The organism is Paenarthrobacter sp. NPDC089714 (genome assembly GCF_044748905.1).
Lineage (GTDB): Bacteria > Actinomycetota > Actinomycetes > Actinomycetales > Micrococcaceae > Arthrobacter.
In genome coordinates this window covers 1-56142 of sequence record NZ_JBIVGX010000004.1, presented here as the reverse complement: position 1 = coordinate 56142, position 56142 = coordinate 1, and the positions used below count along the sequence as shown (strand labels likewise).

The window sequence follows — 56142 nt, the reverse complement described above, 5'->3', positions numbered from 1 at the left end:
CCGAAGTTCGATGTGGAGAACGCCCGGAAGCTGCTCACCGAGGCCGGCTACACGGCCGACCGCCCGCTCGAGGTCATTGCCATTGTCGAACGCGCGGAGTTTGCCGATGTCGCCACCGTCATCCAGGACAACCTGAAGGCCGTGGGTGTTCCGGTCAGCATCGTGACCAAGGAATATGCCGCCGTCGAACCGGATCTGCTCGCCGGGAAGTACGACATGGTCTTGAGCCAGCGCAACCGGCTGATCGACATTGCCGATCCCATCGGATTCCTCACGGCCGACTACACCTGCGAGGGAACCTACAACCTTAGCCACTTCTGCAACAAGGAATACGACGCCGTTATCGCCAAGGCGGCAAAGACCACTGATGCGCAAGAGCGTTACAAGCTCTACTCAGAAGCCGGAACGATTCTGCGCGACCAGGCAGTAAACGTCTGGCTGGTGAACGAACAAGCCATCGACGCCGTCCGTGCCGATGTGCAGGGCCACACCCAGGACCCGTTGGCCCGTTACGTCGTCCGCAGCAGCACAGCCAAACCCGCTTCCTGACCGTTGTGGCACTACCCGTCCCCTGGTTGTGGCGCCCATGATGGCATTCGTCGGCAAGAGGACGGCCGCTCTGGCAGCCGCTGTCCTCTTGTCCTCCTTCGCCGTATTCCTGATCCCGTACGTAACCCCCGGCGATCCGGTACGGAAGATCATTCGCTCACGCGTCTCCGGGGAAATCATTGACGACTCCGCCGTCACCGCGCTGGCCGCCGAACTCGGGTTGAACGATCCGCTCTGGACCCAGTACCTGCGTTGGCTGGGACGCCTGGTTACCGGGGACATGGGGTTGTCCTACACCAGCCGGACACCGGTAGCGGATCAGGTCTTCCCGGCTTTCGGCATCACGCTCACGCTGGTCATCCTGGCCCTGGGAACGGCAGCAGTGCTTGCCCTCGTGCTTGGCGTCGTGTCCGCGATCCGACACGGACGGACCGCCGACCGGGTGATCACGGCTTTGACCCAGGCTTTCATCGCCATCCCCGAATACTGGTTGGCGCCAGTCCTTGTCCTGGTGTTCGCGCTGCAGCTCTCCTTGGTGCCGTCTGCGGGTTGGGCCGGCCCTGCCTCGGCGATCCTTCCAGTGGCCGTCCTTGCCCTGCGGCCCACCAGTTACTTCACCTCCGCCGTGCGGGAAGGAGTGTTGGAGGCGATGCAGGCCGAACATGTCGGCGCGGCACGCAGCCGAGGCGTAACCGCGGCACAAACCATGTGGCGGCACGTGATCCCCAACAGCCTGCTGCCGCTGACCACGTTGGTTGCAGTGTGGTTCGCAGGCTTGCTGGGTGGCTCCGTGATCGTGGAGGTCATGTTCGCGATACCCGGCATGGGAAGACTGCTGTTTGACGCCGTGGTCAACAGCGATATCCCCGTAGCCCAGGGTGCCGTGGTCCTGATCGTGGCCTTGGCCGTCACCCTGACCACAGCGGCGGACCTCGTCCACACCATCCTCAATCCCCGAATGAGGCACTCCCTTGCCTAAACTCCCCAAAAGGTTGTGGATCGCCTCATCCCTGCCGGCTCTTGTTGTCCTGGCCGTCCTCCTCGCCCCGTGGATCATGCCCTACGCTCCCGAGGCCCAGAACCTTTCTGCAAGACTGGCCCCTCCCAGTGCAATCCATTGGTTGGGCACGGACCACTTGGGGCGCGACGTCCTCAGCCGGTTGCTGGACGGAGGCCGGTTTTCCCTGACGCTCGCCGCTCTCGCCACCATAACGACGGCGGTGATCGGTACCGCCGTCGGCGTGCTCAGCGCCCGTAGGCGCGGATGGATCGATGAGTTCTTCACGCGAACCAATGACGTCCTGCTCGCCTTGCCCGAGATGGTCATTGCGTTATTCCTGGTGGCTGCCCTCGGCACCGGCTACCACTCACTGTTGCTGGCCTTGACGCTGACCGGCTGGACCCCCTTCGCCCGGCTGGCCCGTGCGCTCACCTTGGACGTTTCAGCCCGCGGTTTCATCGAGGCAGCCCAGGTGCTGCGCTGCTCCCCGGCCTTCATCGTCAGGCGCCACATCCTTCCGCACCTCGCCGGGCCCTTGCTCGGGCAGGCCACGCTCCGGTTCGGACAGTTCCTGATCAACGTCGGAGCCCTGTCCTACCTTGGGCTGGGAGTACAGCCCCCGCAGTCTGACTGGGGGTCCATGCTGGCGGCAGCCCAACCGTACGCGCTGCGGGCACCCATGACCATCCTGGCACCTGGGCTCGTCATATTTGCCGTGGCCCTGTCCGTCACCCTCATCGGCCAACACGTACTCAGGTCCTCCACGCGCCCCGCGCCATCGCTGCCCACGGCACCGGAACAGGAGCCATCGCATGCCTGAACCACTCGTCGTCGAGAATCTCAGCGTGAGCCACCACCGCCCAGGCACGCGTGAGGGAACAGCGGACCCGATCCTCCGCTCGGTCGACCTGACCGTGGCACCGGGTGAATTCGTCGCGATCGTCGGCGCCTCGGGCAGCGGGAAGACGATGACCGCCCGGGCGGTGATGGGCCTGCTCCCCCACCAGGTCCGCGTTGACAGTGGAGCCATCACGTTGGGCGGAACCGACCTTGTGAACGCCAGTGAAACCGAACTCAACAGGGTTCGTGGCGGTCGGATCGGGATGCTGCACCAACAGCCCAAGCGGATGTTCAACCCCCGCCTGCGGATCGGCCGCCATGTGGCTGAGCCGCTGAAGCTCCATCGCGGCATACGCCGCAGCGAGGCCAAGGCCACCACCCTTGAACTGCTGGCCGAAGTTGGGTTCGACGATCCGGCCGCCATTGCCGCGGCCTTCCCTCACGAGCTCTCCGGAGGCATGGCCCAACGTGCCATGATGGCCGTTGCGTTGGCTGGCCAGCCCGGCCTGCTGCTCGCCGACGAACCGACCTCTGCCCTGGACAAAGTCCTGGAACGCCAGATCCTGCAACTCATCGACCGCCAGCGCCACAACCGTGGCCTCGGCGTCCTGTACATCACCCACGATCTCTCCACCGCTGCTGCCTTCGCGGATCGGCTGATCGTCATGGACCGTGGCAGGATCGTGGAAACCGGGACCGCCAAGCAAGTCCTCAGCACACCCCGGACCGACACCAGTAAGGCCCTGGTGGCCGCCTCTGCCCTCGTGCGCGCGGAAGGCGCCGCAACCGCCGTCGAGCATCGCGTGGTCCTGGACCTTCAACGCGTCACCAAACGCTTCCACCGGAAGGCCTCCCCGGCATTGGACGATGTGTCCCTGCAATTGCGCCAAGGCGAAGTTCTCGGCGTGCTTGGCCAGTCCGGGTCCGGGAAGAGCACCATGGCCCGCCTCCTCGTCCAGCTCGGGGCACCGGACGCCGGAACCATCAGGGACACCACCGACGGCGGCATCCAGTTGGTCTTCCAGGAACCCCACGACGTCTTCGACCCAAGGCTGACCCTTCGCCGAAGCCTTGAAGCACCGCTGCTGAACCGCCGGGGACTCTCCGGCGGTGATTGCACGGCTGAGGTGGAACAGGCAGTCAGGGACGTGGAGCTCCACCCGGAGATCCTCGACAGGTACCCCGGCCAATGCTCCGGCGGCCAGTTGCAACGGCTCACCATCGCCCGCGCCCTCCTGACGAAGCCCAGTGTGCTGATCTGCGACGAAGCTACGTCCGCGCTGGACACCGTCACCCAAAAGAAGATCCTGGACTTGCTGATCCGGCTCCACCGGGACAAGGACATGACCCTGATGGTCATTTCCCACGACCTGAACGTGATCCGCTACATGAGCCACCGGGTGGCCATCCTCCACCAAGGCCGGCTCGTAGAGGTTTCCTCCACCACGGACTTCTTCGCGAGGCCCCAACACGAACACAGCAAACAACTCCTTGCCGCGACCTCGCCTCGCCCCGGATCCGCACCGCAAACCGCACCAGGTCCCGGCGCATGAGAACCCTGCCCGGCACCAAGGACACCCGGACTTTGTTGGCCGCCCAACTGGTGTTCAACATCGGTTTCTACGCTGTGGTCCCCTTCCTCGCCGTGGCCATGCGCGACGACTTTGGGATGCAGGCCGCCGCTATCGGGCTTGTCCTGGGTGCGAGGACCTTCAGTCAGCAGGGCATGTTCCTGGTGGGCGGACTCCTGGCCGACCGGTGGGGTACCAAGCGCGCCATGCTCCTGGGGTGCCTGGTCCGCATCAGCGGTTACGCCACGCTGGCAGCTGCTACTGATTTCCCCTTGTTCCTTGTGGGCGCGATCCTCACCGGTGCCGGCGGCGCAATGTTTTCCCCGGCCCTGGAATCACACCTCTCCCGGGCCGATCTGGAGGTCGACAGGAAACTGACGCCGGGGCAAACCCGGCCGCGTTCTGTTTTCGTGTGGCTGGCCATCACCGGAGAAATCGGTGCGGTCCTGGGACCGTTGCTCGGCGCGGCACTGATGGGCTGGGGCTTCGGCGCCACGCTCGGACTCGGCATCGCCGTGTTCGCCGTGTTCACCGTGGTCCTCTGGATCCGCTTGCCGTCCTTTCCACCCAACGCAGCCCGCACACCTGAAGCCGCTGCGAACAGCCACGGCTGCCACCGCGCTCTCGATTGCCTGCGCAACCGCCGCTTCGTCGCGTTCTGTGCCCTGACCAGCGTTAACATGCTCGCCTACAACCAGCTGTATTTCCTCATACCGTTGGAGCTGGACCGGCAAGGACTGGATAGTTCGTGGCTCGCCGTACTCTTCCTCATTGCTTCTGCGCTCACGATCGTCTTGCAACTGCCCGTTTCCGCAGCCGTGCGCCGCATCGGTGAGTCACGGGCCATGCCGGTGGGTTTCCTGCTGCTGGCCGCTGCCTTTACCGCCGCGTGCTACGGGCAGGTAGCCGGGTCTTCGGCTGTTCCCCTCGTAGTGGTGGTGGTCCTCCTGATTCTTGGCCATATGACCCTCAGGCCAACCATCTTGGCGGCCATTCCCGGATTCCTGACATCTGGGGACACAGCGGGGCGGGGCGCCTACTATGGGCTCGCCGCCAGCTGCGGCGGCATCGCCGTGCTGCTGGGCAACGCCGCTATAGGCCAACTCCGGCACTGGGCAGAGAACGGCGGGTGGGCAGGAGGGCCTTGGATACTCCTCATCGGCGCTGCGGTGCTTCCAGCGATCCTCCTGCCCAGAGTGCTTCCAGTGCGGACGCAGTCTGTGGCTGTGCCGGTTGGTGACAAGGCCTCTTGAACGCAGCGTGGCGGCGTGGGTGCCGGGCGGTTGTGGGGCGTCAGGTCGGGGTGGCCCCCAGGTCTGACCGTGGAGTCCTACAGGCCTGCCCGGAGAAGGTGAAACCAACGGTGAAGAAGGCATTGACGGCCCGGTCGAGGTCTGCGTAGAGAGATTGACACCGCTTGATCGGACGATCTTGGTGCACCGACGCAGAACGTGCCCCTTCCGTGTAAGGGAAGGGGCACGTTGCGTTCGACGGCGGGGCCCCACCTTCGGGTGCGGCCCCGCCGTCGTGAATTCTAAAGACGCGCTGCAGGTTGCTTTGTGCTCGCTGTCCTGTCGAGGTTGACGAGTGATTCCCTCCGGGTTTCTGGTGCCCAGAGCCAGCAGACCAGTCCGCCGATGATGAGGACGGCAACGCAGGAGAAGAGCGCGACGTTGATGCCGAGGCCCGCGAGGACGAGGGGTAGCAGGAACGTGCTGGCGGCTGAGCCGATGCGGCTGCCTGCTGTGACGATGCCCAGGCCCGATGCGCGGATTTCCGTGGGGAACAGCTCCGGCGGGTAGATGAATTCCAGGTTCGCGGCGGCGGCGAGGACGAGGGCGAAGGCTGCGAAGAGGATGACGGCCAGGACTGTGCTTGAGGGTGAAAGGATGACCAGCGACGCCAGCAAGAGGGCTCCGATGAAGAAGCTGCCGATGAGGAACAGGCGGCGGGAGAGACGGTCGACGATGATCATGCCGATGATGGCACCGGTGAGGAGGAAGACGTTGTAAGTCGCTCCTGCGGCGAGGCTGTTGGTGACGCCGAGCGCGGCCATGATCTGTGGTGCGAAGGTGCCCAGGGCAAAGTAGGGGATGACTTGGCAGACGTAGAAGACCACGCCAACGATTGTTCGGCGGCGGTGCTGGCTGGTGAAGAGTTCCCGGTAGCGGGACTGCTTCCTTGCTGCGGCCACGGGCACAGTCGGCATTTCAACGTTCGGGCCGGCGATCCTGGCAACAATCGCGGCAGCCTCGCTTGTCTTGCCTTTGAGGAGGAGCCAGAGCGGGGATTCGGGAATGCCAACGCGGAAGGCAAAGACAATCAGTTCAGGGATGGCGCTGGCGATCAGCATGAACCGCCATGGTTCCTCCCCGAGACCGGAGAGGAGGAACCCTACCAGGTAGGCGAAGACGTAACCGGCAGCCCAGGCGACGGCGAGCAGGCTCAACAGCTTGCCGCGGAAGTGGCGCGGCGCGTGTTCGGTGACGAGGGTCTTGCTGACGACGTAGTCGGCGCCAAGGATCATGCCGATGACCAACCGGATGGCCAGGAGCTGCGAGGCGTCCTGGATGAAGAATTGTGAGATCGACAGGCAAGCTATGAAGAGCATGTCGAAGCGGAAGATCGGGCTGCGGCCGATCCGGTCTGCGATGGGGCCGGTGATAACAGCGCCGAGGAAGAGCCCGGACAGAGTGGCCGCGCCCAGCAGACCTGTCAGGAGCGGCGTGAGTTGCAGGTCCTGTTTGGCGGAGGCGAGCACGATGCCGATGATGCCCAGGACGAAGCCGTCGCTGAACTGGCCGCCGGATCCTGCGATGGCGACACGGACGTGGAACCGGTTCAGGGGGATGTCCTCGTACTTCGTTGAGGCGGTTGCGGCGCTCATCGGGTTGCCTCCGTTCCGGTGGAGCGGGCCTTCTTTACTTCCTGGGTGGTGGCGTCGTAGCCGTTTTCGGCTGCCATGACGACCCAGCTGTCGAAGCCTGCGTTGATGTTTTCGTGGAGCCGGGCGCCGTCCCAAGTCAGGCCCTCGATGCATTTGCGCGCGAAGGTGGAGGCGCTGGCGCTCAGGTCCTCGAAAATGTTCAGGATGGAGTCAACGATGACTGGTTCCATGATGTTCAGTTCCAGTTCACCGGCTGCGACGGCGCATTCGACCGTGTGGGCGGCGCCGCGGATGCGGTAGCTGAGTTGCATGACGAATTCCGGGATGACCGGGTTGATCTTGCCGGGCATGATCGAGGAGCCGGCTTGGACTGCCGGGAGTGTTACCTCGCTGATTCCGCCGCCCGGGCCGGAGGAGAGAAACCGCAGGTCGGCAGCGATCTTGGCCATGGTGATCGCGGCCCGGGACCCGGCCGAGGCGATCGCCGCATAGGGGTCAAGGTGGGCCAGGGCGTCGACCAGATCCGTTGATCCTGCGAGCTGCCGTCCGGTGGCTTCGCTGAGATCCTCTACACACAGATCGCGGTAGTCATCCGGCGCTCCGACGCCGGTACCCAGGACGGTGGCCCCGATCGGAATGGAATCCAGTTCAGCTGTTGCAGCCTTCAACCCCTGGGCTACCCGTCGGATGGCCGTCGCGTGGGATCTGTGGGTCTGGCCCACCGACAGGACCACGGCGTCCTGGAGGCAAGTCCGCCCGAGCCGCTGGGTGGTCTCATATTCGGCAGCTTTGTCCTCGAAAGCCTGGGCCAGGGCAGCAAGGGCCTCCAGCGGGCCCAGGGAGAGCTCCCTGATGGTCAACGCCATCGCTGTGGGGTAAGTGTCATTGGTCGACTGGGACGCGTTGACGTGATCGTTGGGGTGCACAGGAAGCCCCGCGATCTGGGACGCGCGAGCGGCGATGACTTCGTTGAAGTTCATGTTCGTAGTGGTCCCACCCCCACCAAGGACAAGCGCAGTAGGGAACTGGCTTGCGTGCTCGCCGGCGATAATCTCACCACACGCAGCCTCGATGGCCTCTGCGATCGAGGGCGCGAGGACACCGAGCTTGGCGTTTGATCGTGCGGCTGCCGCTTTCACCAGCGCGTAGTTCCGCACGAACGCGGGAACCTCGGCCACGGTGCGGCCGGAAGTGCCGAAGTTGTCCACGGCCAGCCTGGACTGCTTACCGTACAAAACCTGGCCATTGGACGTCTCTGTCTGAAGGACCGTCATTTCTAAAACCTTTCACGTGATGCGTACCACAATGCATCGAAGGTAAGGCCCGGAAAACAGGTTTCCTTAAGCATGTTGCTACACGAGCAACTGGACTTTCCTCTTGGGCCTGAATAGGCCACGATTTGATGAATTGGCCGTTGTTGCTGGAGCAACAAGTTGAAGGGATGTGGTCATGGGTGACAGTGCGGCGGAACGCGTAGCGGCGCTGCTGTTGGCTTTTGAAAACCCTGGGCAGGCTGGAGGTGAACACTCAGTCAGCGAGTTGGCCCGCGCAGTTGGCAGGGAACGCAGCCAGGTATCCCGGATGCTTAAGGCACTCTCACATAGCGGACTGGTTGAGCAAGACCCCGATCGACGGACCTACCGGCTGGGATGGAACCTCCGCATTCTCTCCACGGGGGCCGGCAATTACCCGCTGGTTCTGGCCACACGCCCAGCGCTTCAGGCCTTGGTGGCGAAAACCGGAGAAGTCGCTCTCCTGTCCGTCCAAGAAGGAAACCGATCCCTTACGGTGCTCCGCGAGGAATCGCAGCAGTCTCTACGTGCCGGTGGATGGGTAGGCCGCCGATCCCCCATGCACTGCACAGCTTCAGGGCGGGCTCTGATGTTCGACTTCGATGAAGAACATATCGAAACGCTCACGCTCGCCGACCTTGAGATCCCAACATCGGCTCCCGGCGCACCCAAAGACCTGGCTTCGCTCCTACAGAGGGTTCACCTTGAGCGCGCAAGGGGCTACTCCGTAGCGTCCGAGGAGGTCGAAATCGGGCTCACGTCCATTGCCGCCCCGGTCCGCGACCGCATGGGCCACATTGCGGGAGTACTCAACGTCTCTGCGCCCACCTCGCGCATCATCAACAGAACCGACTCCATCGGACAACTGCTCATCACAGCATCCAAAGCCATCACACAGAACCTCGGATCACGCCGGTCCTAGCGTTTTGTCCTCCCATTGCAGGATCGGACACTACCCCCGCCGCCACCTGACCAGCCACATTGAACGCCCGGTTCCGCCCCGCCGCCTTGGCCTGGTAGAGGGCCTCGTCCGCCGTCTGGATCAGGTCCTCCAGCGACGGCCCGGAACAGGGGGTCGACGCGATGCCGTAGCTGACCGTAGGAAAGCTCAGTCCGTCCGGCGCCGGAGCAGCGGCCAGGCGGCGGCTGATTTCCGCGGTGATGGCTCCCGCCGCAACCTCGTCGGCACCCGGCAGCAGGATCACGAATTCTTCGCCGCCGTATCTGGCCACCAAATCCGTCCGGCGCACTGACCCTTCGCAGGCCGCGGCGAACGCCCGGATTGCGGCGTCACCGGCGGAATGGCCGTGCGTGTCGTTGATGGTCTTGAAGTGGTCGAGGTCGGCCAGAACGACGGCGGCCACCGCACCTGTCCGCTGCGCGGCAGCAAGCTCGCGTCCTGCCAACTCCATGAACGCCTCACGGTTCAGGAGCCCGGTCATACCGTCCCGGCTGGCCCGTTCGTTGAGTGCGGTGATGAGTTGGTCGTTGCTGAGCACGGTCATGCTGAAGGAGACCAACACCAGCAACATGAGCAGCAGCATGCACGTGATGGCCGGGCTGAAGAACGAGCTGAGTATTTCGCTGGTGGGCCCATCCACCAGGTACACCACGGCCCGGCATCCGAAATAGCCCACCAGGATGGCTGCGACAACCAACAACGGCCGGTGCGCCTGGGACGCCGGAGATTTCAGCATCGCCAGTTCCCGGACGGCCAGGGCCATCCCCACTGCCATCGAAACGAAGTAGACCAGGCCGCCGGGCCAGACTCCGTCCGTGCTTGTTTCCAGGAACGAAGCAAAGGCCGTGGCCCCTGGAGCAACAAGGAAGGGCCATAACGGAGCCCTCAACCCCCGAAGGGAACGGAACCCAGCCCACACACCGAAAGCGCCCGCTACCAACAGCGCATTTCCGAAAGGATTCGCCGCCCAGGTCCAGTCAGTGCCTTTCAACCAGTAGGCGGCGTTGCCCACCAGCCAGCAGCCCAGCGCAACGCACCAGCAGGCGCTGTACAGGGATCGGGTCCGCCGATAGGACCCCAAAAACAGTACGCACAACGTCAACGTCACGATTGCCAACGCCAACTTCAAACTCACCAGATCCAGCATCAACGCCCCCATCCAACGGACCAGCTTAAAGCCTTCCCTCGGATGGGCCGAACATGACGCGGCGGGCTGCAAGCAGGAGGCCTCAGCGAGCGCCCGCAGCCACCTTCTCAACCACGTTTTCTGTCGCCGCCCAGGACGCGAGGAGCTTCAACGCCTCTTCGCTGGAACTTCCGGGAACGGCGGGGTACACGGTGATGTGGAGGCCTGTGTCTTCATCGAGCTCCAACTGTTGGTAGGTGAGCTCCAAAGCCCCCACCACCGAGTGGTGGAAATTCTTCATGCCCGAGCGGTGCCGCCGAACGTTGTGCGCTGCCCAGAGCGTACGGAACTCATCGCTCCGCATGGACAGCTCCCCCACCAATTCGGCAATGCCCTTGTCGTGCGGGAAACGTCCGGCCTGCCGGCGCAGGATCTCCACGTTGGTGTTCTTGGCCCGTTCCCAATCGGGGTAGAAGTCCTGTCCGCGCGGATCCAGGAAAATGAACCGGGAGTGGTTCGCCGGCCCGGCCGTGCTGCGGAAGAGGTCGTAATACATGGCGTAGCCCAGGGCATTCGCCGCCACCACGTCCATGCGGTTGTTCGCGATGAGGGCCGGGGCACCGGTGATGGCGTCCAGGAAGTACTGCAACGCGGGGTCCAGGGTGGGGCCCGCCTTCTTGGCCTTGGTCCGGTTGCCTCGGTTGGCTGTGCGGGCAAGGTCGTACAGGTGGTCCTGTTCGGCACGGTCCAACTGCAGCGCCCCGGCGATTGCGTCCAGCACGCTGTCAGATACTCCGGACAGGTTTCCCCGCTCCAAGCGTGTGTAGTAGTCCACGCTCACTCCGGCCACGCGTGCCACCTCGTCGCGGCGCAGGCCGGAAACACGGCGACGGGCGCCGAACGATTCGATGCCTGCCTGCTCAGGGGTGATTCGCGCGCGGCGGGACATCAGGAATTCCCGCACCTCCGATCGATTGTCCATGGTCAACACGTTACGACCCCGCGCGTTTGTTGTGAGAGGTTCTGCTGGAACCCGTATAGACCGGGCCTCCCACCAGGCGTTCCGCTCGTGATCGGATAACTCCCAGTTGTTCGTTAGGGAGGCCAATCCATGCCAGAGACTGTTGCTGCCACGCACCGCGAGGTCAGCGCCCATCCCGTTGCCCGCTGGGCCGGGGTGTACGCCATGTCCTTCGGGGCCTTTGCCCTGGTGGCGTCCGAGTTCATGCCCGTCAGCCTGCTCACCCCCATGGCCCAGGACCTTCAGGTCTCGGAAGGCTTGGTGGGCCAGGGCATCGCAATATCGGGACTGTTCGCCGTCCTCACCAGCTTGTCCATTTCCACGCTGACCGGAACCATGAACCGGCGGACGTTGCTTCTCGCTTTGACCGCGTTGATGGGTGTTTCAGGGGCCCTGATCGCCCTGGCGCCGGGATACCTGCCGTTCATGGTGGGTCGCGCCTTCATCGGCGTCGTGATCGGCGGCTTCTGGTCCATGTCCGCGGCCACCGCCATCCGCCTGGTTCCCGCACCACGGGTTCCCCGTGCCCTGGCCATCGTCAACGGCGGCAACGCCCTGGCCACCGTGCTGGCGGCACCGCTGGGCAGTTACCTTGGCTCACTGATCGGCTGGCGCGGCGCCTTTTTCTGCCTGGTTCCGGTGTCCGTCGTGTGCCTGGCGTGGCTCTGGTTTTCGCTGCCGTCCTTAGCGGCACCGTTGGCGACCAGCCCGACGGCGGCAACAGGCCCGACGTCGGACCCTGGGTTTTCGTCGCGGGCACCAAAGGTGCGCAGCATCTTCGCCATCTTCACCGCGTTCCGCCAGCCCGCCGTCGCCTGGGGAATGGCCGCCTGCGGCGCCTTCTTCATGGGGCAGTTCATCCTGTTCACCTACGTCCGGCCCTTCCTGGAAACCGTGACAGGGGCGGACGTGACATCCGTATCGCTGGTCCTCCTCGTCCTTGGGGTGTCCGGCTTCGCGGGCACCGCGCTCATTGGCCGTTTCCTGGGCGCCTGGCTGTACCGGACCCTTACGGTGATTCCGGCCGTCATGGCACTCATTGCGGCGGCCCTGGTCCCGTTCGGTGCGGTCTTCGCCGTCGTCGTGGTTCTCCTAGGCGTGTGGGGGCTGCTGGGGACGTCGGCGCCTGTGGGGTGGTGGAGTTGGGTGGCGCAAGCCATGCCCCACAACGCCGAACAGGGCGGCGGACTCATGGTGGCCGTGGTGCAGACCTGCATCGCGCTCGGGTCCACGCTCGGGGGTGTCTTGTTTGACTCGTTCGGCTTTGAAAGCACGTTCCTGGCGAGCGCCGGTGTGCTGGTGCTGGCCGGGTTCCTTGCCTGGCAAACCAAGCGCGTGACCACCGGACCGTAGTTGGCCTTTGCCGGCAGTTGTTGTAAATTTGCGGGACGAACGTAGGCAGACGCAATCCGTTCGGTGGGCCTGCTCGCAGCGGTCAAGGCATCGCGAACCCCACCGATCTTGATGCAGCCGGCACCACCTGATGGGTTATCGGGCAGGTAGTCGGCGGCATATTGCGAAAGGCTCACCGCATGTCTGCAATTCCCTCGTCGGTCCCTGAACGTCTTGAGGACGAACTCCGCAAGCGACTGGCTTCCCTGGATCTGGAAGCCAAAGTCAGGTTGCTGTCCGGCAAGGACCACTGGAGCACGTACGCCGAGGAATCGATCGGGCTCCGCTCCCTGATCCTGTCCGATGGAACCGTCGGAATCCGGGGCGTCCGGTGGACCGAGACCGGGACCTCCATCAACATCCCCTCAGCAACGGCCATTGCCGCCAGTTTCGATCCCGAACTTGCCCGTTCCATGGGATCCGTCATCGGTGCTGAGGGCCGGCGAAAAGGTGTGGACGTTGTCCTGGGGCCGGTAGTCAATCTGCAGCGCACACCCTACGGCGGCCGCCACTTCGAAGCCTTCAGCGAGGACCCCCAGCTCACGGCCAGCATGGGGGCGGCCATGGTGGCAGGCATCCAGTCGGAGGGGGCAGCCACCACGGCCAAGCACTTCATAGCCAACGAGGCCGAAACCGACCGCACGAACTCCAACTCCGTCGTGTCCAAACAGGTGCTTCGCGAGGCGTATCTGAGGCCCTTCGAAGCGATTGTAGAGGCCGGCGGCCTGGGCGTCATGTCCTCCTACAACAAGGTGAACGGAACACCGGCCATCCAGTCGGAGCTGATCACTGAGGTCCTGGAGCGGGAGTGGGGTTTCGATGGCCTGGTGGTCTCGGATTGGGGAGCAATCCGGAACGTGGATGCCGCATCCAGCGCGCGCGGCGGCACCGACCTGGCGATGCCCGGTCCCAAGACGGCGTGGGCCGATGGTCTTCTGGACGCTGTCCGTGAAGGGCGTGTCCCCGAAGCCTTGATCGACGGCAAAGTGCTCCGCCTGCTGAGGCTGGCTGCGCGGGTGGGCGCGCTCCAGGGCATCGGTCCCCTGGTGGACCGCGAAACCCTGCCAACTCCCCCGCTCGCGGAAGCACTCGGCGTTGGCCGGAAGCTGCGGGATGCGGGGACCAAGGGTATGGTCCTCCTGCGGAATGAGGGAGAAGTCCTGCCCTTGCCTCCGAGTGTTGGAAAGATCGCCGTGATCGGTCCTGGCGCCGTGACACCACGAACCAACGGCGGAGGCAGCGCGGCCGTGGTTGCACCCGCTGCAGTCCCGCCGCTGGAAGCAGTGAAGGCCGCCCTTCCCGATGCGGAAATCCAGTACGCCGAAGGGGTCCGTCCTTACACACTCGTGAAAACCCTCTCAGCCGCGAACGGCAGCGCACCCGGTGGCCCCGGAGTGGTTCTGATCGATTTCCTCGACGCTGAAAGTGCGGTCCTGGGAAGCGAACGCCGTCACCGCTGCGACACCCTGACGTATGGCATGGGCTATCCGGAGGGTGTCCCCGAAGATGCCGTCACGGCCATCCGCGCCAGTACCCGCCTCAGCGTGGACGCAGCGGGCGATTACGTGTTCGCGGCGGCCGGATCCGGCTACGCCCATGTGACCGTTGACGGAGTCACGCGCTTGGACGACGAATTGGTACCCATTAATTCCGACGCCGTGGTGGGAATGTCCCTGCCGCCCCAGGGCCTTATCCAGCTTTCGATGACCCCGGAACGACCGCTGGATATCGTCTTCACGTACACGCCGGTACAGAAGACCGTGGCTTCCCTCCGGCTGGGCTTCGAAACGGCAGCCCCGGATCCCGATGCGCTGATCAGGGAGGCCGTTGAGGTTGCCCGCGGCGCTGACGTGGCCTTGGTTTTCGTCGGCACCAGCTCCGAAGACGAAGCCGAAGGTTTCGATCGGTCCACCCTTGCACTGCCTGGTCGGCAAGACGACCTCGTGGCCGCCGTTGCCGCCGTCGCCCCTCAGACAGTGGTGGTGGTCAGTTCCGGCGCGCCGGTCCTCCTGCCGTGGCGGACGCACGTGGATGCGGTGCTCCTTTCATGGTTCGGTGGCCAGGAGATGGGGTGGGCGCTGGCCGACGTCCTCACTGGTGCAGCCGAGCCCGGGGGCAGGTTGCCCGTCACTTTCCCGGCCGATGAACAGAACCTGCCGTCACCGCGGCCGCACGATGGCGACGTTGTCTACAGCGAAGGGCTGGACATCGGTTACCGTGCCCACGCCCGAGTTGGAACCGCGCCGGCGTATCCGTTTGGCCACGGCCTGGGTTACAGCGCCTGGGACCTTTCGGCGATGTCCATAGAGAAACACGCCGCGGGGGTGGACGTGGCGGTAACGCTGGGCAACGTTGGCGGCCGGGAATCCCGCCAGGTGGTCCAGGTGTACGTCTCGCGGGAGACGACCGGCGTCGTCCGGCCTGCCCTCTGGTTCGCAGGGGCGGCAGTCTCCGAGCAGGGGCCTGGAGCGGAGGAGACCGTGACCGTGCCTGTTCCGCGTCGCCTGTTCGAGCACTGGGACGAGGGCTCCGGATCGTGGAGCCTTGAGCCCGGTACGTTCCGGATACATGCCGGAACGTCCAGTGCTGACCTGCCGTTGGCGATGGACGTGGCGTTGTAAGACTGGCCGGCTTTGGGTTCGGCTGGGCTGCTGCGCCTAGGCTGTGGTTTGGAAGGTGCGATTCACTCCACAACATCAAACGACGGAGGAAAACCATGACCGAAGCAAACACCACCGCACTCGCGCAACAGCTGAAGGCCCTGCACGAGGCACCCGAAATCCTGAGTGTCGTCAATGTGTGGGACGCCGTCAGTGCCACCACGGTTGCAGCACTGCCCGAAACCAAGGCAATCGCTACGGCTGGCCACTCCATCGCAGCGGCCTACGGTTACGCCGACGGAACCATGCCCCTGGACGTGGCGCTCAGCGGAGTGGAGCGGATCGTCAAGGCAGTGGACCTGCCGGTCACGGCAGACCTCGACGACGGCTACGAAGACCCTGCCGAAACCATCCGCCGGGCGATCGGCATCGGAGTCGTGGGCGCCAACGTCGAGGACCGCTTGCGGCCTTTCGACGAGGCAGTAGCCCGCGTGCAGGCCATCATCAAGGCCGCCGACGACGAAGGCATCGCCTTCCAGCTGAACGCCCGCACCGACGCGATCGCCAAGGGTGGCGACCGCCCGATCCAGGAGAGCATCGAAGACGCCATCGCGCGTGGCCGCGCCTTCCTCGACGCCGGCGCTTCGCTGGTTTTCGTGCCCGGCGCGCTGACTCGCGAGGTCATCGAGCCGTTGGTTGCCGGCCTCGGACACGGCAAGCTCTCGGTCATCGGTGCCCCCGGCGCCCTGCCCGCAGCCGAACTCCAGGAACTCGGTGTGGCCCGGGTTTCCTATGGTCCGTTCACGCAGCGGGTTGCCCTGCGTGCCTTGCAGGACCTGGCCTCCGACCTCTACGGCTCAGGGGTCATCCCCAAGGACACTCCTGCGCTGAACTAACTTCCAGCCCTGAGGTGGTCCCGTCGCTGTCACAGTGGCGGGACCATTTTCATGAGCCGGACCTTTTCATGAGCCCCATCGCGTATCGAACGCCGCCGCCGATTCCCTCAGAAGCCGGGCGAGCGTGTCGACGGGCAAGCTGGTGGGCCTTCGCCGCTCAAACCGCCGCAAGGCGATATGCCTGGTCCCCAGGCCGGGAACATCCAGGACATCCACCTGGTCCTGGATCACGCCGGTCAGCGCGAGCGTAGGCACAATGGCTACACCCTCACCGGCCGCGACCAAGGCGAGCGCAGTCAGCGTATCTGCGTATTGGTGGACCGTCTCTATGCGGACGCCTGTTGAATGACGCAGCCGGCCGAGCACCGCGATGTTGGCCGCAGACGGCTCGACCCCCAGCCAGGGCAACGGCAACCGGCTAAGGTCGATGCTTTCCGTGGCCAGCAACGACCCTGCCGGAACCACCAGTTTCCAGGGTTCGTCAAGCAGGGGTTCCTCCACCATTCCCGATGCCAGCGGCTGCTGCTCTGCCGCCGTCGAGTCCTTTTCCACCACCACGGCGTCGAGTTGGCGTTGCCGGAACAACCGCATCAAGGGCGGGAAGCTGTCCTCGACGATTTCGATCGTCAACTGCGGGTACATGCTGCGCCATTCGGGGATCCGCGGTATCACTACTGTCCGCATGAAGCTGGTGAAGCCACCCAGCCGGACAACACCGGCCACCTTGGCCTCGCCTTCCATACGGGTCCGGGCAACATTCAACGCCCTTTCAATCTCTTCGCCGGCTTCGGCCATGGCGAGACCCGCGGGCGTGAGCACTGATCCTTTCGGCGTCCGGACCAGGAGAGCTTGGCCTGCTTCGCTCTCGAGTTTGCTCAGCTGCTGGGACACGGCCGAGGGCGTAATCCGCAGTTCGTCGGCCGCCGCGAGGACCCCTCCTGTGCGGGCGACGGCGAGCAAAACGAGGATTCGGCGCGGGTCCATTTCCATGTTAAGAGATCCTAAATACCGGCTTCAGATAAATGCAATTGAACTAAACAATTATCTCCAGCAAGATCTATCTCAGGGCCACTTCTGTTGGCCCACACCACACCAAAAATCCGCTTGCCGCTCGGCTGGCGCCAACTCGTGAAAGGACTGAAATGGAAATGCTGTGGGAAGTTGTTGGATGGACCGGTGCGGCGGCGATGCTTGGTGCTTTCATGTCAGTTTCCATGGGTTGGCTGAAGCCGGGAATCAGCTTCCAGGCCGTGAACCTGTTCGGCGCCTGCGCGTTCATTCTTAACGGCTTGCTTCATGGCGCGTGGCCCTCTGTTGTCACCAACATTGCCTGGTTCCTGATTTCCAGCATCGCGATTCTCCGCATGCGCGCCAAGCAGCGGGCGGTGGCGGAAACCGTCGCGCCCACCGCGGAGGTCAGGGAATTCACGACGACGGACACCGGCACCCATGTGGTGGTCCCGGTGGCCAAGTGCGCGTAGGCGGCTCACGCCCGGCGGTTTGTTGGCTTATGGATTGATACACGGAAGTGCCCCCATCCTTTGGATGGGGGCACTCTGCGTTGTCTTGGTCCTGGCGCGAGGCGCTGCCAGCGAATGGAGCGTGAAGCTATCCGCGCACAGTGACAGAGAACTTCCACACGACTTTCCCGGTATCGGTCATGATGAAGCACTGACTCGCACGGGTCCAGGAGGAGTTCATCGTCAGGCGCTTCGTGTTACACGCGGACTGGGTGCTGAAATCTGTCGGGTAAAGGTATGAGTAGCCCGCAGCCTGCGCCGGCGCCGCAACCGCGAGGCCTCCGACGGCAACCGCGGTAGCTGCAGTAATACTGGCAATGGTGTTTCGACGCTTCATAGTCTCTCCCCAAATAGGACTGAACGAATAGGGCCAAACTACCAGCGCGGACTTGTCACCACGATGGGCAGGAGTGCCCATCGCAAAGGCCAAGCGGCCGCCGCACAGGACGGCAGTAGGTGGGGGACCGGCTTACGGGCAGCTGTGATCAAGCATGAAAGACTCACATTCGTGAATACCCCTATCAAGGGTGCCCTGCACCATGTAGAGCTGTGGGTCCCGGACCTCGACCGCGCCGAGGAGGAATGGGGATGGATCATGTCCCGCTTGGGCTACTCCGTTTACCAAAAATGGGATTCAGGCGTAAGTTGGCGACTTGGCTCCACCTACATCGTGGTCGAACAGTCACCAGCCTTGAGCGGCCCAGAACATGACCGCACGGCACCAGGCCTCAACCACTTGGCGTTCCTCGCGGGAAGTCAGAAAGACGTTGACGCGCTTGTAGTGGAGGGCGTTACTTGGGGGTGGAGGCAGCTGTTCCAGGACAAGTACCCACATGCTGGTGGCGCTGATCATTATGCGGGTTATCTCATCAACTCCGAGGGCTTTGAGATCGAGCTCGTGGCTACCCTTGAGGCATAATGTGGCCAGCGTCCGGTGGAGGATGCTTGTCGGCCCCGAAGAGAGACAAAGATCAATGGACATTGGCATGGCCGTTCCGGCCGCGACTAGTCTGTATGGATCCCGAGTGACCCGCCGGGCGGTGCTCAATAGCGTGGCCGGCGCAGTTCTCGCCGCCACGGTAAGTGCGTGCGGATTGTTGGAGTTCCCCGACGAAGTAGACGCTTCTGACATTGTCGGCGGGTGGACATCGAAGCCTAAGAAAGGCCACGCCACAGTTTTGAAGCTCTCCGCTGACGGCATGTTTGAGTGGTCCGGCGTGCCCGAAGGAACGTTCAGCGACTGGCCCTCCTCAGAGAAGCTCGACTGGGAAAGGCTTGAAACGTACTCTGGCGAGTGGTCGATCGAGAAGGACATCACTTCCAAGAAGTTCACGGACGTCAGACTGAGGGCAGACAAGTCACAGCATGTGTCAATATTTCCCTTGTCCGTCTCCAAGCGCGGCTCAGAACGTTCGCTCACCTATTGGCTCGGCGATCCCGACTCTGCCGACAGTTTCAAATTCCATCTCACATCCCGCACATTTGGCTAGAACCTTCCGGAAAAGCGCCGGCTGGCAGAGTTCCTGCAAAATATGAGAAGCCCGGATCCAGACTCGCATCTCAGGTTCTCTACCCGACGGCGACCCCCAAAGCTCCAAGCACGGTGAAGGATCATCTTACGGACGCTGGGGTGTGCCGGCGCGGGTTGTGAAGTGGACTTGGATGCTCTTGAGTTCAGCGCGTGGAAGAACGGCGGTCACGACGCCGCCGGTTGCCAGTTGGGCTCCGATGCCGTAGACGAACGGGTCCGTGTCGATCTCTGCACCGGGCACGCTGATTCCGTTGATGAAGGTGCTTACGTGGCTGTTGACCATCCGGCTGGTTATCGGGGGTGGGTGATGGTCCCAAGGGTTGCTTCCCGGCCAGAGCTCTTGCCGGTACTGGTTCATGAGGATGTGGTTGATGTGATCAGTCAGCAGCCGTTGAACCGATGAGTGCTCGGATGGAGCGCGGTGCCAGGTGGTGCGCACGGCGTCCCATAGTTGCGGGTAGCGTAGTCGCTCCACTTGCTCGATCAGCCAAGGGGGGCGCGGCCAAGGAGGAACTTCCTCGATCGATCTGCGAGTCTTCTCGTCGAGGTCTGCGAGGTTTACCGGATCTTCGTGATCATCCGGGTTTCGCCATAGCGTGTAAGTGATGCTTACGGTCATTTCACTGTATCCATGATCATCCCAGCCATTGGTCACCCCCACGGAGTCCGTGTCCTCCAACGAAGGTTGGGGCGTAAGCCCCATCACCGGAATGGGCATGAGTTTCAGGTTCTTGGCCCATGTGGCACGGGGATCTGGGGCGTCCTCAGGAAGAATGCCTGCCGCTCTCATGCCTCGACTATGAACCAAACGAAGGAACCTGTAAATCCGGGCTGCGTTCCCGGCGCAAATGTCCCGCGAGGGATCCTGTACCTGACGAAGTAGAAGGCCATTCAAGAACAATCGTGTCTTGGCAGTAGTCGTGGCGGCTACGGCTCATATTCCACGTCTGCGAAAGCTCTGACTTCGTAGCGGAGTTGTTCTGCGATACTGGCGCCCTGCGCTATCCAGGTTCTCTCCTTATCACGCGAACTCCAACCGCTCAGATAGACTCTTTCGGCTTCCCACGTGTCATACCAAGCTCGAAGCCGGTTCGTGAGATTCCGTGAAAGCCCATAGTCGGCAGGCTCCATTGTGTATTTGGTTGGATGCTCGACAGTGTTGTTTTCCCAAAGCGGCCATTTATATCCGTAATCAGGGAAAAGCCGGATGACACGACGGACGGGAATTTCCGACATGGCCGAAGACTCCTTTCCGAACATGGACAGGCAACCAACGCGAGCACTAACCTGCGCCATCTGTCTAAGAGTCAATCTACAGTTGCGTCGTTCGTTGGGCACTTGAAGCCTCCGCAACGGCTCCTAACCCTTCAGTTTCGAAGGCACCTGACACCCACATGCGCCTTGTCGCCCCAGACACTGCCCAGGGGTTCCGCATGTCTGCCCTCGCTGTTAGTTTGTGACCATCTTGCCGCCAGAGAGGAACGGGTCATGAAACTCACCGTCAGCCTGCAGGTCACCCTCGACGGTGTCGCCCAAGCCAACGGCGGCAACAATGAGGAAATGGATCCCGGATTCACTCGCGGCGGCTGGGCAATTCCCCTCAACGATGCTGAAGCCGTTCAGTACATCCTCGACACCTGGAGGCGCCCGGACGCGTTCCTCCTCGGACGGAAGACCTACGGACTGTTCGAAACGTACTGGGGTGCGCGCAACGACGACGGCGGCTTTGGTGAGGCAATCAGCTCAAAGCCCAAGTACGTCGTCTCGACCACGCTGACTGAACCAAGCTGGGAGCAGACGACCGTGATCCCCGACGACCTTCCCAACCGGGTGAAAGAAATCAAGGCTCGGCCCGGCGGCGAGCTTCTCGTGGTTGGCAGCGTCTCGCTCGCACGATGGCTGCTCGAGAACGAACTGGTCGACGAACTGAATCTGGTCCAGTTTCCCGTCATCGTCGGAGAAGGCGAACGCGTCTTCCCCCACAGCGGGCTCGATTTCAGGCTCCAGCTGACGGACTCTCGCGTTTTTGGGAGCGGAATCGTGGGCCTCACCTACCGAGTGGGCGGACGCCCCGAGTACGCCTGACGCATGAGCCTGCCTTGTCCTTGACCGGCGGTGCGTCACCAACCTCATCAGGATTTAACAATCGAGCGCCCTTGGGTACGATCTCGTGCGTGTGGGAGAACAAGCGCCCAGGTCGGCTACGGACCGCCCATGAGATCGCAACCGAACACACCCTCGCTCGTTCGCACGACGATAAACACCCTGGCACTCGACGACGGCTCCTGCGCGAAGATCACTCCACCTCCGGCTGTCAGGCCCTGCGAAGACAACAATCCGATGTCGTACTTCGTGGGCCTCGGATCAGGACCGCAGTTGTACTCCCTCCCGGCAAATTGAACTTTCGATGGCACCTCTTTCGGCGCGAATACCCAGTCCGAAGTCTCTTGGTGGACGCTCCAAAGCCGGATGGCGGCAAAAGCTCCCACCAGAAGCACCGCGGCAACGGCCACTAAATAAGGGATACGCGTTCGCCGGATCGAGGTAACCATGGACCTACTTTGCCAGTTGCTGCAATACAGTAGGCATGCACACGAGCACGTTCTGCAGCGACCGGGTCGAAATGCCGTAACCAACAGCCAACGCCAGTATCACCGCTAGCCTGCCTAGCTCCTTCTTCACTTCAGAGACGCTCACCGTGCACATGAAACAGCGGCGACTCATCACAAAAGGTAACCTCCCGCCGTCGTGATCTAAACGGGCGCCTATTCTGGGCAGTAGCCGCCGCCCCCATCGTGAAGGAACCCGCATGCCCACCCCCGACCGTCCGCTCCGCAAGCTTGGCTTCCTCACCATCGGCCTGTTCGACCCCGCGGATCCGGCGGCAGGGCACCGGTCCACGTTGGAGATCATCGAACTCGGCGAGCGCCTGGGTTTCGACAGTGCTTGGCTGCGGCACCGGCATTTGCAGTTCGGGATTTCGTCCCCGGTGGCAGTGATGGCGGCCGCGAGCCAGCGCACCGCACGGATTGAGCTGGGCACGGCGGTGACTCCGCTGGGTTGGGAGAATCCCCTGCGCCTGGCGGAGGACCTTGCCACGGTGGACCTGCTGAGCGGCGGCCGCATCAATCCCGGCGTCAGCGTGGGTGAACCGATGAACTACGACACCTTGAAGCACGAGCTGTACCCGGACTCTGCGGACACTGAAGACTTCAGCTACGCCCGCGTGGAACGCCTTGCCAGGCTGGTGGCGGGCGAAAAGGTGCGCGAGTTTTCCGGCAAGCAGGGTGTGGTGGAGGAGTTCTCCAACCGCGTGGAACCACACTCCCCCGGTCTGCGGGATCGACTTTGGTATGGCGCCGCCAGCCTCAAGTCGGCCGTCTGGGCGGGGACGAACGGCTTCAACCTGCTCTCCAGCAGTGTCATTTTTCCGGAGGAAGGCCAGGACCCGGACTTCGCCCAGATCCAGCAAAGCCAGATCAGGGCTTTCCGCGAGGCGGCACCGGCCGGGCAAGCGGCGAGGGTTTCGCAGGGTCTGGTGGTGATCCCTACCGATTCCGCGTCGAACGCACAGAGGGAAAAGTACCAGCGCTACGTCGACGAACGCACGCCCCGCACCAAGACTCCGCAAGGCCCCAAGCGGGTGATGTTCGCCCAAGACCTCATCGGCACCAGCGATCAGATTGCCGAGCAACTGTACGCGCACAAGGGGTTCCAGGAAGTGGACGAGGTGGCGTTCGCTCTTCCTTTCAGCTTCGAGCACGAGGACTACGTACAGATCCTCACGGATATCGCTGAGAAGCTGGGCCCCGCCTTGGGTTGGACCCCGGCGGAGGGATAGCCGTGCCTAGGAGTGGACGTCGTCCTTGGATTCCATCAGGTCAGCAAAGACCCGACGATTGGTTTCGAAAGCAGTAAAGGCATGTGCCAATACGTCGGACCGCTCCTCCGGGGTCAACTGAAGGCCGTCCAGGCGGAGCCGGTAAGCGTCCTTGTAGGTTTTGAGCTTGCCGAGGCCATCAAATGAATAGAAGCTCAGACCATCCGGCGACATCCCGTAGTGCCGTTGCACCAGCGTCGAGATGATCTGGCCACCCGACAGGTCTCCGAGATAGCGAACGTAGTGGTGCGCCAACAAATAGGCGGTGGCTTGGCCGCCCGCAGCCGTGAGCTCATCCGCGTAAGCCCGAGCCGCCCGTGTGACGTGCAGGTCACCCACGGCCGGTCGGCTCTCCCAATCCCGGCCAAAATGCACGGACAAGTCGCGTTCAAGCGCCGGCACGCGCTCCAAGGCGGGATCGTGGAAGGCGCGCAGCCTCCCATCCGAGGCTGAGGCGAGCGCCGATTCCAAGGCTCTGTAGATCACAAGGTTCTGCAGTAAAAGCCTGCCGACATCCCGACTGCCGAGCCGCCCGGCCAGCAACTCGGCCACGAAGGAGGATTCTTCGGCATTCTGGTGTGCCGCAGCAGTGTACGACTTGAGATCTTCGGACAGGGCGGTCATGGAAACTCCCAAGGCTGTGAGGGGCGGAGCCAAATTGTTTGATGACACCTTGTCATAAAACTGCCCAGTAGATAAGACCTGGTCAGTCCACAAACTCCGACTGCGTCTCGATGAAGTCCCAGTCCGCCTCGGTCAGCCCACCGCTGAGGTCGTCCTGATGCGGTCCGCCGGCCTCCGCGATGTGCTGCAGGACCTGGAGCGGCAGTTCCTCGGAGCGCAGGTTTTCGCGCAGCCATTCCTTGCTGTCCAGATGAAGATCGAGCCACCACATGAAGATTTCCATCGCACGCCGCCTTCCTTCGGATGAGAGGCCCCGAGGCCACGGATTAACCGTAGGCCGAGGCAGATTCCCCTTCAAGAGCAGAGATCAACCCCTTGTAAGGGACACGGAACAAGGGCCAATCTGTACGTAAGAACCACAGAGGGATCCCGCGATGGACTGTGACATCGAGCTGGAGATCGTTACCGGCTCTGCACGCGGAGAATATACGGTGCACGTGGTCCGTGCGCCGGCGGGAGGACACGCGTCCGGCACCTTCACGCTGGACGTGGACAGCATCCAGGACCGGCTCCCGCAGCTCGAAGCCACCGTCCTTGCCTCGGCCGTCGCGGCCAGGCGAACCCTCCCGGTGGCTGAGGTCGCCGTCCGCGAGGTGGGCCAGGAACTCTTCCAGGCACTCTTCACCCGCGAGGTTTACGGCACCTATCGGGCCAGCCTCGGCGCTGCGCAGCACGCTGGCCAACAACTCCGCGTAGTGCTGAGGCTCTCGGCACCCGAGCTCGCGATGATGCCGTGGGAGACCCTCTTTGATCCCGAAACCGAGACCTACCTCTGCCAGACCGAGCCCCTGCTGCGGCACGTCCCCGCTCCCGACTACAACCTCAACCCTCTCGACGTCGCACCCCCGCTGCGGATCCTCGGCATCGTCGCCTCCCCGCGCGACCTTCCGGCCTTGGACATCCAAACCGAGAAGGACCACCTGAGCCGGGCACTGGCAGGGCCCGTTGATGAAGGCCGCGTGGAGCTGGTCTGGTCGAAGACGGGCACGTGGGACGACGTCCAGTCGCTGCTCCTCGCCGGCCCTTGGCACGTAGTCCACTTCGTGGGGCACGGCGACTACGACTCCCGCACCGACGAAGGCCGCATCGCCTTGGTAGGCCCCGACGGCCGGGCCGCCATGGTCCGCACCGTCCGGCTCATGGCCCTCCTGAGCGTCGCCTCGCCCCGCCCACGGCTGGTGGTCCTCAACTCGTGCTCGTCCGGCGAAATGGGCCAAGCCGATCTCTTCTCCGGTACCGCATCGGCCCTGGTCAGGAGCGGGATCGGCGCGGTTGCCGCCATGCAGTTCGCCATCAGCGACACCGCGGCCATCGCCTTCGCGCACGGTTTCTACGCCGCCATCGCCAACGGCCGTACCGTGGACGAGGCCGCGCGCGTCGGCCGCATCTCGGTCATGGCCAGCCCGGACGGCACCCTCGAATGGGTCACCCCCGCCCTCTACGTCCGGGGCGGGTCCACGCAACTGTTCACGCTGAAGGGCCCACCGCGCGCGGCGGTCAAGCGGGAGACCACGACGCCGGGACGCACCTCGGGCGGCAACGTCCCGGCACTCGAGCAAAGCACGACGGCGGTTGTCGCCCAGGGCGGGCAAGCCGCCTACGCCGTGGGGCCGGCCAGCGACACAGGCACCGCCCGCGCGGCGCAAGGCAACGCGGAGCTGGCCATGAAGCGCGCGCAGCTCCGGGCCCTCTATGTCCAGGCATCGGCCGAGCTGCGGGCGCGGCGGTACGAGCAGGCCATTGAGCTGTTCACCGACCTCCTGACGCTGGAGCCTGGATACCGGGACGCACCCATGCTTCGGAGCGCAGCCCAGGAACGTTTGGAGATGTCCCGCGCCTACCGTGACGCCGTTGCGGCCGAGGAAGCCGGCGACTGGTTGGGCGCGGCGGACGGTTTTGCCCGCGTGCAGGACGATCCCGCCTACCCTGACGCCACCGCCCGGAAGAAGGATTGCGAGCGACGCCAACGCATCGCCGACCTGCAGGGTGAGCTCCGTTATCACTCGTCGTTGGACGCGTGGGAAACAGTGCTGGACGTCTCGCGGGAACTGGCCACGCTTGACCCGGACCAGGCGGACCCCGATGGCCTGGCCTCGGCTGCCAGAGAAGAGATCGAGAAGGCGAAGCCACCCGAGCCCACACCGGTCGATCCCCCGCAGTCGGACCAAGCTGAGGAACACCACGGGTCCTACACGGCCTTCGACCCACCGCCGGAACCCACCCGGCGGCCAGGCAGCGAACGACCAGCCGGAGAGCGCCGGGCCAGCGAAACAAGCACCCAGAACGCCCCGGCTTCAGGCACAGTTCCCGGCGCGGAGCCAGCGCAGCCGCGCGTCACCAGCAGCCCCATCCCCCTCATCGAGCAACAGCCACACCAAGGGGCCGAGCAACCACCTCATCAAGCAGTCGAGCAGCCGCAGCGCCAACGCACCCACGCCGGTCCAAACACGGCCCCAAGCAACCCGGCCACACCCACCGGCCGCCGCGAGCAACCAAGCCAGGCACCGCCGTCGTACGCTGCTCCCACTGCAAGCCAAGCGCAAACCCAAGCCACGGCAGGCAACGCCAAACCGCCCGACTGGATCCCGCTGGCCTGGGGCGCGGCGTCGCTGCTGGTGGCTGGCGTCGTGGGGGCGGGTTATGCCATCAACTTCATCTGGATCGACGAAACCTACTCGTACGAAGCCGGCGGCGAAGGTTTACTGCGGGTGGTGTACGGACTGATCGCGCCGTTTGGGTACCTGATGCTCGCGGTGGCAGGCTTGCCCGACCGCTCCGTCCTGGGCCGCACGGTCATGGCTTGCCTGGTGACGGCGCACGGAGTCTTTGGCTTGTCCGGCCTGAACTACACAGTGGAAGCCACCACCATCATCGGAAGCCTCGCGGTGGCCGTGCTGGGACTCTGGGCGGGGGTCCTGGCGCTGCGTTCGCAACACGATCGTGTCCTCGGCTGGCTGTTGCTGCTCGCCACGGTGTCCATTCCGCTCGTATGGTTCCAGGACAAAGGGGTCTTCATGGAGGCGTGGTACCGGACGCACGCCTACTTTGTCCTGGTTCAACTGGTCATTCTGGCAGCGGTGGGCATCGGATACCTGGTGACAGCACGCCGCCTGCGGGCAGCATCGTCGGAGAGGACAGCACCATGACGCGCTTGGTTGAGTTTGCAACGGACGACGGCGGCACCGTGGTTGTGGAGGTGGCGAGCTCTGCCGGGAGCCTGGTCACACGGGGTGGCGACCACTCCGCGGAGCATTCGGGGGTGTTCGCCAGGGCCCAACAGACGTTCCAACGGGCGCTGGAACACGTCCGGCCGGCGGTCCAGGGCGTGATCGACGAGTTGCTGAGCCTGGAAAACCGGCCGGACGAACTCAGCGTGGAATTCGGCATCGACCTGCATGCGGAAGCGGGTGCATTCATTGCTGCGGCCAGCACCGGATCCAACTTCACGGTGCGCCTGACGTGGAACAAGCCGAGTCCCTCAACCAACTCCGCCCCACCCACTCCCGCCAGACCCAACTGAGTCGCAGTAGTGCGCGTTTAGAGCCCTCAAAACGCGCTTAACTGCGACCCAGTTGGGAACCAAACAGCCTGTTCAAGCCCCTCCCCCGGCGCAACAATAAGGTATGGCTGCGGAAAATTTCAGCGGGCGCATTCCCTTGGTGGTCGGCGTTTTACCGGACCAGCATGTGGAGGTCCTGCAGACCGCCCGGACCCTCGCCGAACAACTCGGGGTGCCGTTGGTGTGCGCGTACGTGGACGAGGCCAGCTACCTCGTGGAGTGGGACCCCTCCCGCGAGACCCACCGGATGTCCCTGCATCCGGACAAGGACGACGAGGACGTGGCAGCCGTCCGGGACGATTTGGGGAAGGCCATCGCCGATGCCATGGACGGAGGTTCGGCCGATTGGACGCTGCGGTTGTTGGCCGGCGATCCTGCCCGCGCCCTTGGACGGCTCGCCGAGGACATCAAGGCGTCGATGATCATTGTCGGCACGCCGGAACCTGGCCTGGGGCACCGGATTTCCGAGGCATTGAACGGTTCCGTTGCGGCCTGGTTGAGCCATCACCAAAGGCGTCCGGTACTGATTGTGCCGCAGAAAAAACGGCCCGAAAGTGCCTCGAAAAACTAAAGCGAAAGTACTAATTCGACATGGTGGCAATGGAGGCCAACGCGTCGTAGAGTATTTACTGCAGGTGAGCGAGAGCCCCTGCCTCAAAGGCTGCTCCGGAGTGCGTATCCCCCAATAACGCACTCCGGAGCTTTTGTTTAAGCACACCGGCCGCCCGCAGCCGTCGCTGGCCTGTACCGCCACGACCTTCTTTGAAGCCACAACGGCCCCGACACGCCTTTGGACAGGCATGTCGGGGCCGTTTGGCAGTCAAAGTGGGTGGTGGCGGCACGCGCCGCGGCAAAAAGGCACGACGGCGGGAACCCACCTCGGGCGCGGCAGCCTCCCCACCGGGCAAAAGGGCACGACGGCGGTACTCACCTCAGCGGAGCAGCGTCACCTCACGAACGTGTACAGCAGGGCCGCCATGCCGAAGCCCACCAAGGACAGGACGGTCTCAAGTACGGTCCACGTCTTCAGGGTGTCCTTGACAGACATGTTGAAGTACTTGGAGATGATCCAGAAACCGCCGTCATTGACGTGGCTGGCAATGATCGAGCCCGAGGAAATGGCCACCACGATCAAAGCCAACTGCGGCTGGGAGTACCCGGATGCCAGGCTCGGGGCGAGGATGCCACCCGTGGTCACGATCGCTACGGTGGCCGAGCCCTGGGCGATGCGCATGCCGGCACTGATTACGAAGGCGGAGAGGATGATCGGCAAGCCGGCCTGGGACAGCGAGTCAGCCACGGCTTTGCCAACACCGGTCGCTGAGAGGACTGCACCGAAGAACGCACCCGCACCGACGACCAGCAGGATCATGCCCACGGGACGCAGCGAGGAGCCGGTGATTTCGCTGAGCTCGGCTGCGGTCATGCCACGGCGGATACCCAGGAGCCACATGGCCAGCAGCACGGCCACGGTCAAGGCAATGGCCGGGTTGCCGAAGAACTGGAGGGCGTCGCGGAACGGTCCGGCCGGGGCAAAGATGTTGCCGAACGTGCCACCGAGGATGAGGATCATCGGCAGGCCAATAGCCAGGAGCACCAAGCCAATGGAGGGCTCGTGGCCGCGGGACGATTCAGCCTCTTCCACAATCCGGTCCTCGGGCACAGTCACCATGACGCGCTTGCCGATCCAGGTGCCCCACAAAATACCGGAAGCGAACCAGGCCGGGATGCCGCAGATGAGGCCCATGAGGATGATCCAGCCAAGGTCCACGTGGAACAAACCGGCAGCTGCGACGGGTCCCGGGTGCGGAGGCAGGAAGGCGTGCGTCACGGACAAGCCTGCGAGCAAAGGAAGCGCGTAGAGGGCCAGTGACTTTCCGCCACGGATCGCCGCTACGTACACCAGCGGTGCCAGCACGAAAATGCCGATATCAAAGAACACCGGGATACCCAGCACGAAGCCGGTGATGCCCATGGCAAGCGGCGTGCCCTTCTCGCCGAAGATCTTCACGAGCCTGCTGAGCAGCACTTCGGCGCCACCGGACCGTTCCAGGATCGCGCCGAGCACCGTACCAAGGCCGATGATCACTGTGATGTGGCCAAGGATGCCCGCGAAGCCCTTTTCAATGAGGGCGTCGCTGCTCTTGGTGGCCGATCCCACCAAGGCTTCCACCGAGATCCCGCCCACCAAGGCCACCAGCACACCCGTTCCCACCAGGGCGATGAACGGTTCGAGCTTGACCTTGATGATCAGGAACAGCAGGAGCGCGATGCCGGCGCCTGCCAGGAGGAGCAGGCCGACGGTATCGTGCCGCAGCCAGTCGAGGAATTCATTCATGGACGTTACTTTCTAGGTGGGTCCTACTTGAGGGTGCCGGTGAAGGCGGCGGCTCGTGCCGCGATGTCAGCCCAGTCGCCTGCAGCAACGGCTGCGGGCGGGACCACGCTGGTGCCGCAGCAGACTGCGGCAGCACCGGCGTCGAGGTAGCTCTTGGCGTTGGAGGCGTCGATGCCTCCGGAAGGAAGCAGCCGGATGCCCGGGTACGGTCCCTGCAGGTCCTTCAGGTACGCCGGGCCGAGCTGCCGGGCGGGGAAAATCTTGACGGCGGCGGAGCCGAGGTCCAGCGCCTGCGCCACCTCCGTGGGGGTCATGGCCCCGAGGCTGAACGGGATCCCCGCCGCCGCGGCAACGGCAGCGACCTCGGGCCGCAGTCCGGGGGTTACAAGGAACTGCGCCCCGGCGTCGATGGCTGCGCGGGCTTGGTCGCCAGTCATCACCGTGCCGATTCCGACGGCGGCACCGTGCTCCGCTGCGGTTTCCGCCGCGCGCTGTACGTGCTTGAGCGCATCCGGCGTGGTGAAGGTCAGTTCGACGCTGCGGATGCCGCCCTGGGCCAATGCCCGGCAGAGGTCCGCGGCGTCCGTGATGGAGGGTGCCCGGACCACCGCGAGGGTACGGTCGGCTTCGAGCTGCTGGACGAATTCTTCGGGGGTCATTGGCTTCTTTCCTGGTTGGTAGCGGCTTCCCTGGTGAGGCCGTCACCCTGCCTGCGGAGGGCGCGGCCGGCGCGCGCGCCGGTGGGTTCGCCGCCGTCGATCGCTGCCGTGCCGTTGACGAACACATACTCGATGCCGCTGGCGGCTTGGCGGGGATTCTCGAAAGTGGCGGTATCGCGGATGGTTTCCGGATCGAAAAGTACGACGTCGGCGGCGAACCCCTCGCGGACCAGTCCCCTGTTGTGGAGCTTGAGTCGCGCGGCCGGCCGGCCACTGAGGTGGTGGACAGTCTCTTCGAGACTGAGCAGTCCGAGGTCCCGGGAGTAGTGGCCGAGGTAGCGCGGGAACGTACCCCACGCGCGCGGGTGCGGCTTGGCCCCGACCAACAATCCATCGCTGCCGCCGGTGTGGGTGCGATGCTTCATGATGGCCTGCACGTTTTCCTCGTGGCCCACGTGCTGCAGGATGCCGGTGCCCAGGCGGTCCTCGGTGAGGATCCGGGCGAACACGTCGAACGGTTCTTCCCCGGTCTCCGCGGCGATGTCCTTGATGGTCTTGCCCACGTAGCCTGCGAGCGCGGGATTCTGGACACCGCTGATCTCCAGGGTCTCCCATTCTGCGACCACGCCGTGGCAGCCATCGGAACCGTAGATCTCCACGGCTTCCCTGATTTTCGCCCGTTCGCCGGGGTCGGCCAGGCGGTCCAGGGTGGCCTCCGTTCCGCCGGACGACGCCCAACTCGGCAGGATCGCACTCAGCGTGGTGGCACCGGGGAGGTAGGGGTAGGTGTCCAGGGTGATGTCCACGCCTTGCTCCAGCGCCTCATCGATGAGGTCCAGGAGTTCCCCGGCACGGCCCTTGTTTTCGGCGAAGTTCATGGTGGCGTGGGACAAGTGGAGGGCGCATCCCGTCTCACGGCTGAGCCCGATCATCTCTGCGTAGGCATCGAGTGCGCCCTTGCCGTAGGAACGGTGGTGCGGAGCGTAGAACCCGCCCAGTTCACCAACAACTCGGCACAGGCCTGCGAGTTCCTCGGTCTGCGCGTACATTCCGGGCGTGTAGGTCAGGCCGGAGCTCATGCCCACGGCGCCTTCCTCCATCGCCGTGCGGATGACGTCCTGCATGTGCTGCTGCTGCTCCGGGGTGGGATCGCCTTCCGCGAAGCCCATCACCATGGCCCGGACAGTTCCTTGCGGGACGAGGTAGGCGGCGTTGGTGGCAATGCGCCCGGTGCTGCCGTCCGCGTTGGCTTCCGGCGCATCCAGCCGGTCCAGGTACTCGCCCACGGTCCGCCAATCCCAGTCGAAGTCCGCTGGGTTGTCGTTCCAACCTGCGATCTTCTCCCGGACTCCGGCGAGTGTGGCATCGTCAACGGGCGCGTAGGAGAGCCCGTCCTGCCCGAGCAGTTCCGTCGTGACGCCTTGGCTGAGCTTGGCGTAGTGGTCGCGGTTGACCAGCAGTTGCAGGTCCGAGTGCGCGTGCATGTCGATGAACCCCGGGCTCAGGACCAGGCCCGCGGCATCGATGATGCGGTCTGCGTCTGTTCCCGCTTCGGTGAGGCTGCTGGCGTCGGCGATCACGGCAATTACCGCACCGTCGAGCAGGACGTCCGCGGGGCGGCGGTCCGCTCCGGTTCCGTCCACCAAGGTGGCGTTGCTGATGAGGGTCTTCATGGCGGGTCCTAGAAGAAGGTATGGATGAGGTCGACGACGGTTTGGTCACCTGTGGTGGCGACCCCGCCCGTGGTGACTGTTTGGCCCTTGGTGGCGGCCGCGCCTGGGGTAACCGCGCCGGGGGTGACTGCGTCGCCGGTAGTGGCCGCGTACCCAGTGGTGCCCGCGTGCTCAGTGGTGCCCGTGCCGCCGGGCTCGCTGCCGGCGAGGACAGGGATGACGGTCCACTTGTCGAAGGCCGTGCACGGGTGGGACAGGCCCAGCCGGACGACGTCGCCGGGGCGGACCGTGGTGGTTTCGGGATCGAAGGTCATGAAGGAGTGCTGGTCGTTGACGGACGTGATCTCCGCGCCGACCAGGGGTTCCATGGGTCTACCCAGTACCGGGCCGATGAACTGCGGCTCGGGCAGGCCTTCGTCGAAGGGAAGGTCGCGTTTGCCGGCGTCGAGGATGGCCAGGCCCGGTTCGGTCTGGGAAACCACCCGCGCCCACCCGTGCATCCCGGCGGTGAAGGGCTGCTCGCCTTCGCGGGAGAACGGGGAGATGCTGCGGTAGAAGCCGTCGTCGTGGATGATGTAGGCACCGCTGCGGATCATGAGGTCAACGCTCGGATCACCCATGGCGGCACCCGTGCTGATGCAGGGTGAGAGGACCGTGACCACGTCATCGAAATAGGCGCTGCCACCTGCAGTGATGATCACTGACCCGGAGCCGTACAACCCGGCCGCGAGCAGTTCCTCGTGAAGCAGCCGCATGTCGGCGAGGTAGCCGCGGACGGCGGCCAGGCCGGCGTCGTCCGCTGTGTGCGCGAGCGAGCCTTCGTACCCGCTGACGCCCACCAGGCGGAGGTGCTCCGACGCGGCCACTGCCCGGGCCACGTCCATGGCGGCTTCCACACCACGGGCACCGGTCCTGCCACCGTGGGCTCCGAGTTCCACCAGGACATCCAGCACTGAGTCTGTGCCCGCGAGCGTGCCTTCGATCAGGGCAACCGTCTCTACCGAGTCCACCCAGGACATGATGGTGGATTCCTGGGCCGCGACCCACTGGATCGCGTGCGGGTCTGTGAGGCTGTTGGCGAGCTGGAGGTTCTGCACGCCGAACTCGCGGGCCACGCGGAGTTGCGCGAAGTTCGCCAGCGTGATCCCCCATGCTCCGCGGCTGAGCTGTTTGTCCCAGAGCTGCGGGGACATGGTGGTTTTCCCGTGGGGTGCCAGCAAGACGCCGCGCTCCGCACACCAGGCCGCGAGCCGGTCCGCATTGGCTTCGAGGGCGCGGGCGTCGAGGGTGAGCAACGGTGTCTGGAGATCGGCCAGCGTGTGTTTGTCGGCGAGGAACTCCGCGTGCGTGGTCCCGTTGGCCGCTGCGGGCACGGCTTTGTGCCGCCAATCGAGCTGGCGGTTGGCCAAGGCTGCCACGGCGGAGGCCGAGATTGCTTCGGAAGTGTTCACGCGTTGATTCCCTTCGCGGTGCTGCGTCTTTGGGGCGGCGGGGTTGTGTGTTCGCTGCTGCGATTGTGCTTGCGTTGCGTATTTTGCAACGCTGGTTGCAAAGCTGCTGGTGATATGTCTAACATGGTGGCGGATTGAGAGTCAAGGCCGCGGCACGCTCCGCAGGGCCCCTCAAACCCCCGCGGGTCAACTTGTCCCGCGGCGAAAACAACGCTGAAAACGCACTGATCGGGTACGGGAGTTACATGCTGTCTGCTGTTTGTGTTGGCGAGACCATGGCCATGCTGACCCCTGTCCAGGCGGTCCCCTTGCACCTGGCCACAGAACTCCACTGCGGAATCGGCGGCGCGGAATCCAACGTCGCCATGGGCTTCGCAGCCATGGGCCTGGACACGCACTGGGTGAGCCGGGTGGGGCACGACGGCTTCGGCACGCGCATCCTGGACGACTTGCGGGATCACGGGGTAGGCGTCACGGGTGTCGAAGTCGACTCCGCACGGCCCACCGGCGTGTACGTGAAAGTCCCGGCCCAGGAGTCAGACCCCGACGGCGGCAGCTCAGTCCTTTACTACCGTCAAGGGTCCGCGGCCTCGGCCATGGGTCGGCCCTTCCTGGAGAATCCCGCCGTGGCTTCCCTGCTGGAAAACGCCTCGCTCATTCACCTGAGCGGCATCACCGCGGCGCTCTCCCCCGAGTGCCTTGACCTGCTCGAAGCCCTTCTGACAGCCCCACGGAACGGCCGGACCATCAGCTTCGACGTCAATTGGCGGGCTGCCCTGTGGGCTGGACAGGACCGCGTCGTCCTGCAGCGGCTGGCGAACCTGGCCGACGTCGTGCTTGTTGGGAAAGACGAAGCCGAACCGGCCTTCGGCACCAACGACGAAGCCGAACTCCGCCGCCTCCTGCCGGACCCGAAGGTGCTCGTCATCAAGAACGAGGCGATCAGCGCCATTTCGCTCGACCGGAGCGGCACCCGGGAGGAAGTGCCCGCACTGTCCGTGTCCGTCGTCGAGCCTGTTGGTGCCGGCGACTCGTTCGCGGCCGGCTACCTCAGCGGCCTGCTCTACGGACTCGGCCAAAAGGAAAGCCTCCGTCGCGGCCATGTGGCTGCCGCATGCACGCTGACCGTGCACGGCGACCGCGGACCATTGCCGCCCGCAGAGCAGCTCTCGGCAATCCTCGATTCTTCGGATAGCGAATGGGCTGCTATCCATGTTGAAGGCGGACAATTCAACACCAGAACCGGAGCGTGACACCTTGAGCCAGAGCCTGATACGGGCCATCGACCTGCTTGGCGAACTCGCCGCGAAACCAGCAACACTTGACGAGCTCTCGTCCAAGGCCTCCGTGCATAAAACCACGGTGATGCGGCTCCTGCACGCCCTCGAGGAGAAACGCCTGGTGGTCCGCGACGACGACCAGAAGTTCATGCTCGGCTCAAAACTCTTTGAACTCTCGTCCCTTGCCCTGGAGCAGCGGGACATCCGCAAGGTGGCCCACCCCCACCTGGCGGATTTGAATGGCCGCACCGGGCACACCGTGCACCTCGCGGCGTTCGAAGGGAACGAGGTGGTGTACATCGACAAGTTCGAATCGCACCACCCCGTCCGCATGTACTCGCGCATCGGCCTCACTGCATCGCTGCACTCGGCCGCTGTGTCCAAGGTCCTCCTCGCGGACATGCCGCGCAGCCGGCAGGAAAAGATCGCCGCGGGGTTGGATTACGTCAAAGTCACCGAAAACACCCTGACCTCCCCGGAAGCCTTGTTGGCGGAATTGGAGCAGGTCAAGAAGCAGGGCTGGGCCCACGACAACGCCGAGCACGAGGCCTTCGTGCACTGCATCGCGGCCCCCATCCGCGATGCCAGCGGTGCCGTGGTTGCCGCAGCCTCTTGTTCGGTACCGGTAGTAATGCTCAGCTATGAAGGCTTGCTTGAGCTGCTGCCCGACCTCAAAGCCAGCACCGAGGCCATCTCCAACGACCTCGGCTGGATCAGCCACGAAAGGAACTCAGCATGAGTGAAAAGACCGTAGTACTCACCGAAAACGCCCCCGCCCCGGCACACGTGTTCTCCCAGGGAATCAAGAAGGGCGGCATGTTCCAGGTCTCCGGCCAGGGCCCCATGGATCCCACCACCAACCAGTACATCGGCGACGGCGACGTCCGAGTCCAGACCCGCCGCACCTTGGAGAACGTCAAGGCCATCCTCGAAGCCGGCGGATCCTCCGTTGAGGACGTCCTCATGTTCCGCGTGTACCTCACCACCCGCGACGACTTCGCCGCCATGAACGAGGTCTACGGCGAGTTCATCCGCGAAAACGTCCCCAGCGGCCTGCTCCCGAGCCGCACCACGGTGTTCGTCGACCTCCCGCACGAGGTCATGCTGGTCGAGATCGACGCCCTCGCCGTCACCGCCTGACCCTCTCTCACCAAACACCCCCTTCCCGCGGGACGCTCTCTCACCAATGGGCGTGTTTGAGCCAACGCTCTCTCACCAATGGGCGTGTTTGGGCCAACGCTCTCTCACCCCTAAACCGCGACGGCGGCACTCGACTTGAGTGCCGCCGTCGGGGGTTCAAGGAGGCGGCTGGCTGCGGGCGGCGTGCCGCCACGACCCACTGTGAAAGCCACAAACGGCCAACACGCCGCACTTTCCAGCGAACTCGGGTGCACACGGCTTCAAAGTGGGTGGCGAAGGCCCGGCCGACGGCGGCGCTCGACTTGAGTGCCGCCGTCGGGGGTTTAAAGGGTGGCCGGCTGCGGGCGGCGTGCCGCCACGACCCACTTTGAAAGCCAATAACGGCCAACACGCCGCACTTTCCAGCGAACTCGGGTGTACACGGCTTCAAAGTGGGTGGCGAAGGCCCGGCCGACGGCGGCACTCGCCTTGAGTGCCGCCGTCGAGGGTTCAAGGGGCGGCCGGCTGCGGGCGGCGCGCCGCCACGACCCACTTTGAAAGCCACAAACGGCCAACACGCCGCCCCTTCCCGCGACCTCGGGTGCACACGGCTTCCAAGTGGGTGGCGGCGGTACGCCCATTCAGGAGTTTGGGCTAGTCCCGAGGGGTTTCAGGAGGCTGCTTGGTCCCTCGACGGGTCAATCCAAGGATCAGGAAAGTCGCGCCCATGGTTGCGAAGGCTATCCATCCAGGGTTGCCGAGGATCATCAAAGTGACTCCCAGGACGGCAAAGACGATGCCAAGGGGCAGGAATGCCTTGTCTCCGGAATTATTCTTCTTGGCCGACGGCCCTGACGTGGTGTTCGTGTCCCCATTCACCTTTGTGAGGCTACCTCAAACCCTATTCCGTTGCGGCCCAACCATGGCCTGTTGGGCAACCCCGGACTAGCGGGGCTGCGACGTTTTCATGGGAAGCGCCGGGACGGCCGGGACCCGCTGGCGCTTCGCAAAGATCCGCGCACGCTGGCTGGACAGGGCCAACAGCACCAAAATGTCCGTGGCCAAGCCCGCTAGTCCGGCCTCGAGGGTGATGCTGGTAGTCCCGGTGGAAGCGTCGATCGCCTGGACCAGGATGGAGACCGAGCTCAAACCCATCGCAATCACGCGTGCACCGTTGCTCCCGAGGAAGATCCTCCAGGCCAGGAACACCTCCCCCAGCCCGAACACCAACACAACTATCCCCACAATGGTGACTGCCGCCGTCGTGGTTTCCGGATCGGCGGGAGCGTCGCCGAGGGTGAGATCGGCGAAGACATCGGACGAGGTGAAAAGCGTGACGGCGAGCGCGAGTGCCGCCAAAGCCCTGACCACCACCAGGACGGCGCCCATGGTGGTGGGGGCTGGGCGGCGGTCGCGGCTGTCCGTCGATTTGGGCTCCTGCGACGTCGGGACGGAGACAGTGCGGGCGTCGACGACGGGAAGGCCACCATCGGTGGAAATGGAATCGCCGCCTCCATTGCGCGAGTGGTAACCCGTGGAGAAATCCTTGATCACGTGAACGCGGACAGAAGGCTCGCCCTCTGAGACCGTCCGGACAATGTGGTCGCGTTCCACGTCGGTATTCTGCTCGATCTTGTGGGTGATCTGGAGCGTGAAGAGGGAGAATCCGACGCTGCGGTCATAGGTTCCGGCGGCCAGCCAGTCCACCTTGTGCCCACCCGGCAACATCCAGCCGTCGGGGCATCGCCAGAAGCGGACGTGGTGCCGTTTGCCCGGGTTGTTGTCCACTTCCTGTTGGTAAGCGAAGTCCTGTTGCCGGTCGAAGAGATACAGGGGGCTGACCGGGGCCTGTTCATAGCTTTGCCGCAGGATGGTGGAACTGATGATGCGGCGGCTGCTGGCGAACGTGACGTCGTCCGCGATGGTCCAGCCTGCGCGGCGCATGATGGCGTGGACCTGGCGTTCCTTACCGAGGAGCGCCACGTTAACCGGATCGCCGAGCAGGCCGTCGCTGGTACGGGCACGGCCGATGAAATAGCCGGGCACGTAGATGGTGGTCAGGATCCGGTGCAGGCGTGGCAGGAGCAGGTAGGCCAGGAACGCCCAGAACACGAGCCATGACCAGAGCTGGCCCCAGCCGAGCTGGAAACTCTCACCCACCAAGAGGAAAGCAAGCCACACCGCCCCGACACCGCCGAGGATGAAGAACCCGCGGTCCAGCCACGTGTCTGTGGCCTCCTTGCTCGGCGCCTTGTACATGAAAGCTCCCCCGGTTGCGTTCCTTAAGCTTCGCCGTTGCGGCTGGGGTTGTACATGGCGATCGCTGACGCAGCCAATTGACCGGCCAGACTCAGCTGGCGATTTTGTGATGGCGTTGCAGCAGAAGGTGAACAGCCTCCCGGACCAACGCGCTTTGACCCTTCCCCGTTTCCCTGATCAGGTCGTTGAACGCTTGGTACTCCTGCTCGGAAATCCGTCCACGTACCGTCGGAGAAGGGCCAGCGGACTGCCGCTGGCCCACTTTCGGACGCCCTGGACGCAGTGCGGCCTCAATGGCCTCTTCACTCCCGAACTCGCGCAAGAGGAAGGACCTGCCAGCCGCGGCCGCATCCGCGCCATGAAGGGCAGTACCGATCCCTTGGACCTCCGTATCGGGATCGCTCAGACGCTGCGCCAGTGCCTCGTAGTCCATTTCATCTCCAGCCATCTGGGTGCTCCTCTCGGAAGCTCGCGTTCAAGATCGCGTAGGTCCGATCTTGGCGCGAAACTCCATGCTTCTCGCTCGATGGTTCCCAGCGGGGTGCCATTACCCATCCTACTATTTTGTAGCCATTAATTGTAGCAGCATTCTATGGACGACCGGCCGGTCTCAGCTGGCGCGTGGACCGCTATGTGGATAACCCGCCCAGGGTTCGAGTTCGCGCCCGCACCATCAACGACTGGCTACATGGCTGCGTCCGCTTGCGTGAAGACTCACTTCTCCCCAAGGTCGACAAACAGCTGCCAAGGATGCTTAGCATGAAGACGCCCGGCCATACCGGGCACGTGACCTCTTGAACGACCCCTCGGACGGTCGCCGTTGACGCGGCGGCCACGTAAAGGAGAAAGCTGTGCGGGAGCCTGTAGTCAGCGAGAGTGTGTCGGAAACCAGCGAGGGACCGGCGGAGGCGCCCGTGGAACCTGTACAGGCACCGGATCCATCGGTGGAAACAGCGGCCGAGGAATCAATCGAGGAGACGCAGGCCGCCGAGATCACCTTCGACGAGCAGTTCTACCCCGCACGCCCCAAGGCACTCAGGCCGATCGCCCGCCGTCGTCAATTCTTTGCCGCCCGGCCCTCATTGGAGTTTGACGGCCTTAACAAAACGTACGTGGACTGGCTCCGGAACCAGTCCATGCTGGGGGACGCGAACACCATGGCGCGGCAGCTGTCCGGCCAGGCGAGCATGTGGCAGAACGCCTACGCCCGGCCCAACCCGAGGGCGGCCGTGGAGAAGGCACCCGTGTGGTTCACGGCCTATCCGCTGTCCTTCATCACCCGGGAGAACCAGTCGTTCCTGGCCGCCCTCGGAGATCCGGAACTGTGGAAGGCCTTCCGGGAGATCGGTATCCGCGGTCTCCACACAGGCCCCGTGAAACTGGCCGGCGGCATCAGCGGCTGGTCCCAGACTCCGAGCGTCGACGGGCACTTCGACCGGATCAGCATGGCGATCGACTCCGCGTTCGGCACGGAGGAAGAGTTCCGCCAGATGTGCGAGATCGCCGCGGAGCACGATGGCACGGTGATCGACGACATTGTCCCCGGACACACGGGCAAGGGCGCCGACTTCCGGCTCGCCGAGATGAACTTCCGCGACTACCCCGGCATTTATCACATGGTGGATATTCCCGAGGAGGACTGGCACCTGCTTCCTGACGTACCCGAGGGCAAGGATTCGGTGAACATCAGCCCGGAGGCCGAGCAGGCCCTGCAGCAGGCCGGGTACATCATCGGCCGGCTCCAGCGCGTGATCTTCTACGAACCCGGGGTGAAGGAAACCAACTGGAGTGCCACCCGTCCCGTCGCGGACACCACGGGCCAGGTCCGCCGCTGGGTGTATCTGCACTACTTCAAGGCCGGGCAGCCGTCCATCAACTGGCTGGACCCAACCTTTGCCGGAATGCGCCTGGTGGTGGGCGATGCCCTGCACTCGCTGCTGGACCTCGGCACGGGCGCCCTTCGCCTGGACGCCAACGGGTTCCTCGGCGTGGAGAAGAGTGCCGAGGAACAGCCTGGTTGGTCCGAAGGCCACCCCCTGTCCGAGGCCGCCAACCAGCTGATCGGCTCCATGATCCGCAAGGTGGGTGGGTTCTCCTTCCAGGAACTCAACCTGACCATCGACGACATCAAGGCCCAGTCCGAGGCCGGCGCGGACCTTTCCTACGACTTCATCACCCGCCCCGCGTACCACTACTCCCTGGTCACGGGCGATACCGAGTTCCTGCGGCTGACCCTTCGCCTGGCCATGGAGATCGGCGTGGACCAGGCGTCCTTGGTCCACGCCCTGCAAAACCACGACGAGCTCACCTACGAACTCCTGCACTTCGCCGCTGGACACCGTGATGACGTGTTCGAGCTAGGGGGCGAGGAACTGACGGGCGCCGAGGTTGCGGAAAAGGTCCAGCAAACCCTCCGCGAGCGCCTGACCGGCGAGAGCGGCCCCTACAACGCCCTGTTCACCACCAACGGCATTGCCTGCACCACGGCGAGCTTCATCATGGCTGCGATCGGCATCCAGGATCCGGACTCTGTTACGGCCGAACAAGAGACCCAAATCCGCGACGTCCACGTGCTCCTGTCCATGTACAACGCGCTGCAGCCGGGCGTGTTCGCCCTCTCCGGGTGGGACCTCACCGGCATCATCGCCCTTCCCCGCGACGTGGTGGGCGAACTGACCGCGCAGGGCGATACCCGCTGGATCAACCGTGGCGCACATGACCTCATGGGCACCCGACCGGACGCCGTGAGGTCCGCGGCAGGGATGCCCCGGGCACGCAGCCTTTACGGTTCATTGCCGGAGCAACTCAAGGACTCCGGTTCCTACGCGCGCCGTTTGCAGGAAATCCTTCGCGTCCGCGAAACGTCCGGCATCGCCACGAGCACACTGTTGGACGTGCCGGACGTTTCCAACCGCGCGTTGCTGGTGCTGGTCAACCAGCTCGGTGACGGGAACCTGGAAGTCACGGTGCTGAACTTCTCTGACCAGGACATCGCGGGCAGCATCCAATCCCCGCACCTGGTTCCGGGGGCCACTGTCCACGACCTGTTCAGCAGCTCGGACGTTGGCCAGGTGGACGACCTGCACAGCTTCTTCCTCGAGCTCGGCCCTTACAAGGGCACGGCCTTGGTGCTGCGGGAACCGGAACCCGTAGAGGAGGAACCGGCCGCGGGGTCAGCCAACTGAGTCGCAGTTGGTGCAGTTTTTAGGCGTCACCTGCCACTGAGTTGGGGACGGGCCCGACGTCGGCACCCGGGTGAGTGCCGACGTCGGGCGCTGTTGTTGGTGGCCCCTGAGGCCGCCGGGAGGGCGGGCGCTTACCGGACCGGGTCCCAGTTCTGGACAAGGAAGGCCCATCCACTGGGAGCGCATGGCCCCGGATCGACATCCCCGCCACCGCCTCCGAATGCGAACCCGTCTCCAATGTTCAACACAGTGCCGTTGGGAAAGACGACGCCCGTATCAGTGATTTGTGTCCCTTGGGGGAAGATGAGCCCTTCATCGCTGCCTTCGCTGACGAGGCAGCCTGCGCTGTTAAGGCCCAGCTTTCCCTCGTTGCCGGCATCCATGTGAAGGTCCGCTTCCGGGTCGTTGGCGACGGCGGCCTTGTTGCCATTGCTGCCCGCGACGATGTGATGGTCGAACGTTGGCATCCGGCCGGTGAGTTCGGGCAGGGGCGGTAGCTCGTCTCCGTCAGGCGTCGACGTGGCAACGGGCTCGGAGGCCACTGGCCCGGCGGGCTCTGGCTGTGGCGCAAACACCCCGGACACGGCAACGCCAGCGACCACGGCAGCCGTTGCCGCCACCAAGCCGACCCCCGCTGCCAGCCGGAATCGACGGGTGGTCGACTGCCTCCGGAAGTGTTCAACGGAACCAGTCACCGTGAGTTGCTCCGCGTCGGAGAACCTGACAGCGAGGCTCTTCTCCCTGCTCCGGGCCAGTTCGTCTTCCGTCACGTCCAAGGCAGGATCGGCTGCGGCCAGTCTCTCGAGGACATGCTTGGTGCTCATTCGTTGACTTCCTCTGCGGCATGGTCGGCCTGAAGCAGCCGGCTGAGTTCTTTCCGGGCCCGGTGCAGACGCATCCGTACGGCGGTTGCGGTCAGTTGGAGCAATTCGGAGATCTCGGCCGAACTGAAACCGTCCCAGTACGTCAGCAGGAGAACCTCGCGCTCGTCCGGTTTGAGCCGGTCCAGCGCTTCCCGCACCCCCGCTTCGTCTGAACCAAGAAGCTGCGACCGCTGCAGCTCCAATTGCTGTGTGAGGTTTCGGGAGCGTAAGTCCGAGCGGTAATGGTTGCGCAGGACGTTCCTGGCGATGCCAAAGACCACTAGCACGGAAAGTTCCTGGTCCTGGCGGGTCTTCTCCCACGCGATCCTGAACACCTCCGCGGACAGGTCCTCGGCCGTGGAGGCTCCCTCCGTCCGACGACGAAAGTACTTATAGACCTTGTCGTGGCAGGCCGCGTGTGCTGCCAGGAAATGCTTCTCCCTGGCCGACTCCACACGATCTCCTTGATCCGTCTTCACGCTCATAGCCGGTTAATGTCCGGCAGTCAGAAGAATGTAACCAACTTTGCGGAAGTTTGGGCGATCCCCGTACCGTCACCACCTACTTTGGGTGCCCACCCCGGCGGAACGCCGTGGTTTAGCGGCGTGTCGGCCCGGGTGGAAGCCAAAGTAGGTGGTGGCGGCACGCCCACGCGACCCACACCCAAGCACAGCGAACGACGGCGGGAGGTTCCCGCCGTCGTTCGCGTTGTGAGGGTGTGCTGCGATGAAGAGGTGGTCAGGAGTTGAAGATCACGAAGAACTTACGGATGCGCTCCTTGATGTCCCACGTGCCCTGCCAACCAATGGGGAAGAAGGCTGCATTGCCGGCCTCGACGGTGACGGGCTCCTTGCCGTCTTCGGTGACAACCATGCGGCCTTCAAGGACGTGGATCACTTCGCCGCGCTCCAGGAACTCCCAGCGGGACAGCCCCGGGGCTGCTTCCCACACGCCGGAGAGGATGCGGGAATCGTCGCTGGCGAAGGGGACTGCCATGCGCACCGCGATGTCGTCGCCCAAGACCTCGGCGAACGGCTGGCCAAGGAGGGACTTCTCGAGGTCCGTCTCGAAGAGTTCCTTGGGCTGGAATGTAGTGGCCATGTGGCTCTGCCTTTCTGCTGGCACCGCTTCTGTGCGGCTGCTGGTGGATGGATTCCGCGGGTTGCTATCCATCCTGCGCGGTATCCACCGAAGCTAAAACCCTCAATCGGGACTGTTTTACGCTATCCCTTCGGGCAGGCCTCTCCCGCCGTCGGAGTTCGCCCACCACTGCGTCCACAACAACGAACACCAGCAAGCTCCAACCCAGCAAGGGCAGGAAGAATCCCACGGCCACCATCACCGTGATAGCGGCAAGGACGCCCACCCAATGCCCCCGCAGGAACGCACCACGGGGAGCGGCCCGGCCCACTGCCAAAGAGCCGCCGCGGGTGGGACGCCGCCTCCACCACATCACGTAGCCCCACACCACCATGGCCGCCAAGCCCAGTGCCACAGCCAAAAGCAGCAACTGGTTCGCGAGCCCGAACAACAGTCCCATATGCGCTGCGATCCCCCAACGGGTGAGCTTCGCGGCGAGATTGAAGTCGTCAAAGTCCAGGCGGTTGGTGATCTGCCCAGTGGACGGATCGACGGCCACGGCACTGGCCGACGCCGGCCACTCCCTCCCTGCCTCAGTCACCGACCACGCCGTTCCCGGCTTGGTGGAGGGCTTGATGTCGATCATCGGCGCCTTGACGATGTCCGCCCGGGCAGCGCTGGTCACGGAATCAAATAAGGTTGGATTGAAGGTTTGCTGAACCGCACCCGTACTGCCACCAGCGCCAGCGGTTCCGTGGCCCGAGTGGTCGCCACCCGCCGTCGTTCCTTCCCCTGTCAGCGACGTCTTGAGGCTCGGGGTGGTCCAGTCGAGGGCAGTCCGCAGCGTACCTACGTTGGCCCCTGCGTTCGCGGACCACGTCAGGCCAGTGGCCGAGAGGAACAGGAAGGCCAGGAGCATCACGGTTCCCGTGGTGCCGTGCAGCCACACGGTACGGGCTCGGCCGGTCCGCTTTCGCGGTGCACCCTGGCGTTTGCGGCGGATGCGCTCGATCCACAGCAGCAGTCCGCCCAGGGCAATCACCCACAGCCACGACGCCGCGAGCTCACTGTAGATCCGCCCGGGCTCGCCCAGGTTCAACGAACGGTGAAGGTTGGAGATCCACGTCCGGATGGGCATCGAACCGCTGCTGCCGTAGGTAGGCAGGTCGCCACGGATTTCGGCTGTACCGGGGTCAACGAAGACGGTCCGGTACGTCGATTCTGCCAAGGTCGGGTCAGCAAACAACACCCGGGTGGTGTCTTCCGGCCCCGGCGCCGGGCGCACGGTGACGGGAACCGCGCCGCCGGCCACGTCCATGGCGGCTTTGACCTGGGTGGACAGCGGCAATGGGTTTGCAACAGCCGGGACGCGCAACTCCTTGGCATAAAGGACCGGCTCCAATTGCGGTGCCATGGCGTACAGACCGCCGCTCAGCGCCGCAACCAAGAGGAACGGCCCGGCGAGGATCCCGGCGTAGAAATGGAGTCGGAGCAGGAAGGCCCGGAACCAACCGCTGTGGGGCGGCGTGTGCTCGGTAGTGGTGGGCTCGGGTGATGGGGTTGGCCCAGCAGGGGGCTTGGTAAGAAGTGTCATGGGGGTTCTTTCGGGAAGATGGTGGCGCGTCAACGCACGACGGCGGCGTGTAGCGACTCGGGCGCGCGGCAAGCACCCGGAATCCGGAAGCGAGCCAGCGGCGCCGAGGGTGCTGCAAAAGCGCGTGGCAGCCGCACTTGAAAGCACGACGGCGGCGCGGCGCGACTCGGGCGCGTGGTTTACCCAACTGGGTCGCATTTGTGCGCGTTTTGAGGGTTCAAAACGCGCTTAACTGCGACTCAGTTGGGTGGGCGCGGGGGTTGGGTGGGTGGGCGCGCGCGGTGGAGTGGAGGGTGCCCGGGTAGAGGGTTAGCGGGTTAGCGCTTCGCGGGGCGGGTACGGGCCAGGGCAGTCACTCCCGCGGCAAGTCCCACCAATCCCGTAGCAAGACCAAACCATCCCGCCGTCGAACCTCCATCAGAGGCGGGCGTCGTCGCGGAAGCCGGCGCCGGCGTCGCAGAAGCGGTAGCCGCGGCGTGGTGGTCATCCGAACCGGCGGTCTTGGCCGTGGTCACGAAGGAGGGCGCCGGGTGTTTCGGCTCGTCCTGTCCTTCAACCGTCTTCTCGTCCCAGGCAACAACCGTGCCGTCCGTGTAGCTCTGCTTGGCGGGCAAGGTGATGGTGGTGCCGGCGTCGGGCAGCACACCAACGGAGATGGAGAAGGTCTGGTACTCGTTCTGGCCGATCTGGTGTGCGTCGTCGGCGGTCCACACCACGGAACCCGGAGCCTTGGTGACCGTTGCGCCGTTGACCGTGACGGGCTTGGGCAGGTCGGCGGTGACCACTTGGGCGGTCCAGCCCTCCACGGGCTTCACGGAGACGGAGTTGAACGGAGTATCCGTGGGCAGCGCAACTTCGAGCTTGTTGGTCTTGGCCGTGGCGGATTCGTTGGGGACGCTGAACGTCAGGTGGGTGTAGCCGCCCGCTGTGGTGCTTTCCGGGTCCACGTGGACGTGCGCGGAGGCCGCGGCGGCGCCGGCGGCAAGCATCCCTGCGGCGAGGGCAGCAACGGAAACGGACTTGAGGGTACGGCGAATGGAGGTCTTCATGGCTTGATGCCTTTCACAGAAAAGGTGGGAGTCCGGGTCCCGGATTGGCCGGGCCGGTAACTGTGCCGCCTGTATCCTGCGAACTGAACGTGCGAGGGTCTCAGACGGCGGGCATCATCGCCGGCGGACCCCGCCGTTCGGGCATGCGGCGGACCATCTGGTCACGCGGGAGGACGATCGGTGCCCCGACAGGTCCGGGGACCCGTCCAGGGACAATCACGAAAGGTTCAAGCAGCTTGATCAGGGGCCGGAGCCACGCCGACAACGCCCAGAGCGCCTGCTCGCCGCGGGCCAGCACCACGGCTGTCACAACGGTGGCCACCGCGTGGGCAGCAAACATTTGCCAGTCGCTGGACGCCTGAACCGCGCCGGAAACACCAACAGCGTCAACGGCCATACCGGCAGCGTGGTGGGCGTGGCCGCCGGTCATCGGTCCGCCGGAGGCAGCCGCAGAGAGCGAGTGGAAAGCCCAGTGCAACCACGCCTGCCCGGCGCCAAGGAGACCGACCAAAACGGGAAACGACAAGCGGAACGTGGTGAGGATGGACACCGGCAACACCGTCAAGGCACACAAACCCAGGAGAATCGCAGGCTCGGGAAGGACTCCCCCGCCAGCGAGGTGTCCCCCGGACGCCAGGCCGATGATGAGCGAAGAAATCATCCCGGTACGCAACAACCGGAAAGAAGCACGACTAGCCATCGGTGCTCCTTTCCGGTTGCTCAGGGACTACGTTTCGGCTGACCAAAAACCGCAGTCCAATGGATCACAATTTTACGGGCGTACGCGGGGGTAGCTCCGTTTGCTGCAAAAGTTACGCGAAGGTCTTTCCCGCCGATCCGAGTTGCTGGGCGGCCTCGACGATGCGCGCCGCCATGCCGGCCTCCGCGGAGGCACCCCAGACGCGGGGATCGTAGGTCTTCTTGTTGCCCAAACCGCCGTCGACCTTCAGCACGCCGTCGTAATTGGCGATCATATGGCCGGCCACCGGGCGGGTGAACGCGTACTGCACGTCTGTGTCGATGTTCATCTTGATCACGCCATGGGACACGGCCTCGGCGATCTCCTGCTCGGAGGAACCGGATCCGCCGTGGAACACCAGGTCGAACGGCTTGTCCTTGCCGATCTTCGCGCCCACCTCGGCCTGGATCTGCTGGAGCAGTTCCGGGCGGAGCTGGACGTTGCCCGGCTTGTACACGCCATGCACGTTGCCGAAGGTCAGAGCGGTCAGGTAACGGCCGTTCTCGCCGGCGCCCAGGGCCTCAATGGTTGCCAAGGCATCTTCAGTGGTGGTGTAGAGCTTCTCGTTGATCTCGTTCTCCACGCCGTCTTCCTCGCCACCCACGGTGCCAATCTCGACTTCGAGGATGATCTTGGCGGCAGCTGCGCGTTCCAGCAGTTCGCGGCCGATGCGCAGGTTATCCGACAGCGTCTCGTGCGAGCCGTCCCACATGTGGGAGTTGAAGATGGGGTCCCTGCCGGCCTTCACAGCTTCCTCGGATGCGGCCAGCAGCGGCAACACGAAGCCTGACAGCTTGTCCTGCGGGCAGTGGTCCGTGTGCAGGGCGATGTTGACGTTGTAGTTCCTGGCAACCTCGCGGGCGAACGCCGCGAAGCCCAACGAGCCCGCCACCATGTCCTTCACTGACGCACCGGACCAGTACGCCGCACCACCCGTGGAAACCTGGATGATGCCGTCGGATTCGGCCTCGGCGAAACCGCGGATCGCAGCGTTCAGGGTCTGCGACGACGTCACGTTGACCGCAGGGTAGGCGAACCCTGACGTCTTCGCGCGGTCGATCATCTCCGAGTAAATCTCTGGGGTTGCAATGGGCAAGGTGGCTCCTAGGCTGGGCTTGGGCTAAGCGGGTTAGTTGGCTACGACGCCAGTGGTCTCGTAGGTGGCAATCTTGCCGATCCGGCGTTCGTGGCGTTCGGCATTGGTGAACGGCTCCGCAAGGAACGCCTTGATCAGCTCCGTGGCTTCCTCCACAGAGTGCTGGCGTCCGCCAACAGCAACCACGTTGGCATCGTTGTGCTGGCGTGCCAGCACGGCGGTGTCCAGGTTCCAGGCCAACGCCGCGCGCACGCCCTTGACCTTGTTCGCGGCGATCTGTTCCCCATTGCCGGAACCTCCCAGGACGATGCCCAGGGCGTCAACCCCTGCGGCCTGGTCATTGACGACGGCGGTTGCGGCGTTAATGCAGAAGGAGGGGTAATCGTCCTCCGGATCGTAAGAGGTGGGTCCGTGGTCCACCATTTCGTAGCCGCTCTCTGTGAGGGCGGTGATGAGGTGCGAGCTGAGTTCAAGCCCGGCATGGTCGGTTGCGATGTGAACGCGCATGGTGGTCCTTAGGCTTTCTGGAGTTCGGGGGTGGACGTCGGCGCAAAGGCGAGCTGCCCGTTGGTGCGCAGCGAATCGATCGCGTTCGCGGGCGACGGCTTGCCGTAGACGGCCGAGCCGGCCACGAAGATGTTGGCACCGGCCTCGGCGGCGCGGATGATGGTTTCCTCGGTGATGCCGCCGTCCACCTGGATGGCAACGTTCACGCCGGATCCGTCCACGGCTTCGCGGGCGCGGCGGATCTTGGGAAGGACAACGTCAAGGAACGCCTGGCCACCAAAGCCGGGTTCCACGGTCATCAGGAGCAGCATGTCCAGCTCGGGCAGCATGTCCAGGTACGGCTCCACGGGCGTCGCCGGGCGCAGGGCCATGCCTGCTTTGGAGCCACGTGCGCGGAGTTCGCGGGCCAGCTTGATGGGGGCCATGGCAGCTTCCACGTGGAAGGTCACCGAGTCCAGGCCGGCGTCGGCGTACAGCGGAGCCCAGCGGTCGGCGTCGGCGATCATCAAGTGGGCGTCCAGCGGCACGGGGCTGACTTTCTGAATCCGTTCCACAACCGGCAGGCCAATGGTCAGGTTCGGCACGAAGTGGTTGTCCATGACATCCACGTGCACGGCGTCGGCGTTGCTGATGCGGGCCAGCTCGGCTTCGAGGTTGACGAAGTCGGCCGAGAGGATGCTCGGGTTGATGCAGCACGTCAGTGGGGAGGTGGACATGATGTCCTGCCTTTCGGGAACGGTCAGAGCGGGAAGTAAAGGGCGTGGAGACCCCCCGGAACAGGGGGTCTCCACGCGGGGCGCCAGATGCAGGGGCGCCCAGGGAGGAGGGCTTGCGAGGGTCAGGCGGCCTTGCGGGCGGCGGCAAGTGCGCCTTCGACGTCGGCCAGCAGTTCCTTCCAGCTGGCCACGAACTTCTCGAGTCCTTCGGACTCAAGGAGTGCAACGACGTCGTCGTAGGAAACACCGATGTTCTCGAGGGCGTCGAGGACCTTCGCGGCTTCCTGGTAGGTGCCCGTGAGGGTGTCACCCTTGGCCACGCCGTGGTCGAAGGTGGCATCCAGGGTCTTCTCCGGCATCGTGTTCACCACGCCGGCGGCAACCAGTTCGGTCACGTAGAGGGTGTCCGGGTACGCCGGGTCTTTCACACCGGTGGAAGCCCACAACGGACGCTGGGCACGGGCGCCGGCCTGGGCCAGGACGTTCCAGCGCTCGGTGGAGAACAGCTCCTCGAAGACCTGGTAGGCAAGGCGTGCGTTGGCAACACCGGCCTGGCCCTTGAGGGCCTTGGCTGCATCGGTTCCGATGGCGTCGAGGCGCTTGTCGATCTCGGTGTCCACGCGGGAAACGAAGAACGAGGCAACGGAGTGGATCGTGGAGAGGTCGTGGCCGTTGTCCTTGGCCTGCTTGATGCCTGCCTGGAACGCATTGATCACTGCGCGGTAGCGGTCCAGGGAGAAGATCAGGGTCACGTTGACGCTGATGCCCTCAGCCAGGACCGCGGTGATGGCCTCGAGTCCTTCAAGGGTGGCAGGAATCTTGATCAGGACGTTTTCTTTGTTGACCTTCTTGTACAGTTCCTTGGCCTCCGCGATGGTGCCTGCGGTGTCCCAGGCCAGGCGCGGGTCGACTTCGATGGACACCCGGCCGTCAACACCGTTGGTGGCCGCGGCAATCGGGGCGAACAGGTCACAAGCGGCTGCGACGTCCGTGGTGGTGAGCTCGAAGATGGTCTCTTCCACGCTGGAACCGGCGGCAGCCTGTTCGGCGATGGCGTCGTCATAGTCGGAGCCCGAGGTGATCGCGGCCTGGAAGATGGACGGGTTGGTGGTCACGCCAACCACGTTCTTCTCCTCGATGAGCTTCCGCAGGCTGCCCGTCTCGAGGCGGTTGCGGGAAAGGTCGTCGAGCCAGATGGAAAGACCGGCTTCGGAAAGCTGTGCGGTGGGAGTTGCGTTGGTCATAAGTTCTTCCTTCCAAACGGGTGGCAGTTACGACGGCGGCACGGGACGTATGCGCTTCGTCCCGCGCCGCCGGTCGCACCTGCGGTTCAGGGGTTAGTTGGCGACGGCGGCCAGGGAGTCCATGGCGGCCGCGGTGACGGCTTCGGCGGTGATGCCGAACTCGGTGAAGAGCCGCTTGTAGTCAGCGGAAGCGCCGAAGTGCTCGAGGCTGATGGAGCGGCCGGCGTCGCCAACAAACTCGCGCCAGCCCAGGGACAGGCCGGCCTCAACGGAAACGCGGGCCTTGACCGAGGACGGGAGCACGGATTCGCGGTAGGCCTCGTCCTGCTTCTTGAACCACTCAACGGAAGGCATGGACACAACGCGGGTGGCGATGCCCTCGGACTGGAGGGCCTGGCGGGCTTCGACGGCCAGGCTGACTTCCGAACCGGTAGCGATCAGGATGACCTGCGCGTCAACGGTCTTGCCGCCCTCGGAAGCCTCGGCCAGCACGTAGCCACCCTTGGCAACACCAGCCGGCGATGCGAAGGTGTCGCCGCTTGCCTCGCCGGTGCCACGGGCGAAGACCGGGACGTTCTGGCGGGTCAGGACAATGCCTGCCGGGTTCTGGTGGTTCTCCAGGATGGTCTTCCAGGCGATGCCCACCTCGTTGGCATCGGCCGGGCGCACAACGTCCAGGCCGGGGATGGCGCGCAGGGTAGCGAGCTGCTCCACCGGCTGGTGTGTCGGACCGTCTTCGCCCAGGCCAATGGAGTCGTGCGACCACACGTAGATGGACGGGACGCCCATCAGTGCGCCCAGGCGGATGGCCGGCTTCTGGTAGTCACTGAAGATCAGGAACGTCCCGGAGAAGGCGCGGGTCCGTCCGTGCAGGGAGATGCCGTTCACGATCGAGGCAGCGGCGTGCTCGCGGATACCGAAGTGCAGCACGCGTCCGTAGGGGTTGCCCTTCCAGGCGTCCGTGGAGCGGGAGGCCGGGATGAAGGACGGCGAGCCCTCGATGGTGGTGTTGTTGGACTCGGCCAGGTCGCAGGAACCGCCCCACAGCTCGGGCAATGCCGGGCCAATGGCGTTCAGGACCTTACCGGAAGCGGCGCGGGTGGAGACATCCTTGCCGGCCTCGAACACGGGCAAGAGCTCGTCGATTCCTGCAGGGAGCTGCTTGGACTCGATACGTTCCAGCAGTGCTGCGCCCTCGGGGTTCGCGGACTGCCAGGCGTTGAAGGAAGCGTCCCACTGCTCGCGGGCAGCCGCGCCGCGGTCCACCACCTTCCGGGCGTGGGCCAGGATGGCCTGGTCCACTTCGAAGGACTTCTCCGGGTTGAAGCCCAGGACTTCCTTGAGTGCTGCGACTTCCTCGCCGCCCAGTGCCGAACCGTGGATCTTGCCGGTGTTCTGCTTCTTCGGGGCCGGGTAGCCGATGATGGTGCGCAGCGAAATGATGGACGGGCGGGTGGTCTCGGCCTTGGCCTTGAGCAGCGCGGTGTAGAGCTCCTGGACGTCTTCCACGTACTCACCCGTGCGCGTCCAGTCCACGCGCTGGGTGTGCCAGCCGTAGGATTCGTAACGCTTCAGGACGTCTTCGGTGAACGCAATGTCCGTGTCATCTTCGATCGAGATGTGGTTCTCATCGTAGACAACAACGAGGTTGCCCAGTTCCTGATGGCCGGCGAGGGAGGAAGCCTCTGAGGTGACGCCTTCCTGGATATCGCCGTCGGAAGCGATGACCCAGATGGTGTGGTCGAACGGCGATTCGCCGGCGGGAGCATCGGCGTCGAACAGGCCGCGCTGGCGGCGCTGGGAGTAAGCGAACCCAACCGAGGACGCCAGGCCCTGGCCCAGCGGGCCGGTGGTGATTTCCACGCCCTTGGTGTGCTTGTACTCCGGGTGGCCCGGGGTCAGGGAGTCCCAGGTGCGGAGGGCCTCGAGGTCCTTCAGTTCCAGGCCGTAACCGGAAAGGAAGAGCTGGATGTACAAGGTCAGGGAGGAGTGGCCCGGGGAGAGGATGAAACGGTCGCGGCCGATCCAGTCGGCATCACGCGGATCGTGGCGCATCAGCTTCTGGAACAGCAGGTACGCCGCCGGAGCCAGGCTCATGGCCGTACCGGGGTGTCCGTTGCCCACCTTCTCCACGGCGTCGGCAGCCAACACACGGGCGGTGTCAACGGCGCGCTGGTCCTCAGCGGTCCAGTCGAGGGTTGCGGTTTCAGGATCTGCGTCGCTGAATGTAAGAACCGCGCTTGCTGTTGGATTCACGATTGATCCCCTTTGATGTGTGGTTCGGCCGCCATGGCCGAATGCATGCTTTGGTTGGTTTCCATCCTTCCGAAACAAAGGGGTAGGTAAAACACTGTTTTCTGACAGTTTTTGACTATACTTTCGGACAGGGCGGATTTTTTTGCCCGGGCAGTTGCGCACCGGAGCACAGCAGCCAGAGAGCACAACAAGGAATTAGCCATGACCCTGTCGAACCCCCCATGGCCGCTGTTGCATTCCGTGGCAGCCTTGGCCGATGCCCCCCTGTCCCAAATCGCCGAGCGGCTCCGCGAAGCAACGCTCCCCTCCGTCGGCAGCACTGCGCTGGTCATCTTCACGGAGGACTGTACCGGCCGGCCGCAGAAGAAGGCGGGCGCGGAAGAGATCATCTCCCGCGTCTCCATCGAAGAGCTGGATAACCTCCGCGCAGAGCTGCCCGACGACGGGCCCTGGCGCGGCGAAGCCGAACTGGCCGGCAAGCCCCGGCAGGCGTTGGCCCTCAAGCACGCCCCCAGCAACGCCCTCCTGGTGCTCACGGATCCCCGCTTGGTGGACCCGGACAGCGACGCCGGGCTGGAAATGCTGACGTACCTGTGGAACATCACGGCCCGGCGCATCCAGGAAAAAGTCGCGGATGCACCGCCGTCGTACCTCATCGAATCGCGGGCGGCGTCAGCCGAGCGCCTGCGCGTCACCGCCGAACTGACGGACCTGCACTCCACCACGCTGGAAACGCTCCTGGCCGCGCTGCGGTCCTCTTCCATGGACCACGCCACGGCCCGCACCACGGTAACGGATCTCGCCGCCAAAGCCCTGGTTGGCCTGCGTACGCACAGCGACCGCACCACGGAATTGGTGAAGGAACCGGTGGCCAAGGCCTTCGAGCGCCTGCGCGATGACCTTCGTCCGCTGACGGGTTTCAGCGGCATCGAGGTCCAGTTCATCGAGCCCCCACTCAACGGCAGGGACCTGCCCGGCGAGGTGGCGCATGCCGCGCGCGCCATTGTCCGCGGCCTGGTTTTGGCCATGATGGAACAGCCCGAGGTCAGCCGCATCCGCACGCACTGGGACTGCGACGGCGAGAACCTGCTGATCAACGTCCGCGACGACGGCGGCGGTGCCCTGACCACCGAGGATCCGAACATCAGCCGCCTTGACCGGCGGGTCCAGGCGCTCACCGGACAGCTCCGGATGGACGTCATGGCGGGCTGGGGTGCCGACGTTTTCGTCTCCCTGCCCCTGGACCTCCCGGCCCGCCCGGCCGGCGACGTGACCGGCTGGAACCTCGCGGCCCGCGAACTTGAAGTGCTCCAGCACCTCGCCTCCGGCCACCGCAACCGCACCATCGCGTCGTCCATGGGCATCAGCGAGAACACGGTCAAGTTCCACGTTCGGAACCTTTTCAAGAAGCTCGACGTCGGATCGCGCACCGAGGCGATCGCGCTGGCCCACAGCCACGGCATGCGGCAGTCCTAGGACCCGGATCCGGGCACGGGAAGAAGCGGGACGACGTCGGTCGTCCCGCTTCTTCTGTTTTGGGCCTCAGGGCGAAAAACTATACTAAAGAGTAGGTAGCTACGCGGCCGGTCGGGTCGCGTGACCCCCAAACTGGTGCCGCAGGGCGGAGACCATTTTCATGGCAGGAGAGCTGTCCTCGCGCGAAGCGAAACGGGCAAACAGGGCCGCGGTAATAACCGGGGTGGGGACAGCGTTGGCGATCGCTTCCTCAACGGTCCACCGGCCTTCCCCGGAGTCCTCCACATAGTCACCGATAGTGCGCAGGCCGGGATCCTCGTCCAGCGCCTTGACCATCAGGTCCAGCAGCCAGGAACGCACCACCGTTCCCTTTTGCCAGGCGCGGAAGGTCCCGGGCAAGTCAGTGATGATGTCCTTGGCCTCCAGCAACTGGTATCCCTCGGCGTATGCCTGCATGAGGCCGTACTCGATCCCGTTGTGAACCATCTTGGAATAGTGGCCCGCGCCCACCCCGCCCACGTGGACAAAACTGTCTGCACGTTCGCCTTCCGGCCGCAGGGCATCGAAGACGGGCATTGCGCGCTGAACGTCCTCGGTGTCTCCCCCAACCATGAGGCCATACCCGTTCTCCAGGCCCCACACACCGCCGGAAACACCACAGTCCGCGAAGCGTATGCCGCGTGCGGCGAGCAGTTCGCTGTGTTTCTGGTCTTCCGTGAACCGCGAGTTACCGCCGTCGATCACCAAATCTCCGGAGCTGAGCTTTTCACCCAGTTCACCGATCACGGCCTCCGTGGCGGCGCCGGCCGGGACCATCACCCAGATGATCCGCGGTGCAGGGACCGTTTGCAGCAGCTCGTCCAGTGATTGCACATCGGTGACGTCGGGGTTCGGGTCGAAGCCCGTGACCGTCACGCCGCCTTTGCGGAGGCGTTCCCGCATGTTGAAACCCATTTTTCCAAGGCCTATTAGTCCGATGTGCATGGTGCGGCTCTTCTCGTGCGTTGGGGTGGCGATTGGGCTGGCCTGGTGCCGGCCGGTGGTTTCTAGGTGGTGGTGGTTTTAGGTGGTCATGGTGGCGAACATGAGGGCCATGGTGGTGGCGCCGGCGGCTTCGAGGCCGTGTTCGGTGCGGGTGTTTGTGGGGTGGTGGTGGGTGTGGGTGGTTTGGGTGCGGTGGCGTAGGAGGAGGATGAGGAAGGTGGTGGCTGCTGCGGCGAAGGCGATGGTGAGGAGGGTGGCCAGGGCGGGGGTGTTCTGGAAGATCGACGCGGTGCCGGTGCCGGTCCCCGTGGTGGCGTGGTGGGTGTGGGCTGCTGTTGCGGGGGTGCTGCCCGTTGTTGCCTGGGTGGCGGTGTTGGTGGTGGTGTGGTTGGTCATCATGGCGATCATGATGGCTGCTGCTGCCATGGTGGCGGCGTGGTAGGTGCATTTAAGTCGGCCGGTGGTGCCTGAGCAGAAGGTGCGGTAGTGGGGGCGGGCGACGGCTTGGATGGTGAACCAGAGCGCGGCGGCGGCCAGGATGAGGATTTGGGCGAGGGTGGTTGCGGGGGCGGCGTTCCAGAGCATGGCTGCCATGAGCAGGTGCATGAGGGCGTGCAGGCCCTGGTTGGTCCGGTCGGCCCAACTGGGTCGCAGTTGTGCGCGTTTTGAGTGCTGAAAACGCGCACTAATGCGACCCAGTTGGGTGCCTTGGTCGGGGCCCGTGCGGGCGGGGCGGAGGGTTTGGATGGTGTGCCAGGCTCCACTGGCCAGCAGCACCACAGTCAACGCCCAGGTCATGGCAGGGATAGCGAACACACTCATCACGCTCTCAATACATATAAATAAGGAATACGGAGTTGGATCCGGTCCCCGGCACGGCTACCAACAGCACGGTTGGTGCCAACACCGGGGACCGAAGTCTTGAATGGGGTTCGCCTGATGTGGCGCTGCTGAGGTTCCTGCGGGCGGATTCCTGGTGAGTCCAGTCCGGCCCGCGGACCTGAAAAAGTTTGTGGGGTGAGGCCGCGGGAGCACCGTTGTTGTGGTGCTCCCGCGGGTCTCGTTCGGTGACTGTCAGTTGCTTGGCGGCTGCCAGTCGGTTGGCTCCTTCGGGGACCCTTTACTCTCCGGTCTTGCAGCAGCTGTCACCTGTTTGGGTGGTGCTGGTGCTGGTGGGGAGGTTGAGGGTGGGGTTTTGGTTGAAGAAGCCGTGGGGTTCGAGCATGAAGCCGATGTTTTGGCGGGGCATGACGGGCCAGTCTTCG

53 protein-coding genes (1 of these 53 only partly in view) are annotated in these 56142 nt (G+C 64.4%); 22 read left to right on the top strand and 31 right to left on the bottom strand.

Annotated elements, in window-relative coordinates:
- The 5 genes in view from ACIPY3_RS08990 to ACIPY3_RS08970 are tightly spaced (at most 37 nt apart) and all read left to right on the top strand, a layout consistent with a single transcriptional unit that may run on beyond the window.
- Nucleotides 1-549, top strand: the end of a protein-coding gene (locus ACIPY3_RS08990) for an ABC transporter substrate-binding protein (protein ID WP_400332760.1). It extends 1002 nt beyond the left edge of the window; the window shows 549 of its 1551 coding nt (coding positions 1003-1551); its start codon lies off the left edge, out of view; it ends in the stop codon at nt 547-549.
- A 37-nt stretch (nt 550-586) separates the two neighbouring features.
- Nucleotides 587-1528: an ABC transporter permease gene (locus tag ACIPY3_RS08985; RefSeq protein WP_400332758.1), complete on the top strand. Its 942-nt coding sequence runs from the start codon at nt 587-589 to the stop codon at nt 1526-1528.
- Complete coding sequence (locus ACIPY3_RS08980; protein WP_400332756.1) at nt 1521-2369, top strand: ABC transporter permease; 849 nt, start codon at nt 1521-1523, stop codon at nt 2367-2369. The genes ACIPY3_RS08985 and ACIPY3_RS08980 overlap by 8 nt, the downstream gene beginning before the upstream one ends.
- The gene (locus ACIPY3_RS08975; protein ID WP_400332754.1) at nt 2362-3942 is read left to right on the top strand and encodes an ATP-binding cassette domain-containing protein; all 1581 of its coding nucleotides are present in this window, start codon (nt 2362-2364) and stop codon (nt 3940-3942) included. The genes ACIPY3_RS08980 and ACIPY3_RS08975 overlap by 8 nt, the downstream gene beginning before the upstream one ends.
- A complete protein-coding gene (locus tag ACIPY3_RS08970; protein WP_400332752.1) occupies nt 3939-5213 on the top strand; it encodes an MFS transporter in 1275 nt (424 codons plus the stop codon). The genes ACIPY3_RS08975 and ACIPY3_RS08970 overlap by 4 nt, the downstream gene beginning before the upstream one ends.
- A 281-nt stretch (nt 5214-5494) precedes the next feature.
- Here the strand turns inward: ACIPY3_RS08970 and ACIPY3_RS08965 are convergent, their stop codons facing one another.
- Together ACIPY3_RS08965 and ACIPY3_RS08960 are read right to left on the bottom strand one after the other, a co-directional pair.
- The gene (locus ACIPY3_RS08965) at nt 5495-6847 is read right to left on the bottom strand and encodes an MFS transporter (RefSeq protein WP_400332749.1); all 1353 of its coding nucleotides are present in this window, start codon (nt 6845-6847) and stop codon (nt 5495-5497) included.
- On the bottom strand, nt 6844-8121 hold the full coding sequence (locus tag ACIPY3_RS08960; protein WP_400332747.1) for a lyase family protein: 1278 nt from the start codon (nt 8119-8121) through the stop codon (nt 6844-6846). The genes ACIPY3_RS08965 and ACIPY3_RS08960 overlap by 4 nt, the downstream gene beginning before the upstream one ends.
- 175 nt (nt 8122-8296) lie before the next feature.
- Here ACIPY3_RS08960 and ACIPY3_RS08955 point away from each other — a divergent pair, with 175 nt between their 5' ends.
- On the top strand, nt 8297-9061 hold the full coding sequence (locus ACIPY3_RS08955) for an IclR family transcriptional regulator (RefSeq protein ID WP_400332744.1): 765 nt from the start codon (nt 8297-8299) through the stop codon (nt 9059-9061).
- On the opposite strand, the gene ACIPY3_RS08950 is transcribed toward ACIPY3_RS08955, so the two are convergent.
- Both ACIPY3_RS08950 and ACIPY3_RS08945 read right to left on the bottom strand, forming a co-directional pair.
- On the bottom strand, nt 9030-10235 hold the full coding sequence (locus tag ACIPY3_RS08950) for a GGDEF domain-containing protein (RefSeq protein WP_400332741.1): 1206 nt from the start codon (nt 10233-10235) through the stop codon (nt 9030-9032). The genes ACIPY3_RS08955 and ACIPY3_RS08950 overlap by 32 nt on opposite strands.
- A gap of 94 nt (nt 10236-10329) precedes the next feature.
- Nucleotides 10330-11208, bottom strand: a complete 879-nt coding sequence (locus ACIPY3_RS08945; RefSeq protein ID WP_400332738.1) for a helix-turn-helix transcriptional regulator — start codon at nt 11206-11208, stop codon at nt 10330-10332.
- A 129-nt stretch (nt 11209-11337) separates the two neighbouring features.
- On the opposite strand from ACIPY3_RS08945, the gene ACIPY3_RS08940 reads away from it, so the two are divergent.
- The 3 genes from ACIPY3_RS08940 to ACIPY3_RS08930 all read left to right on the top strand — a co-directional run bounded on the left by ACIPY3_RS08940 (nt 11338) and on the right by ACIPY3_RS08930 (nt 16135).
- The gene (locus ACIPY3_RS08940) at nt 11338-12600 is read left to right on the top strand and encodes an MFS transporter (protein WP_400332736.1); all 1263 of its coding nucleotides are present in this window, start codon (nt 11338-11340) and stop codon (nt 12598-12600) included.
- 179 nt (nt 12601-12779) lie between these two features.
- Nucleotides 12780-15260 (top strand): glycoside hydrolase family 3 C-terminal domain-containing protein, encoded by a 2481-nt coding sequence (locus ACIPY3_RS08935; RefSeq protein WP_400332733.1) that lies wholly within the window; start codon nt 12780-12782, stop codon nt 15258-15260.
- A 95-nt stretch (nt 15261-15355) separates the two neighbouring features.
- Complete coding sequence (locus tag ACIPY3_RS08930; protein WP_400332730.1) at nt 15356-16135, top strand: isocitrate lyase/phosphoenolpyruvate mutase family protein; 780 nt, start codon at nt 15356-15358, stop codon at nt 16133-16135.
- Nucleotides 16136-16201: 66 nt separating this feature from the next.
- On the opposite strand, the gene ACIPY3_RS08925 is transcribed toward ACIPY3_RS08930, so the two are convergent.
- Entirely contained in the window at nt 16202-17125 is a 924-nt protein-coding gene (locus ACIPY3_RS08925; protein WP_400332728.1) for a LysR family transcriptional regulator, read from the bottom strand.
- 152 nt (nt 17126-17277) lie between these two features.
- Between ACIPY3_RS08925 and ACIPY3_RS08920 the strand changes: the two genes are divergently transcribed.
- From ACIPY3_RS08920 to ACIPY3_RS08910, 3 genes are all read left to right on the top strand, one after another.
- Nucleotides 17278-17616, top strand: coding sequence for a hypothetical protein (locus tag ACIPY3_RS08920; protein ID WP_400332726.1), 339 nt, complete (start codon nt 17278-17280; stop codon nt 17614-17616).
- A 547-nt stretch (nt 17617-18163) separates the two neighbouring features.
- Nucleotides 18164-18574 (top strand): VOC family protein, encoded by a 411-nt coding sequence (locus ACIPY3_RS08915; RefSeq protein ID WP_400332723.1) that lies wholly within the window; start codon nt 18164-18166, stop codon nt 18572-18574.
- Between the two features lie 106 nt (nt 18575-18680).
- Entirely contained in the window at nt 18681-19145 is a 465-nt protein-coding gene (locus ACIPY3_RS08910) for a hypothetical protein (RefSeq protein WP_400332720.1), read from the top strand.
- Nucleotides 19146-19271: 126 nt separating this feature from the next.
- Here ACIPY3_RS08910 and ACIPY3_RS08905 read toward each other — a convergent pair whose 3' ends face one another.
- Together ACIPY3_RS08905 and ACIPY3_RS08900 are read right to left on the bottom strand one after the other, a co-directional pair.
- Nucleotides 19272-19805: a hypothetical protein gene (locus ACIPY3_RS08905; RefSeq protein WP_400332717.1), complete on the bottom strand. Its 534-nt coding sequence runs from the start codon at nt 19803-19805 to the stop codon at nt 19272-19274.
- Between the two features lie 308 nt (nt 19806-20113).
- Nucleotides 20114-20422 carry a hypothetical protein gene (locus tag ACIPY3_RS08900; RefSeq protein ID WP_400332715.1) on the bottom strand — a complete coding sequence of 103 codons (309 nt, stop codon included), beginning with the start codon at nt 20420-20422 and terminating at the stop codon, nt 20114-20116.
- A 252-nt stretch (nt 20423-20674) separates the two neighbouring features.
- Here ACIPY3_RS08900 and ACIPY3_RS08895 point away from each other — a divergent pair, with 252 nt between their 5' ends.
- Entirely contained in the window at nt 20675-21271 is a 597-nt protein-coding gene (locus ACIPY3_RS08895) for a dihydrofolate reductase family protein (protein WP_400332712.1), read from the top strand.
- 116 nt (nt 21272-21387) lie between these two features.
- Here the strand turns inward: ACIPY3_RS08895 and ACIPY3_RS08890 are convergent, their stop codons facing one another.
- On the bottom strand, nt 21388-21738 hold the full coding sequence (locus tag ACIPY3_RS08890; RefSeq protein ID WP_400332709.1) for a hypothetical protein: 351 nt from the start codon (nt 21736-21738) through the stop codon (nt 21388-21390).
- Nucleotides 21739-21995: 257 nt separating this feature from the next.
- Here ACIPY3_RS08890 and ACIPY3_RS08885 point away from each other — a divergent pair, with 257 nt between their 5' ends.
- Nucleotides 21996-23027, top strand: a complete 1032-nt coding sequence (locus tag ACIPY3_RS08885) for an LLM class flavin-dependent oxidoreductase (RefSeq protein ID WP_400332706.1) — start codon at nt 21996-21998, stop codon at nt 23025-23027.
- 6 nt (nt 23028-23033) lie between these two features.
- On the opposite strand, the gene ACIPY3_RS08880 is transcribed toward ACIPY3_RS08885, so the two are convergent.
- Nucleotides 23034-23690, bottom strand: coding sequence for a heme oxygenase (biliverdin-producing) (locus ACIPY3_RS08880; RefSeq protein ID WP_400332703.1), 657 nt, complete (start codon nt 23688-23690; stop codon nt 23034-23036).
- Between the two features lie 82 nt (nt 23691-23772).
- Nucleotides 23773-23973 (bottom strand): hypothetical protein, encoded by a 201-nt coding sequence (locus ACIPY3_RS08875; protein ID WP_397325127.1) that lies wholly within the window; start codon nt 23971-23973, stop codon nt 23773-23775.
- Nucleotides 23974-24124: 151 nt separating this feature from the next.
- Here ACIPY3_RS08875 and ACIPY3_RS08870 point away from each other — a divergent pair, with 151 nt between their 5' ends.
- The 3 genes from ACIPY3_RS08870 to ACIPY3_RS08860 all read left to right on the top strand — a co-directional run bounded on the left by ACIPY3_RS08870 (nt 24125) and on the right by ACIPY3_RS08860 (nt 27880).
- The gene (locus ACIPY3_RS08870; RefSeq protein WP_400332701.1) at nt 24125-26896 is read left to right on the top strand and encodes a CHAT domain-containing protein; all 2772 of its coding nucleotides are present in this window, start codon (nt 24125-24127) and stop codon (nt 26894-26896) included.
- On the top strand, nt 26893-27270 hold the full coding sequence (locus ACIPY3_RS08865; protein WP_400332698.1) for a CU044_2847 family protein: 378 nt from the start codon (nt 26893-26895) through the stop codon (nt 27268-27270). Before ACIPY3_RS08870 ends, ACIPY3_RS08865 begins: the two co-directional genes overlap by 4 nt.
- Nucleotides 27271-27373: 103 nt before the next feature.
- Nucleotides 27374-27880, top strand: a complete 507-nt coding sequence (locus ACIPY3_RS08860) for a universal stress protein (RefSeq protein ID WP_400332695.1) — start codon at nt 27374-27376, stop codon at nt 27878-27880.
- Between the two features lie 375 nt (nt 27881-28255).
- On the opposite strand, the gene ACIPY3_RS08855 is transcribed toward ACIPY3_RS08860, so the two are convergent.
- Genes ACIPY3_RS08855 through ACIPY3_RS08840 form a run of 4 tightly spaced genes read right to left on the bottom strand, consistent with a single transcriptional unit; the run spans nt 28256 to nt 33430 of the window.
- Nucleotides 28256-29647, bottom strand: coding sequence for a GntP family permease (locus ACIPY3_RS08855; RefSeq protein ID WP_400332693.1), 1392 nt, complete (start codon nt 29645-29647; stop codon nt 28256-28258).
- A gap of 23 nt (nt 29648-29670) precedes the next feature.
- Entirely contained in the window at nt 29671-30306 is a 636-nt protein-coding gene (locus ACIPY3_RS08850) for a bifunctional 4-hydroxy-2-oxoglutarate aldolase/2-dehydro-3-deoxy-phosphogluconate aldolase (RefSeq protein WP_400332690.1), read from the bottom strand.
- Complete coding sequence (locus ACIPY3_RS08845) at nt 30303-31979, bottom strand: amidohydrolase family protein (RefSeq protein ID WP_400332688.1); 1677 nt, start codon at nt 31977-31979, stop codon at nt 30303-30305. Before ACIPY3_RS08845 ends, ACIPY3_RS08850 begins: the two co-directional genes overlap by 4 nt.
- Nucleotides 31980-31987: 8 nt before the next feature.
- On the bottom strand, nt 31988-33430 hold the full coding sequence (locus tag ACIPY3_RS08840) for an alanine racemase (protein WP_400332685.1): 1443 nt from the start codon (nt 33428-33430) through the stop codon (nt 31988-31990).
- A gap of 245 nt (nt 33431-33675) precedes the next feature.
- Between ACIPY3_RS08840 and ACIPY3_RS08835 the strand changes: the two genes are divergently transcribed.
- From ACIPY3_RS08835 to ACIPY3_RS08825, 3 genes are read left to right on the top strand one after another with little or no spacing between them, the layout of a single operon-like run.
- Nucleotides 33676-34683 carry a sugar kinase gene (locus ACIPY3_RS08835; protein WP_400332682.1) on the top strand — a complete coding sequence of 336 codons (1008 nt, stop codon included), beginning with the start codon at nt 33676-33678 and terminating at the stop codon, nt 34681-34683.
- Nucleotides 34643-35449, top strand: a complete 807-nt coding sequence (locus tag ACIPY3_RS08830) for an IclR family transcriptional regulator (RefSeq protein WP_400332679.1) — start codon at nt 34643-34645, stop codon at nt 35447-35449. The genes ACIPY3_RS08835 and ACIPY3_RS08830 overlap by 41 nt, the downstream gene beginning before the upstream one ends.
- A complete protein-coding gene (locus tag ACIPY3_RS08825; protein ID WP_400332676.1) occupies nt 35446-35850 on the top strand; it encodes a RidA family protein in 405 nt (134 codons plus the stop codon). Before ACIPY3_RS08830 ends, ACIPY3_RS08825 begins: the two co-directional genes overlap by 4 nt.
- A 633-nt stretch (nt 35851-36483) precedes the next feature.
- Here the strand turns inward: ACIPY3_RS08825 and ACIPY3_RS08820 are convergent.
- From ACIPY3_RS08820 to ACIPY3_RS08810, 3 genes are all read right to left on the bottom strand, one after another.
- Entirely contained in the window at nt 36484-36708 is a 225-nt protein-coding gene (locus tag ACIPY3_RS08820; protein ID WP_400332673.1) for a hypothetical protein, read from the bottom strand.
- A 66-nt stretch (nt 36709-36774) separates the two neighbouring features.
- Nucleotides 36775-38088 (bottom strand): LssY C-terminal domain-containing protein, encoded by a 1314-nt coding sequence (locus ACIPY3_RS08815; RefSeq protein WP_400332671.1) that lies wholly within the window; start codon nt 38086-38088, stop codon nt 36775-36777.
- Nucleotides 38089-38179: 91 nt separating this feature from the next.
- Entirely contained in the window at nt 38180-38536 is a 357-nt protein-coding gene (locus ACIPY3_RS08810) for a hypothetical protein (protein ID WP_400332668.1), read from the bottom strand.
- A 403-nt stretch (nt 38537-38939) separates the two neighbouring features.
- Between ACIPY3_RS08810 and treS the strand changes: the two genes are divergently transcribed.
- Entirely contained in the window at nt 38940-41273 is a 2334-nt protein-coding gene (gene treS, locus ACIPY3_RS08805) for a maltose alpha-D-glucosyltransferase (protein ID WP_400332665.1), read from the top strand.
- 131 nt (nt 41274-41404) lie between these two features.
- Here the strand turns inward: treS and ACIPY3_RS08800 are convergent, their stop codons facing one another.
- The 11 genes from ACIPY3_RS08800 to tkt all read right to left on the bottom strand — a co-directional run bounded on the left by ACIPY3_RS08800 (nt 41405) and on the right by tkt (nt 52417).
- Complete coding sequence (locus ACIPY3_RS08800; protein WP_400332662.1) at nt 41405-42097, bottom strand: hypothetical protein; 693 nt, start codon at nt 42095-42097, stop codon at nt 41405-41407.
- The gene (locus tag ACIPY3_RS08795) at nt 42094-42621 is read right to left on the bottom strand and encodes an RNA polymerase sigma factor (RefSeq protein WP_400332659.1); all 528 of its coding nucleotides are present in this window, start codon (nt 42619-42621) and stop codon (nt 42094-42096) included. Before ACIPY3_RS08795 ends, ACIPY3_RS08800 begins: the two co-directional genes overlap by 4 nt.
- Nucleotides 42622-42874: 253 nt before the next feature.
- Nucleotides 42875-43237, bottom strand: coding sequence for a cupin domain-containing protein (locus ACIPY3_RS08790; RefSeq protein ID WP_387439283.1), 363 nt, complete (start codon nt 43235-43237; stop codon nt 42875-42877).
- Between the two features lie 64 nt (nt 43238-43301).
- Nucleotides 43302-44810, bottom strand: coding sequence for a PepSY-associated TM helix domain-containing protein (locus tag ACIPY3_RS08785; protein WP_400332656.1), 1509 nt, complete (start codon nt 44808-44810; stop codon nt 43302-43304).
- Between the two features lie 317 nt (nt 44811-45127).
- Complete coding sequence (locus ACIPY3_RS08780; RefSeq protein WP_400332653.1) at nt 45128-45859, bottom strand: YcnI family protein; 732 nt, start codon at nt 45857-45859, stop codon at nt 45128-45130.
- Between the two features lie 100 nt (nt 45860-45959).
- Complete coding sequence (locus ACIPY3_RS08775; RefSeq protein WP_400332650.1) at nt 45960-46559, bottom strand: hypothetical protein; 600 nt, start codon at nt 46557-46559, stop codon at nt 45960-45962.
- Nucleotides 46560-46671: 112 nt separating this feature from the next.
- On the bottom strand, nt 46672-47694 hold the full coding sequence (gene fbaA, locus ACIPY3_RS08770) for a class II fructose-bisphosphate aldolase (RefSeq protein ID WP_400332647.1): 1023 nt from the start codon (nt 47692-47694) through the stop codon (nt 46672-46674).
- Nucleotides 47695-47727: 33 nt separating this feature from the next.
- Nucleotides 47728-48201 (bottom strand): ribose-5-phosphate isomerase, encoded by a 474-nt coding sequence (locus ACIPY3_RS08765; RefSeq protein ID WP_400332644.1) that lies wholly within the window; start codon nt 48199-48201, stop codon nt 47728-47730.
- Nucleotides 48202-48209: 8 nt separating this feature from the next.
- On the bottom strand, nt 48210-48917 hold the full coding sequence (rpe, locus tag ACIPY3_RS08760; protein WP_400332642.1) for a ribulose-phosphate 3-epimerase: 708 nt from the start codon (nt 48915-48917) through the stop codon (nt 48210-48212).
- Between the two features lie 122 nt (nt 48918-49039).
- Nucleotides 49040-50161 (bottom strand): transaldolase, encoded by a 1122-nt coding sequence (gene tal / locus ACIPY3_RS08755; RefSeq protein ID WP_400332639.1) that lies wholly within the window; start codon nt 50159-50161, stop codon nt 49040-49042.
- Between the two features lie 93 nt (nt 50162-50254).
- Nucleotides 50255-52417, bottom strand: coding sequence for a transketolase (tkt, locus tag ACIPY3_RS08750; protein WP_400332636.1), 2163 nt, complete (start codon nt 52415-52417; stop codon nt 50255-50257).
- A gap of 201 nt (nt 52418-52618) precedes the next feature.
- Here tkt and ACIPY3_RS08745 point away from each other — a divergent pair, with 201 nt between their 5' ends.
- Complete coding sequence (locus ACIPY3_RS08745; protein ID WP_397326468.1) at nt 52619-53893, top strand: LuxR C-terminal-related transcriptional regulator; 1275 nt, start codon at nt 52619-52621, stop codon at nt 53891-53893.
- A 99-nt stretch (nt 53894-53992) separates the two neighbouring features.
- Here ACIPY3_RS08745 and gnd read toward each other — a convergent pair whose 3' ends face one another.
- From gnd to ACIPY3_RS08730, 3 genes are all read right to left on the bottom strand, one after another.
- The gene (gene gnd / locus ACIPY3_RS08740; RefSeq protein ID WP_400333697.1) at nt 53993-54910 is read right to left on the bottom strand and encodes a phosphogluconate dehydrogenase (NAD(+)-dependent, decarboxylating); all 918 of its coding nucleotides are present in this window, start codon (nt 54908-54910) and stop codon (nt 53993-53995) included.
- Nucleotides 54911-54955: 45 nt separating this feature from the next.
- Entirely contained in the window at nt 54956-55699 is a 744-nt protein-coding gene (locus ACIPY3_RS08735; protein ID WP_400332634.1) for a DUF5134 domain-containing protein, read from the bottom strand.
- Nucleotides 55700-55997: 298 nt separating this feature from the next.
- Nucleotides 55998-56126 carry a hypothetical protein gene (locus ACIPY3_RS08730; RefSeq protein WP_400333694.1) on the bottom strand — a complete coding sequence of 43 codons (129 nt, stop codon included), beginning with the start codon at nt 56124-56126 and terminating at the stop codon, nt 55998-56000.
- Nucleotides 56127-56142 lie beyond the last annotated feature (16 nt).

Excerpts from the sequence above, each read along its gene's own strand:
- ACIPY3_RS08940 (WP_400332736.1), top strand. The coding sequence starts at position 11,338 with ATGCCAGAGACTGTTGCTGCCACGCACCGCGAGGTCAGCGCCCATCCC.
- ACIPY3_RS08860 (WP_400332695.1), top strand. The coding sequence starts at position 27,374 with ATGGCTGCGGAAAATTTCAGCGGGCGCATTCCCTTGGTGGTCGGCGTT.
- ACIPY3_RS08900 (WP_400332715.1), bottom strand. The coding sequence starts at position 20,422 with ATGTCGGAAATTCCCGTCCGTCGTGTCATCCGGCTTTTCCCTGATTAC.
- ACIPY3_RS08870 (WP_400332701.1), top strand. The coding sequence starts at position 24,125 with ATGGACTGTGACATCGAGCTGGAGATCGTTACCGGCTCTGCACGCGGA.
- ACIPY3_RS08730 (WP_400333694.1), bottom strand. The coding sequence starts at position 56,126 with ATGCCCCGCCAAAACATCGGCTTCATGCTCGAACCCCACGGCTTCTTC.
- ACIPY3_RS08955 (WP_400332744.1), top strand. The coding sequence starts at position 8,297 with ATGGGTGACAGTGCGGCGGAACGCGTAGCGGCGCTGCTGTTGGCTTTT.
- ACIPY3_RS08790 (WP_387439283.1), bottom strand. The coding sequence starts at position 43,237 with ATGGCCACTACATTCCAGCCCAAGGAACTCTTCGAGACGGACCTCGAG.
- ACIPY3_RS08975 (WP_400332754.1), top strand. The coding sequence starts at position 2,362 with ATGCCTGAACCACTCGTCGTCGAGAATCTCAGCGTGAGCCACCACCGC.
- ACIPY3_RS08865 (WP_400332698.1), top strand. The coding sequence starts at position 26,893 with ATGACGCGCTTGGTTGAGTTTGCAACGGACGACGGCGGCACCGTGGTT.
- ACIPY3_RS08970 (WP_400332752.1), top strand. The coding sequence starts at position 3,939 with ATGAGAACCCTGCCCGGCACCAAGGACACCCGGACTTTGTTGGCCGCC.
- ACIPY3_RS08780 (WP_400332653.1), bottom strand. The coding sequence starts at position 45,859 with ATGAAGACCTCCATTCGCCGTACCCTCAAGTCCGTTTCCGTTGCTGCC.
- ACIPY3_RS08880 (WP_400332703.1), bottom strand. The coding sequence starts at position 23,690 with ATGACCGCCCTGTCCGAAGATCTCAAGTCGTACACTGCTGCGGCACAC.
- ACIPY3_RS08795 (WP_400332659.1), bottom strand. The coding sequence starts at position 42,621 with ATGAGCGTGAAGACGGATCAAGGAGATCGTGTGGAGTCGGCCAGGGAG.
- ACIPY3_RS08895 (WP_400332712.1), top strand. The coding sequence starts at position 20,675 with ATGAAACTCACCGTCAGCCTGCAGGTCACCCTCGACGGTGTCGCCCAA.
- ACIPY3_RS08930 (WP_400332730.1), top strand. The coding sequence starts at position 15,356 with ATGACCGAAGCAAACACCACCGCACTCGCGCAACAGCTGAAGGCCCTG.
- ACIPY3_RS08835 (WP_400332682.1), top strand. The coding sequence starts at position 33,676 with ATGCTGTCTGCTGTTTGTGTTGGCGAGACCATGGCCATGCTGACCCCT.
- ACIPY3_RS08960 (WP_400332747.1), bottom strand. The coding sequence starts at position 8,121 with ATGACGGTCCTTCAGACAGAGACGTCCAATGGCCAGGTTTTGTACGGT.
- ACIPY3_RS08935 (WP_400332733.1), top strand. The coding sequence starts at position 12,780 with ATGTCTGCAATTCCCTCGTCGGTCCCTGAACGTCTTGAGGACGAACTC.
- ACIPY3_RS08890 (WP_400332709.1), bottom strand. The coding sequence starts at position 21,738 with ATGGTTACCTCGATCCGGCGAACGCGTATCCCTTATTTAGTGGCCGTT.
- ACIPY3_RS08920 (WP_400332726.1), top strand. The coding sequence starts at position 17,278 with ATGGAAATGCTGTGGGAAGTTGTTGGATGGACCGGTGCGGCGGCGATG.
- ACIPY3_RS08745 (WP_397326468.1), top strand. The coding sequence starts at position 52,619 with ATGACCCTGTCGAACCCCCCATGGCCGCTGTTGCATTCCGTGGCAGCC.
- ACIPY3_RS08785 (WP_400332656.1), bottom strand. The coding sequence starts at position 44,810 with ATGACACTTCTTACCAAGCCCCCTGCTGGGCCAACCCCATCACCCGAG.
- ACIPY3_RS08985 (WP_400332758.1), top strand. The coding sequence starts at position 587 with ATGATGGCATTCGTCGGCAAGAGGACGGCCGCTCTGGCAGCCGCTGTC.
- ACIPY3_RS08845 (WP_400332688.1), bottom strand. The coding sequence starts at position 31,979 with ATGAAGACCCTCATCAGCAACGCCACCTTGGTGGACGGAACCGGAGCG.
- ACIPY3_RS08855 (WP_400332693.1), bottom strand. The coding sequence starts at position 29,647 with ATGAATGAATTCCTCGACTGGCTGCGGCACGATACCGTCGGCCTGCTC.
- ACIPY3_RS08965 (WP_400332749.1), bottom strand. The coding sequence starts at position 6,847 with ATGAGCGCCGCAACCGCCTCAACGAAGTACGAGGACATCCCCCTGAAC.
- rpe (WP_400332642.1), bottom strand. The coding sequence starts at position 48,917 with ATGTCCACCTCCCCACTGACGTGCTGCATCAACCCGAGCATCCTCTCG.
- ACIPY3_RS08875 (WP_397325127.1), bottom strand. The coding sequence starts at position 23,973 with ATGGAAATCTTCATGTGGTGGCTCGATCTTCATCTGGACAGCAAGGAA.
- ACIPY3_RS08775 (WP_400332650.1), bottom strand. The coding sequence starts at position 46,559 with ATGGCTAGTCGTGCTTCTTTCCGGTTGTTGCGTACCGGGATGATTTCT.
- ACIPY3_RS08830 (WP_400332679.1), top strand. The coding sequence starts at position 34,643 with ATGTTGAAGGCGGACAATTCAACACCAGAACCGGAGCGTGACACCTTG.
- ACIPY3_RS08850 (WP_400332690.1), bottom strand. The coding sequence starts at position 30,306 with ATGACCCCCGAAGAATTCGTCCAGCAGCTCGAAGCCGACCGTACCCTC.
- ACIPY3_RS08800 (WP_400332662.1), bottom strand. The coding sequence starts at position 42,097 with ATGAGCACCAAGCATGTCCTCGAGAGACTGGCCGCAGCCGATCCTGCC.
- ACIPY3_RS08905 (WP_400332717.1), bottom strand. The coding sequence starts at position 19,805 with ATGACCGTAAGCATCACTTACACGCTATGGCGAAACCCGGATGATCAC.
- ACIPY3_RS08810 (WP_400332668.1), bottom strand. The coding sequence starts at position 38,536 with ATGGCTGGAGATGAAATGGACTACGAGGCACTGGCGCAGCGTCTGAGC.
- tal (WP_400332639.1), bottom strand. The coding sequence starts at position 50,161 with ATGACCAACGCAACTCCCACCGCACAGCTTTCCGAAGCCGGTCTTTCC.
- ACIPY3_RS08825 (WP_400332676.1), top strand. The coding sequence starts at position 35,446 with ATGAGTGAAAAGACCGTAGTACTCACCGAAAACGCCCCCGCCCCGGCA.
- ACIPY3_RS08945 (WP_400332738.1), bottom strand. The coding sequence starts at position 11,208 with ATGGACAATCGATCGGAGGTGCGGGAATTCCTGATGTCCCGCCGCGCG.
- ACIPY3_RS08885 (WP_400332706.1), top strand. The coding sequence starts at position 21,996 with ATGCCCACCCCCGACCGTCCGCTCCGCAAGCTTGGCTTCCTCACCATC.
- ACIPY3_RS08925 (WP_400332728.1), bottom strand. The coding sequence starts at position 17,125 with ATGGAAATGGACCCGCGCCGAATCCTCGTTTTGCTCGCCGTCGCCCGC.
- ACIPY3_RS08735 (WP_400332634.1), bottom strand. The coding sequence starts at position 55,699 with ATGAGTGTGTTCGCTATCCCTGCCATGACCTGGGCGTTGACTGTGGTG.
- ACIPY3_RS08815 (WP_400332671.1), bottom strand. The coding sequence starts at position 38,088 with ATGTACAAGGCGCCGAGCAAGGAGGCCACAGACACGTGGCTGGACCGC.
- ACIPY3_RS08765 (WP_400332644.1), bottom strand. The coding sequence starts at position 48,201 with ATGCGCGTTCACATCGCAACCGACCATGCCGGGCTTGAACTCAGCTCG.